Source organism: Cytobacillus sp. (assembly GCF_032154635.1).
In the GTDB taxonomy this organism is placed as follows: Bacteria; Bacillota; Bacilli; order Bacillales; family Cytobacillaceae; genus Cytobacillus.
This window is the reverse complement of the sequence record NZ_JALDXW010000021.1, coordinates 1-57,671: the sequence shown is the minus strand read 5'-3', so window position 1 is coordinate 57,671 and position 57,671 is coordinate 1. Positions and strand designations below refer to the sequence as shown.

General features: G+C 36.0%; 54 protein-coding genes, 1 tRNA gene and 2 pseudogenes (1 of these 57 running past the window's edge). 18 read left to right on the top strand and 39 right to left on the bottom strand.

The genetic code is table 11. The features are described 5' to 3' along the window. A protein-coding gene (locus RUH74_RS15245; protein WP_313801445.1) for a Cof-type HAD-IIB family hydrolase crosses the window boundary here: on the bottom strand, window positions 1-95 show its beginning. It extends 676 nt beyond the left edge of the window; 95 of the gene's 771 nt are visible here — the first part of the coding sequence; its start codon is at window positions 93-95; the stop codon falls past the left edge of the window. 602 nt (window positions 96-697) lie between these two features. On the opposite strand from RUH74_RS15245, the gene RUH74_RS15240 reads away from it, so the two are divergent. Together RUH74_RS15240 and rnjA are read left to right on the top strand one after the other, a co-directional pair. Next, a complete protein-coding gene (locus RUH74_RS15240; protein WP_313801443.1) occupies window positions 698-910 on the top strand; it encodes a DNA-dependent RNA polymerase subunit epsilon in 213 nt (70 codons plus the stop codon). Between the two features lie 3 nt (window positions 911-913). After that, complete coding sequence (gene rnjA, locus RUH74_RS15235; protein WP_313801441.1) at window positions 914-2,581, top strand: ribonuclease J1; 1,668 nt, start codon at window positions 914-916, stop codon at window positions 2,579-2,581. A 110-nt stretch (window positions 2,582-2,691) separates the two neighbouring features. Here the strand turns inward: rnjA and RUH74_RS15230 are convergent, their stop codons facing one another. From RUH74_RS15230 to RUH74_RS15195, 9 genes and pseudogenes are all read right to left on the bottom strand, one after another. Then, window positions 2,692-3,351: a potassium channel family protein gene (locus RUH74_RS15230; RefSeq protein ID WP_313801439.1), complete on the bottom strand. Its 660-nt coding sequence runs from the start codon at window positions 3,349-3,351 to the stop codon at window positions 2,692-2,694. 276 nt (window positions 3,352-3,627) lie between these two features. Beyond that, window positions 3,628-5,445 (bottom strand): ABC transporter ATP-binding protein, encoded by a 1,818-nt coding sequence (locus tag RUH74_RS15225; protein WP_313801437.1) that lies wholly within the window; start codon window positions 5,443-5,445, stop codon window positions 3,628-3,630. Window positions 5,446-5,456: 11 nt separating this feature from the next. After that, window positions 5,457-6,119, bottom strand: a pseudogene (locus tag RUH74_RS24235) (ABC transporter ATP-binding protein); the annotation flags it as partial. A 288-nt stretch (window positions 6,120-6,407) separates the two neighbouring features. Continuing rightward, window positions 6,408-7,103 (bottom strand): annotated as a pseudogene (locus RUH74_RS24230) (ABC transporter transmembrane domain-containing protein); the annotation flags it as partial. Window positions 7,104-7,508: 405 nt separating this feature from the next. Then, window positions 7,509-7,964: a TlpA family protein disulfide reductase gene (locus RUH74_RS15215; protein ID WP_313801433.1), complete on the bottom strand. Its 456-nt coding sequence runs from the start codon at window positions 7,962-7,964 to the stop codon at window positions 7,509-7,511. A gap of 96 nt (window positions 7,965-8,060) precedes the next feature. Next, on the bottom strand, window positions 8,061-8,603 hold the full coding sequence (locus RUH74_RS15210) for a peroxiredoxin (protein WP_313801431.1): 543 nt from the start codon (window positions 8,601-8,603) through the stop codon (window positions 8,061-8,063). Window positions 8,604-8,885: 282 nt separating this feature from the next. Beyond that, a complete protein-coding gene (locus RUH74_RS15205) occupies window positions 8,886-9,773 on the bottom strand; it encodes a transcriptional regulator CcpC (RefSeq protein WP_313801429.1) in 888 nt (295 codons plus the stop codon). A 56-nt stretch (window positions 9,774-9,829) separates the two neighbouring features. Further along, window positions 9,830-10,276, bottom strand: a complete 447-nt coding sequence (gene cbpB / locus RUH74_RS15200; RefSeq protein WP_313801428.1) for a cyclic-di-AMP-binding protein CbpB — start codon at window positions 10,274-10,276, stop codon at window positions 9,830-9,832. A 154-nt stretch (window positions 10,277-10,430) separates the two neighbouring features. Continuing rightward, window positions 10,431-10,667: a YkuJ family protein gene (locus tag RUH74_RS15195; protein WP_053475424.1), complete on the bottom strand. Its 237-nt coding sequence runs from the start codon at window positions 10,665-10,667 to the stop codon at window positions 10,431-10,433. Window positions 10,668-10,939: 272 nt separating this feature from the next. Between RUH74_RS15195 and RUH74_RS15190 the strand changes: the two genes are divergently transcribed. Beyond that, on the top strand, window positions 10,940-11,179 hold the full coding sequence (locus RUH74_RS15190; protein ID WP_313801424.1) for a glutaredoxin family protein: 240 nt from the start codon (window positions 10,940-10,942) through the stop codon (window positions 11,177-11,179). A gap of 131 nt (window positions 11,180-11,310) precedes the next feature. Here the strand turns inward: RUH74_RS15190 and RUH74_RS15185 are convergent, their stop codons facing one another. From RUH74_RS15185 to fadH, 4 genes are all read right to left on the bottom strand, one after another. Continuing rightward, on the bottom strand, window positions 11,311-11,952 hold the full coding sequence (locus RUH74_RS15185) for a DUF3993 domain-containing protein (protein WP_313801422.1): 642 nt from the start codon (window positions 11,950-11,952) through the stop codon (window positions 11,311-11,313). 231 nt (window positions 11,953-12,183) lie between these two features. Beyond that, a complete protein-coding gene (locus RUH74_RS15180) occupies window positions 12,184-13,407 on the bottom strand; it encodes an EAL domain-containing protein (protein ID WP_313801420.1) in 1,224 nt (407 codons plus the stop codon). 149 nt (window positions 13,408-13,556) lie between these two features. Beyond that, a complete protein-coding gene (gene aspA / locus RUH74_RS15175) occupies window positions 13,557-14,972 on the bottom strand; it encodes an aspartate ammonia-lyase (protein WP_313801418.1) in 1,416 nt (471 codons plus the stop codon). 159 nt (window positions 14,973-15,131) lie between these two features. After that, entirely contained in the window at window positions 15,132-15,854 is a 723-nt protein-coding gene (gene fadH / locus RUH74_RS15170) for a 2,4-dienoyl-CoA reductase (protein ID WP_313801496.1), read from the bottom strand. 227 nt (window positions 15,855-16,081) lie between these two features. Here fadH and RUH74_RS15165 point away from each other — a divergent pair, with 227 nt between their 5' ends. Next, window positions 16,082-16,948, top strand: coding sequence for a metallophosphoesterase (locus RUH74_RS15165; protein WP_313801416.1), 867 nt, complete (start codon window positions 16,082-16,084; stop codon window positions 16,946-16,948). 45 nt (window positions 16,949-16,993) lie between these two features. On the opposite strand, the gene RUH74_RS15160 is transcribed toward RUH74_RS15165, so the two are convergent. Continuing rightward, entirely contained in the window at window positions 16,994-19,102 is a 2,109-nt protein-coding gene (locus tag RUH74_RS15160) for a sensor domain-containing protein (RefSeq protein ID WP_313801414.1), read from the bottom strand. A gap of 304 nt (window positions 19,103-19,406) precedes the next feature. Here RUH74_RS15160 and RUH74_RS15155 point away from each other — a divergent pair, with 304 nt between their 5' ends. The 3 genes from RUH74_RS15155 to RUH74_RS15145 all read left to right on the top strand — a co-directional run bounded on the left by RUH74_RS15155 (window position 19,407) and on the right by RUH74_RS15145 (window position 21,848). Then, window positions 19,407-20,012, top strand: a complete 606-nt coding sequence (locus RUH74_RS15155) for a PadR family transcriptional regulator (protein WP_313801412.1) — start codon at window positions 19,407-19,409, stop codon at window positions 20,010-20,012. A 6-nt stretch (window positions 20,013-20,018) separates the two neighbouring features. After that, a complete protein-coding gene (locus RUH74_RS15150; RefSeq protein WP_313801410.1) occupies window positions 20,019-21,296 on the top strand; it encodes an MFS transporter in 1,278 nt (425 codons plus the stop codon). Between the two features lie 84 nt (window positions 21,297-21,380). Then, window positions 21,381-21,848, top strand: coding sequence for a YkyB family protein (locus RUH74_RS15145; RefSeq protein ID WP_313801408.1), 468 nt, complete (start codon window positions 21,381-21,383; stop codon window positions 21,846-21,848). A 69-nt stretch (window positions 21,849-21,917) separates the two neighbouring features. Here the strand turns inward: RUH74_RS15145 and RUH74_RS15140 are convergent, their stop codons facing one another. The 11 genes from RUH74_RS15140 to RUH74_RS15090 form a co-directional block, all read right to left on the bottom strand. Next, window positions 21,918-22,823: a chemotaxis protein gene (locus RUH74_RS15140; protein WP_313801406.1), complete on the bottom strand. Its 906-nt coding sequence runs from the start codon at window positions 22,821-22,823 to the stop codon at window positions 21,918-21,920. 224 nt (window positions 22,824-23,047) lie between these two features. Beyond that, window positions 23,048-23,575 (bottom strand): RDD family protein, encoded by a 528-nt coding sequence (locus tag RUH74_RS15135; protein ID WP_396230057.1) that lies wholly within the window; start codon window positions 23,573-23,575, stop codon window positions 23,048-23,050. Window positions 23,576-23,801: 226 nt separating this feature from the next. Then, window positions 23,802-23,981 carry a hypothetical protein gene (locus tag RUH74_RS15130; RefSeq protein ID WP_313801404.1) on the bottom strand — a complete coding sequence of 60 codons (180 nt, stop codon included), beginning with the start codon at window positions 23,979-23,981 and terminating at the stop codon, window positions 23,802-23,804. Between the two features lie 60 nt (window positions 23,982-24,041). Then, the gene (locus RUH74_RS15125) at window positions 24,042-24,920 is read right to left on the bottom strand and encodes an NAD(P)-dependent oxidoreductase (protein WP_313801402.1); all 879 of its coding nucleotides are present in this window, start codon (window positions 24,918-24,920) and stop codon (window positions 24,042-24,044) included. Window positions 24,921-25,229: 309 nt separating this feature from the next. Next, window positions 25,230-25,694, bottom strand: a complete 465-nt coding sequence (locus RUH74_RS15120; protein WP_313801400.1) for a hypothetical protein — start codon at window positions 25,692-25,694, stop codon at window positions 25,230-25,232. Window positions 25,695-25,876: 182 nt separating this feature from the next. Next, a complete protein-coding gene (gene ptsP, locus RUH74_RS15115) occupies window positions 25,877-27,589 on the bottom strand; it encodes a phosphoenolpyruvate--protein phosphotransferase (RefSeq protein ID WP_313801398.1) in 1,713 nt (570 codons plus the stop codon). Further along, on the bottom strand, window positions 27,589-27,855 hold the full coding sequence (locus RUH74_RS15110; protein ID WP_313801396.1) for a phosphocarrier protein HPr: 267 nt from the start codon (window positions 27,853-27,855) through the stop codon (window positions 27,589-27,591). The genes ptsP and RUH74_RS15110 overlap by 1 nt, the downstream gene beginning before the upstream one ends. 127 nt (window positions 27,856-27,982) lie before the next feature. Next, window positions 27,983-29,188, bottom strand: a complete 1,206-nt coding sequence (locus RUH74_RS15105) for a hypothetical protein (RefSeq protein WP_313801394.1) — start codon at window positions 29,186-29,188, stop codon at window positions 27,983-27,985. Window positions 29,189-29,205: 17 nt separating this feature from the next. Continuing rightward, window positions 29,206-30,402: a DUF58 domain-containing protein gene (locus RUH74_RS15100; RefSeq protein ID WP_313801392.1), complete on the bottom strand. Its 1,197-nt coding sequence runs from the start codon at window positions 30,400-30,402 to the stop codon at window positions 29,206-29,208. A gap of 2 nt (window positions 30,403-30,404) precedes the next feature. Further along, window positions 30,405-31,340 (bottom strand): AAA family ATPase, encoded by a 936-nt coding sequence (locus RUH74_RS15095; protein ID WP_313801390.1) that lies wholly within the window; start codon window positions 31,338-31,340, stop codon window positions 30,405-30,407. A 233-nt stretch (window positions 31,341-31,573) separates the two neighbouring features. Beyond that, entirely contained in the window at window positions 31,574-31,768 is a 195-nt protein-coding gene (locus tag RUH74_RS15090) for a hypothetical protein (protein ID WP_313801388.1), read from the bottom strand. Between the two features lie 221 nt (window positions 31,769-31,989). Between RUH74_RS15090 and RUH74_RS15085 the strand changes: the two genes are divergently transcribed. Continuing rightward, a complete protein-coding gene (locus RUH74_RS15085; RefSeq protein WP_313801386.1) occupies window positions 31,990-32,178 on the top strand; it encodes a YkvS family protein in 189 nt (62 codons plus the stop codon). An 81-nt stretch (window positions 32,179-32,259) separates the two neighbouring features. Here RUH74_RS15085 and RUH74_RS15080 read toward each other — a convergent pair whose 3' ends face one another. Next, window positions 32,260-32,367 (bottom strand): DUF6254 family protein, encoded by a 108-nt coding sequence (locus RUH74_RS15080; RefSeq protein WP_313801492.1) that lies wholly within the window; start codon window positions 32,365-32,367, stop codon window positions 32,260-32,262. A 174-nt stretch (window positions 32,368-32,541) separates the two neighbouring features. On the opposite strand from RUH74_RS15080, the gene RUH74_RS15075 reads away from it, so the two are divergent. Together RUH74_RS15075 and RUH74_RS15070 are read left to right on the top strand one after the other, a co-directional pair. Continuing rightward, complete coding sequence (locus RUH74_RS15075; RefSeq protein ID WP_313801384.1) at window positions 32,542-33,153, top strand: CPBP family intramembrane glutamic endopeptidase; 612 nt, start codon at window positions 32,542-32,544, stop codon at window positions 33,151-33,153. A gap of 142 nt (window positions 33,154-33,295) precedes the next feature. Further along, window positions 33,296-33,988, top strand: coding sequence for a hypothetical protein (locus RUH74_RS15070; protein WP_313801382.1), 693 nt, complete (start codon window positions 33,296-33,298; stop codon window positions 33,986-33,988). Between the two features lie 20 nt (window positions 33,989-34,008). On the opposite strand, the gene RUH74_RS15065 is transcribed toward RUH74_RS15070, so the two are convergent. Beyond that, window positions 34,009-35,058 carry a YkvI family membrane protein gene (locus tag RUH74_RS15065; RefSeq protein ID WP_313801380.1) on the bottom strand — a complete coding sequence of 350 codons (1,050 nt, stop codon included), beginning with the start codon at window positions 35,056-35,058 and terminating at the stop codon, window positions 34,009-34,011. A gap of 212 nt (window positions 35,059-35,270) precedes the next feature. Here RUH74_RS15065 and RUH74_RS15060 point away from each other — a divergent pair, with 212 nt between their 5' ends. After that, window positions 35,271-37,427 (top strand): ATP-dependent Clp protease ATP-binding subunit, encoded by a 2,157-nt coding sequence (locus tag RUH74_RS15060; RefSeq protein WP_313801378.1) that lies wholly within the window; start codon window positions 35,271-35,273, stop codon window positions 37,425-37,427. A gap of 64 nt (window positions 37,428-37,491) precedes the next feature. Here RUH74_RS15060 and RUH74_RS15055 read toward each other — a convergent pair whose 3' ends face one another. Both RUH74_RS15055 and RUH74_RS15050 read right to left on the bottom strand, forming a co-directional pair. Continuing rightward, window positions 37,492-39,186, bottom strand: a complete 1,695-nt coding sequence (locus RUH74_RS15055; RefSeq protein ID WP_313801376.1) for a M3 family oligoendopeptidase — start codon at window positions 39,184-39,186, stop codon at window positions 37,492-37,494. A 136-nt stretch (window positions 39,187-39,322) separates the two neighbouring features. Next, entirely contained in the window at window positions 39,323-39,766 is a 444-nt protein-coding gene (locus RUH74_RS15050; protein ID WP_313801374.1) for a MarR family winged helix-turn-helix transcriptional regulator, read from the bottom strand. A 178-nt stretch (window positions 39,767-39,944) separates the two neighbouring features. On the opposite strand from RUH74_RS15050, the gene RUH74_RS15045 reads away from it, so the two are divergent. The 4 genes from RUH74_RS15045 to RUH74_RS15030 all read left to right on the top strand — a co-directional run bounded on the left by RUH74_RS15045 (window position 39,945) and on the right by RUH74_RS15030 (window position 43,695). Next, complete coding sequence (locus RUH74_RS15045; RefSeq protein WP_313801372.1) at window positions 39,945-41,447, top strand: ATP-binding protein; 1,503 nt, start codon at window positions 39,945-39,947, stop codon at window positions 41,445-41,447. Window positions 41,448-41,619: 172 nt separating this feature from the next. Further along, a complete protein-coding gene (locus tag RUH74_RS15040; RefSeq protein ID WP_313801370.1) occupies window positions 41,620-42,852 on the top strand; it encodes an MFS transporter in 1,233 nt (410 codons plus the stop codon). Window positions 42,853-43,010: 158 nt separating this feature from the next. Next, window positions 43,011-43,355: a hypothetical protein gene (locus RUH74_RS15035; protein WP_313801368.1), complete on the top strand. Its 345-nt coding sequence runs from the start codon at window positions 43,011-43,013 to the stop codon at window positions 43,353-43,355. A gap of 157 nt (window positions 43,356-43,512) precedes the next feature. Continuing rightward, complete coding sequence (locus tag RUH74_RS15030) at window positions 43,513-43,695, top strand: hypothetical protein (RefSeq protein ID WP_313801366.1); 183 nt, start codon at window positions 43,513-43,515, stop codon at window positions 43,693-43,695. A gap of 26 nt (window positions 43,696-43,721) precedes the next feature. Here the strand turns inward: RUH74_RS15030 and RUH74_RS15025 are convergent, their stop codons facing one another. From RUH74_RS15025 to RUH74_RS15010, 4 genes are all read right to left on the bottom strand, one after another. Next, the gene (locus tag RUH74_RS15025; RefSeq protein ID WP_102271653.1) at window positions 43,722-44,006 is read right to left on the bottom strand and encodes a ferredoxin family protein; all 285 of its coding nucleotides are present in this window, start codon (window positions 44,004-44,006) and stop codon (window positions 43,722-43,724) included. Then, a complete protein-coding gene (locus RUH74_RS15020; protein ID WP_313801363.1) occupies window positions 44,006-45,301 on the bottom strand; it encodes an FAD-dependent oxidoreductase in 1,296 nt (431 codons plus the stop codon). The genes RUH74_RS15025 and RUH74_RS15020 overlap by 1 nt, the downstream gene beginning before the upstream one ends. After that, complete coding sequence (locus RUH74_RS15015; RefSeq protein ID WP_313801361.1) at window positions 45,294-46,322, bottom strand: electron transfer flavoprotein subunit alpha/FixB family protein; 1,029 nt, start codon at window positions 46,320-46,322, stop codon at window positions 45,294-45,296. The genes RUH74_RS15020 and RUH74_RS15015 overlap by 8 nt, the downstream gene beginning before the upstream one ends. A 168-nt stretch (window positions 46,323-46,490) precedes the next feature. Beyond that, window positions 46,491-47,312, bottom strand: coding sequence for an electron transfer flavoprotein subunit beta/FixA family protein (locus tag RUH74_RS15010; protein ID WP_313801359.1), 822 nt, complete (start codon window positions 47,310-47,312; stop codon window positions 46,491-46,493). Window positions 47,313-47,899: 587 nt separating this feature from the next. On the opposite strand from RUH74_RS15010, the gene RUH74_RS15005 reads away from it, so the two are divergent. Beyond that, window positions 47,900-48,631 carry a ZIP family metal transporter gene (locus RUH74_RS15005; RefSeq protein WP_313801357.1) on the top strand — a complete coding sequence of 244 codons (732 nt, stop codon included), beginning with the start codon at window positions 47,900-47,902 and terminating at the stop codon, window positions 48,629-48,631. A 94-nt stretch (window positions 48,632-48,725) separates the two neighbouring features. Here RUH74_RS15005 and RUH74_RS15000 read toward each other — a convergent pair whose 3' ends face one another. The 5 genes from RUH74_RS15000 to RUH74_RS14980 all read right to left on the bottom strand — a co-directional run bounded on the left by RUH74_RS15000 (window position 48,726) and on the right by RUH74_RS14980 (window position 56,085). Further along, entirely contained in the window at window positions 48,726-48,983 is a 258-nt protein-coding gene (locus RUH74_RS15000; RefSeq protein WP_313801355.1) for an aspartyl-phosphate phosphatase Spo0E family protein, read from the bottom strand. 217 nt (window positions 48,984-49,200) lie between these two features. After that, complete coding sequence (locus RUH74_RS14995; RefSeq protein WP_313801353.1) at window positions 49,201-50,658, bottom strand: PAS domain-containing sensor histidine kinase; 1,458 nt, start codon at window positions 50,656-50,658, stop codon at window positions 49,201-49,203. Window positions 50,659-50,800: 142 nt separating this feature from the next. Next, window positions 50,801-52,588 (bottom strand): methyl-accepting chemotaxis protein, encoded by a 1,788-nt coding sequence (locus RUH74_RS14990; RefSeq protein WP_313801351.1) that lies wholly within the window; start codon window positions 52,586-52,588, stop codon window positions 50,801-50,803. 189 nt (window positions 52,589-52,777) lie between these two features. After that, window positions 52,778-55,072 carry a thiamine pyrophosphate-dependent enzyme gene (locus RUH74_RS14985; RefSeq protein WP_313801349.1) on the bottom strand — a complete coding sequence of 765 codons (2,295 nt, stop codon included), beginning with the start codon at window positions 55,070-55,072 and terminating at the stop codon, window positions 52,778-52,780. Further along, window positions 55,072-56,085, bottom strand: a complete 1,014-nt coding sequence (locus RUH74_RS14980; protein ID WP_313801347.1) for a 2-oxoacid:acceptor oxidoreductase family protein — start codon at window positions 56,083-56,085, stop codon at window positions 55,072-55,074. Before RUH74_RS14980 ends, RUH74_RS14985 begins: the two co-directional genes overlap by 1 nt. Before the next feature lie 353 nt (window positions 56,086-56,438). Between RUH74_RS14980 and RUH74_RS14975 the strand changes: the two genes are divergently transcribed. Together RUH74_RS14975 and RUH74_RS14970 are read left to right on the top strand one after the other, a co-directional pair. Then, the gene (locus RUH74_RS14975; RefSeq protein WP_313801490.1) at window positions 56,439-57,479 is read left to right on the top strand and encodes an acyltransferase family protein; all 1,041 of its coding nucleotides are present in this window, start codon (window positions 56,439-56,441) and stop codon (window positions 57,477-57,479) included. A gap of 111 nt (window positions 57,480-57,590) precedes the next feature. Next, window positions 57,591-57,664 (top strand) — tRNA-Arg (locus RUH74_RS14970). Window positions 57,665-57,671: the final 7 nt, after the last annotated feature.

The window sequence follows — 57,671 nt, the reverse complement described above, 5'->3', positions numbered from 1 at the left end:
TTCAACTTCACTAAAGCTTCTTTTGTCAAACGGGGCAATTGCTTGTTCCGATCGAGCAGCGTCCCATCTATATCAAAAAATGCAATTTTTTTCATTCTCATTCATTCCTTTCTAGGCATAGCTTTTCCTTCAATTCCTTAATCCGATATTCTTTCGTTTCCCGTAATACACTAACCTCTTGAGAAAAAAATGTCAATTAACGAAAACTTCTATTATATAATTCATTTTCACTCATGAATCTTTCCCATTTGAACAAAATAGTTAATAATCTTTGTTTCACCAAAATAATCTTTTATTACCCACGAGAGATACATCCTTATCAGCATACAATAATAAAAAAAGGGATTTTTAGAGCTTTTCGCATGTAAAATCCTCGATTCACTTTACATTGGACAAGGATCGTATAAAATAGTATGTAAGGAGATGATCGACAATGTTAAAGAAGCTCAGAAAAAAGCTTTTAAAACAATGGAGAGATATGCTTCGAAAAAAAACAATTGCCTAAATCATTTTTGAGCCCTTCAAATTTGTGAAGGGCTCCTTGTTTATAGAATGAAGCTAGACAGTAACCTTTTTTTCATTCATACTTACAACGTTATTATCTTGGTTATTTTATCTTTAATAAGAAAAAACATGAAAAACATGTTAATTTTTTATATAATAGAAAAAGTTATATCGGATTAAGGAGAGATAGTTGATGATTTTCAAAGTTTATTTTCAAGAGTCCATTAAACAAGTACCCGTTCGCGAAAAAACACAGACGATTTATGTTGAAGGGGATACTGAAAGAGATGTTCGGCTAAAATTAAAAAACGAACCGTACAATATTGAGTTCATTACCGCACTTGAAGGAGCATTCTTAGAATATGAAAAACAAAACGAAGACTTTAAAGTATTGGAGATCGGATAAATTATGAAATTTGTAAAAAATGACCAAACAGCTGTTTTCGCCTTAGGAGGACTTGGTGAAATCGGCAAAAATACGTATGCTGTTCAATTTCAGGATGAAATCATCTTAATTGATGCAGGGATAAAATTCCCTGAAGATGAGCTTCTTGGAATTGACTACGTCATACCCGACTATACTTATTTAGTAAAAAATGAAGAAAAAATTAAGGGGCTTTTCATCACTCATGGACATGAGGACCATATTGGCGGAATTCCCTATTTATTAAGAGAAGTAAACATTCCTGTTTATGGGGGAAAACTTGCTCTTGGTTTGTTAAAAAACAAATTAGAAGAGCATGGATTACTTAGACAAACGAAGATGCATGAAATTAAGGAAGAGGATGTTATTAAATTCAGGAAAACGTCTGTTACCTTCTTCCGTACAACGCATAGTATCCCGGATTCTTACGGGATTGTTGTAAAGACTCCTCCAGGACAAATTGTTCATACTGGTGACTTTAAGTTTGACTTCACACCTGTTGGAGAGCCCGCAAATTTAACAAAAATGGCAGAGATAGGGAAAGAGGGAGTTCTTTGTCTATTATCTGATAGCACGAATAGCGAAATTCCTGAATTCACGATGTCAGAACGCCGCGTAGGGGAAAGTATTCACGATATATTCCGCAAGGTGGAAGGAAGAGTGATCTTCGCTACCTTTGCATCAAATATTCATAGACTTCAACAAGTAACGGAGGCAGCTGTTCTAAATGGAAGAAAGATTGCTGTTTTCGGCAGGAGCATGGAAGCTGCGATTAATATTGGTCAAGAATTAGGATATATAAATGCACCGAAGGATACCTTCATCGATGCCCAGCAAATTAATCGTTTGCCAGCTAATCGTGTAACGATTCTATGTACAGGTAGCCAAGGTGAACCAATGGCAGCCCTATCACGCATTGCAAATGGCACTCATCGCCAAATTCAAATTATTCCTGGGGATACGGTTGTATTTTCATCCTCCCCAATCCCTGGCAACACGATTAGCGTGAGTAGAACGATTGATAGTCTTGCACGTGCTGGCGCTGAAGTAATATACGGAAAATTGAGTGATATCCACACATCAGGTCATGGCGGCCAAGAAGAGCAGAAGCTAATGCTCCGTTTAATTAAACCAAAATTCTTCATGCCTATACACGGTGAATACCGTATGCAAAAAATGCATGCAAAATTAGCAGTGGATTGTGGTGTACTAGAAGAAAACTGTTTTATCATGGATAATGGTGAAGTGCTTGCGTTAAGTGAAGATACGGCTCAAATTGCAGGAAAAATCCCTTCTGGCTCTGTCTATATTGACGGAAGCGGGATTGGCGATATTGGGAATATTGTATTAAGAGACCGTCGTATTCTTTCTGAAGAAGGCTTAGTGGTAGTTGTTGTTAGTATTAATATGAAGGATTTCAAAATTGCTGCAGGGCCTGATTTAATTTCTCGGGGCTTTGTTTATATGAGAGAATCTGGAGATTTGATTAATGACGCCCAATCACTTATTAGTAAGCATTTAAACAAAGTAATGGAACGCAAGACAACACAATGGTCAGAAATTAAAAATGAAATTACTGACACACTAGCTCCATTCCTTTACGAAAAAACAAAACGCCGTCCAATGATTTTACCAATCATTATGGAAGTGTGATAAAGAAAAAAGCTGTAGTTCACAAGAGAACTACAGCTTTTTTGTCTAGCTCCATCGGAGAAATAATACGCTCGTTCACCCATCCGAAAAAAAACCTCGCATATCTTAAATTAAACCATTACTTTTTTTTCAAATCTGTTAATATCCACATCCGCACCAATAACGATAAGAATGTCATTCACCTGAATTCTTTCATGGGCCTTTGGCGAAACAATAATTTCATTTTTCCTTTTGATGGCTACGATATTAATCCCATATTTTGCACGAATATCTAAATCAATCAAAGAATAACCAGCTAACTTTTGATTTGCAACGATCTCAACAATACTATGTTCATCAGACAATTCCAGATAATCAAGAACATTATTAGAAACAATACTATGCGCAATTCTCTTTCCCATATCACGCTCAGGATGTACTACATGATCGGCTCCAATCTTTCTTAACACTTTTTCATGATAATCGTTCTGTGCTTTTACAGTAATTTTATTTACGCCTAATTCCTTTAATATTAAAGTGGTTAAGATACTTGCTTGGATATTGTCACCGATCGCTACAATCACATGATCAAAGTTCCGAATACCTAAGCTTTTAACAACTGATTCATCAGTCGTATCACCAACGACAGCGTGAGTTGCAATCATAGAGAATTCGTTGACCCTGTCTTCGTTCATATCAATTGCCATAACTTCTAATCCTTCTTCAGCTAAAGCACGACAAATACTTCCCCCAAATCGTCCAAGACCAATTACTGCAAATTCTTTTCTCACACGTATTCCTCCAACTTAGTTTCATTAATCATATTAACTTATTGTAGCACAATCATTAAAATAGAAAAGCCTATAAAAGAAATGTGAATTGGCATTGTACTTTAGAATGTAAGACAAAACTTTTTATATGTACAAAAAAGAGTATGTTTTGATATAAACTAATTCAAAACATACTCCTTTCTAAGCTGAGGTATTGGGTTAAAAAAAGCAACGTATGATTGCTAAATTATTGCTTTTAGTAGGAGAGCATACTCTTTTTTCAATCAACAAGGCAAACTAAACTGCACCCAGCATATGATATTGAGCCTTCACAAGTGAATAATACTCCCCTTCCAGCTCCATTAACTGATGATGACTTCCTTGCTCCTTGATCATACCGTGGTCAAGAACAAATATATTGTCTGCTTCGCGAATTGTTGATAAACGATGGGCAATTATGATTGCCGTCCTTCCATTTAATAATGTTTTTAATGCCTTCTGGATTTTCATTTCGGTTTCTGTATCAATACTAGCAGTTGCTTCATCAAGAATTAATATCTTTGGATCCGCAAGCAATGCTCTGGCAAAAGATAATAGCTGTCTTTCACCCACTGACAATATATTCCCCCGTTCCTCTACTTCTGTTTCGTATCCATTCGGCAAATTTGCAATAAAAGTATGAGCTCCGACTGCTTTTGCTGCCTCTATCACCTCAGCATCCGTTGCATCTGGCCGTCCAAATCGAATATTCTCTTTAATTGTACCTGAAAAGATAAAAGTGTCCTGAAGAACAATACTAATTTGCATACGCAGGCTCGATAAAGTGACATCTCTTACATCATGACCGTCTATCTTTACCATTCCCTCAGTCGGATCATAAAAGCGACTTATTAAATTAGCAATTGTTGTTTTTCCAGAACCCGTATGGCCAACTAATGCAACAGTCTGCCCTGCTTGTATTTCAAGATCAACTGCTTTTAATGCTGGGCGTCTATCATCGTATGCAAATTTTACATTTTCAAATTCAATATGACCGCGAATTCCATTTAATTGGACTGCATTCATCTTCTCCGAAACATTCGGCTTTTCATCTAGGAATTCAAAAATTCTTTCAGAGGATGCCATTCCCATTAATAATTGATTGTAAACCATTCCTAATCGGGAAATGGGTTCCCAAAACATTCCTAAGTAAAAAGCAAAAGACACAAATACGCCGATCGATATTTCATTTCCTTGGATTAAATATGCGCCAAACCATATTAGTACTGCCGAACCTAGCGCATTTGTTAATTCAACTAATGGTCTAAACATTGCATTTTTTTGTGAAGCTATTCTCCAGCTCTCAAAGTTTTCGGTATTAACACCATCAAAATAGATCATATTTTCTTTTTCTTGAGTAAATGATTGGGTAATTCGAATCCCTTGGATGCTTTCATTCAAATGTGAATTTAACTTTGACTGTTTTAAGCGAACCACTTGCCAAGACCTTCTAATTTTACGCCGAAGTGAAGTTGAGATAAAAAACATAATCGGCAAAATAACCATAATAGCTAATGTTAACTCAGGACTTAGAGTAAATAAAATGATAAAAATTCCAACCAATAGGATCATGTCCATTAATAAATTTATGACCCCATTAGTAAAAAGCTCTTGCAATGAATTAATATCATTCATGATCCGAACAAGTATTGAGCCAGCAGAACGCTGATCAAAAAAACGGTGCGACAATGTTTGCACATGTGTAAATAAATGCCTTCTCAAGTCATATATCACACTTTGTCCTAACATATTCATCCATTTTATTCGAAAATAATTCGCCCCATAGGAAAGAATATAAAGCAAAGCGATAATGGAGACTAAGATCGCAAGCAATTGCCCATCTTTATTTACTAATGCTTTATCTAGCGTGTATACACCAATTAAGATTGGAATAATTAATTTCACACCCGTATTAAGCAATACCATCAAAATCGATAATGGAAGCAAATCCTTTCGGTAGGGCTTCATATAGCTAAAAAGCCTTAGCATTTGCTTCCAGTTAAACGGCTTTTCTATTACCTCATCTGCTGAGTATTTGAACCTTACTAACACTTTCTCATTTTTATTCTTTTCCATCTTTTCACCCCCTAGCCTATATGACTTTTGCTTACCCTTTTCAGGTCTTGATATTGAATGTTATAGATTCTTTGATAAGGGCCATTTTGGTTTAATAAATGTTTATGAACGCCCCTTTCAACAATTCGGCCGTTTTCCAATACAAGAATTTCATCTGCATGCTTTAATGAAGAAATACGGTGGGCAATGATAAATGTTGTTCTTCCTTTCATAACCTCTTTTAAGGCTTTCTGTATCTGGAATTCCGTCTCCATATCAACTGCGCTTGTCGCATCATCTAATATAAGGATACTTGGATCAATACAAATAGCACGGGCAATGGCTATACGCTGTTTCTGACCGCCTGAAAGACCCATCCCTCTTTCTCCTAGCATCGTTTCATAGCCATCAGGCAATTCGATAATAAAATCATGTGCCTGTGCCCTTTTTGCAGCATCAATAATTTCCTCCATTGTCGCATCAGGCTTGCCATAGGAAATGTTTGCTTTTATAGATGAGGAGAACAAAAAGGACTCTTGTAGCACAAAACCTATATTGCTTCTTAAGGAAGAAAGGGAGTAATCCTTCGTATGAATGCCATCAATAAGAACTTCACCTGACTCTGGCTCGTAGAACCTCGTCATAAGCTGAGTTAAACTTGTTTTTCCAGAGCCAGTAGAACCTATTAAACCAATAATCTTACCTGGAAGCGCTTTAAATGAAATATTGTAAAGCGCCTCTTTGTCATCTTCTGTATACCGAAGAGTAACATTACGGAACTCGACCCCCCCATTCAAGCGTTCTTTCATGATTGCAGCAGATCCATTCTCAATCTCATTTTTGGCATCCAGGATTTCTAATAACCTTTCACCAGAAGCCTTTGCTTGGGAGAATAAATTAACTACAAAGCCAAGGTTCATAATCGGCCACATGATATACCATAGAAGACTATAAAATGCGACAAGTTCTCCAGGATTTAAATTCCCACTCATAACTAGATATCCGCCATAAGATAACAAAAAGACAACGCTTATATTCCCCAAAAACTCCATTAGAGGAAAATATTTAGCCCATATATTAGAAGTAAGCAAATATTTATCCTTGTAATCACCATTTGTAATATAAAATTTATTAATTTCAAAATCTTCTCTAGAAAGTGATTTAACTGTATTAATTCCGCTAATATTCTCCTGAACCTTCGTATTTAGGCGACCAAAGGATTTTCGAATATTTCTAAATGCAGGATGAACAGCTTTATCAAATTTAAAGGTAACAACGGCTAGGAAAGGTAATGTAATTAACGTAACAATGGTCAATGACATTGAGTAATAAAACATAACGGCAAAGCTGATACCAATTAATAGGACAAAGCGAATAAGTTCAGAGAAACCAACGGATAGAAAAAAGCGAAACCCTTCTACATCTGCTGTAAGGCGTGACATTAAATCCCCAGTCTTCGCATTATCATAATATCTAAAAGGCAAGAACTGGAGCTTCTCATATAAAGCATTGCGGAGCTTATATACAGATGTAATTCCAAATAAATCACCTGTATATTGATAAATGAACGAAGCGATACCCTTTATAACCATTATTCCAATAAACCCAAATGAAAGCAGCGGAATCCAATTATATCGACCATTTAGTACAACCTCATCAATTGTTATTTGTAGTATCATAGGATAAATAACTGTGATCGCTGTTACGACCGTAAGGAAGCCGATTGACCATAAAAAATATTTCTTATATGGCCAATAATACATTTTCAGTTTTTTAAATGTCTCCAAGAATTTTCCCCCTTCTGAAAAAATAAAAGAACGTAATATTAAATATAACGGGTTTCGAAATGTATTTCCACCCTATTTTTTATAATTTTCACTCTTTTAAGAAAATTTTTATACAAAAAACATTCATGGTATCTGCTCACAACCACGTATGTAAATGTCGGACTGCTTCATTTCGATGCGCTGTTTATTACTTCGTACATAAAAGCTTTCTTAATGAATCAGACCGACCATTTATTTTTTTACAAACAAAAAGAATCAAGCTAAGATTGCTTGATTCTTTAACAAATTGGCCAGTAATTAATCTTCTTTATTCATTTCGTCCAATACGCGATTCACACGCTTTTCAAGCATTTTCATGCCGCCTCCACCTGCTTGAAAGTGACGGAGATTTCCATCTTTATCAAAAACATAATAAGCTGGTACATATTGATTTTCAAAGGAATCTGTTAGCTTATGCTCGCTATCTACGAAAATCGGCTGGCTAATTTCATGCTCTGCCGCTACCTTTTTAATTAATTCAATGTCCAAATCATCCTCAGATCGAGGCATATGGACCGCAATTACATTTAATCTATCCTTGTAATCATCTCTAAATTGATTCACATTAGGCATAGCCTCTTTACATAAATGGCAGCTAACTGACCAAAAATGTATTAGTGTGGGTTTTTCACCGATAAGCTGTTCTTTCGTTACTTCCCCGTTTAACCATTCTGTTGCCCCTGAAAGCTCAGGCATTGGTGCACGTAATTTCATCTTATATCCTCCCTTTTTATCACTTTTTAACTGCATCTAATCACTGAAAGAAAAGACCTAACGAGGGTTAGGCCTTTAATAATTTCAAACACTTAATTATAAAGTTTTTTGACCTGGTTTCCAGTTCGCTGGGCAAAGGCCACCTGTTTGAAGCGCTTGAAGAACACGTAGTGTTTCATCTACGTCACGGCCAATGTTGTTGTGATTCACAACAGAATACATTAACTCGCCTTCCGGACTAATAATATATAGACCACGAAGTGCAATTCCCTCTTCTTCAATGAGTACGCCATAATCGCGAGCTACTACATGATTTGTATCAGCAGCGAGCGGATAGTTTAAATCGCCAAGACCATTATCTTTACGATCTGTTTTAATCCATGCTAAATGTGTATGAATCGTATCAGTTGACACACCGATTACTTCTGCATCAAGATCTTCAAACTCATCATAACGATCAGACAAAGCAGTAATTTCTGTTGGACACACAAAAGTGAAATCCATTGGATAGAAGAAAAGCACAGTCCATTTGTCATTTTTCATGTTTGCTTCAAGACTTACTTTACCAAATTCTTTATTTGGCATTACTGCATCCATTTCAAAACGTGGTGCTTGTTTACCTACCATACGTTCTGGCATATGTAATCCCTCCATTTAGCATTTTAAATGAGAAAATACATTTCTTATTCTCATTTATATTATAATCAACAAAATAAATTATAAGCTATTTAGCATTTAATGTCAATATTATTTAATAATTAATTTAATTAAATAGCATTTATAATTTAATGCAGTTACTATCCATAGTACTTGTTTTACCCCATTCACGCATAAAATAGTCAGCCCGCCAAACTACCATCAAATAAATTTCCTCTTTCTCTTAAGTATACCAAATTTCGACAAAAGTAGAAAATACTCTGATTACTGTTTGTTTTCTTCGCTTATATGTTCTTTTATCAATTCAACAAATGCTTGCACTTGTTTTAGCTTGAATGCAGATTCATAGCCAAGCAGCCATGTATCTCTTTTTAATGGCAAATTATTTTCATCTAATAATGGAATTTTAAAAATATCCTTTTCCGCCCCATTTAATGTGATTGCTGGCAAAATTGCATATCCAATCCCATTGAAAGTCATTTGCTTGCATGTTTCGATTTGATCAACAACGATCGTGCGTTTCGGTGCTGTTTTAAAATGTTTAAGCCACCAATCTTGAATTTCCTGATAATAGTTTGAATCACTCTTAAATTGGATAAAAGGACGGTCTGTTTCAAGAACCTGCTCCGGACTTGTAATCTCCGTATCAACAAGATAAAGGCTGTCCTGAAACAAATGTGTCTTTACCCCTTTCCAATCAGGAGTTCCGCGGATAATACCAATATGTACTTGATCTTCATAAAGAGACTTTAATATTTCACTGCTCCAGCCTGTTACTAGCGAAATTTTCGCTTGTGGATAGCGGGTAACGAATTTCTTCAGTACTTGTGGAAGCCAGTTTTGCCCTACAATGGATGCAACAGCAATCTTTAAGGTTCCATACACTTCAGCATTTAATGCATGAATCGATTCTCGTACCTTTTCTTCTTTTATGATTACTTCATTAATAAACTTTATGACTAATTCACCAGCAGGGGTCAGTGACAAGCCTTTTTGTGAACGGATAAAAAGTTTTTCTCCCCATTCCTTTTCAATCGTTTGTAGCCTCTGCGAAAGGGCTGGCTGTGAGACAAATAACCGTTCTGCAGCCTTTCTCATATTCATTTCCTGAGCTAATACCGCAAGAAAGTGAAATTCAGATAGTGATGACATAGATCATTACCCCTTATAACTAAAAATCAAGCCCCCATATCTGGGAGCCAATTGTATTATTTCTTATTTAACTTACGTGCAAGCTTGTGTAGCTCGTTAAGTACCGTTCTGCGTGTAAATATTCCTTCAAAGTAACCGTTCTCATTTTCAACGCATAGAAACGGATTATCAATTAATAATGCAATGGAATCCTGAACAGATGAATCAACGTTCAATCTAGGAATTTTCTTATTCATCACTTCTTCTACACGTTTTTCTTCTAATTTTTCAAACTCAATTCTTTCCAGGCCAAGAATAGAATCCATAATAATTGGGGTGCTTATTAAGCCATGCAGTCTATAATACGGATCTAGTACAGGTATGGCTGTGTAGCCGCTCTTCGTCAATACTAAAAGTGCATGTTCTAGATTGTTGCCGACTTGCACATGTGCAACGCGTTCTGAAGGTATCATAAATTGTCTAATATTACTTTCTAAATACTCCCCACTGTGAAGACTTATCATCGTCGAAAACTCCTCAGTTTAAATGTTTTCTATCTGCTAATATAGTGTAACACAATTTCCCTTTCCTTGCTCTTATTATGTTTAAAACAAAAGTCTTGTTCAATTAGACAAGTATTAAAAAAAGGAGCCAAAAAGGCTCCTATGCTTATGTTCATTATTGAATTAAATCAAATATCTCAATAGTAATCATATCGATATTGTCGAATTGGTACCTTTTTGGCTTTTCTTTATCCTGGTAAACTTCCAGCTCAAACATTTCACTTTTCGGCTGATAGGTTACTTGGCATTTCCTTTCTCCATTCACCTCAAAAAAACGCTGCATCGGTTCACCGCTGGCTGATTGTTCCTGAAGATTTTTTAATCGTGTTAATATACCTTGAAGCTGTGACATGCTCCCTCTCCTTTCAACAAAAACAAAAACATCATACGTTTATGTTTCTCTTTTGGCATGTTTCTATCCTAAAAGTTTAGATTCAGAATATTCGACATTTCTCTTGTTTCATACCAATAATAACAGCATAAATTAATGATAGTCATTTATACAAGTAAAAACTAACTAAATGATAATATTTTTTTAAATCAAAAATTAATAAATCGAAAGATAATCATTGAAATCCCTTTGCTTTTTCCCTATTATATTTATCATGAAAGGACTGACCCGCTTTGAAAAAAATTACTGTCTACACACAACCTGAATGTCCTCCTTGCGAAATAACAAAAAGATTTTTAACGGAATCTGGATTCTCTTTTGAGATAAAAAATATAAAAACAGATCGGAAAGCAAGGAAGGAATTAATCGAAACCTATCAATCCTACTCCACCCCGACAATTGTCATAGGAGATACAGTAATTACTGGCTTTGACCTAGAAAAGTTAAAAATCGAACTAAACATTCAAGATTAGAAAAGCACAAGCGCCTTAGTCATCACCGTACAAACGAAAAAAAGGAGCTTACGCTAGACAATTCTCTAGCTTAAAAGTTAGACGATGAAAAGGAGCAGACTCGATGGAAGTCTGCTCCTCTATTTTATCAGCTATTCAAAATGATCTACTACAAATGAGTTCCCATATTTATAGAATGACGTTATCGGATTTAATGCCAAACCTATTTGTAAAGTAACCTTTGCTACACTTTTATTAGCAAGATCCCTCTTAACCGGAGTGCCATCTCCCTTTGACTGATCAATGATTTCTAATAGAATCTCATTATTTAAATACTCTGCTACCTTCCAGACTGTGTCTGCTCTTTCCATCCTAACCCCTTCATAATGACTTTCGTAAGACACTGGGCCTTCATTTGTTTCCGGAAAAAACTCAAATACATATATAGAGTCCTGCGACCTTACAACCTTTGTCTCGTTTGTATAGCTGAAAAAGGGAATATAATAAATCGGAAAATCTGTACCGTACGTAATATATTTTCCAATTTCATCAACGAGATTCTCATCTAAAAACTCCCGCGTATAATCCTTTGTAAAATAGGGATAAAGCGTCTTATGTATTTCTTCCATACTTTGAAGTTTATTACCTAATGACAATTGAGCTTGATATGCTTCTTGTAAAAATTGCAGAACTGATTTGTCATCGTGCAATTGCGAATCGGCATGTGACAAAGAAGGAAAAATAAAACGTAATAAAAGTAAACATATCATAATTGTTAGGTATTTTTTTTTCATTTCACTCTTCCTTTCTTTCCGCTGCTTATTATTTCATTCTACCAATAATCATATGAAAAATAGAGTAGAATCGTTCGCTTAAATCTTGCAGATTGTGACAGATTTTCCTTCTATCTGTCCTATACCCCTTTAAAAAGACAAAAACACCCCATTTTTTATAAACAACACTCGTTGTTAACGTGTAAAAAAAATAAGGTCTCTTGAGAGAGACCTTACACAAATCGAAATTTTTTACAATAATCCTTCCCGTTCATAAAGAAACTCATAGGATAAATCAACAAATAAATAATCACTGGAATGAAGAGGATACGAAAATGTCCGAATCGTTTCTCCTGTTTCAATATCGCTGTACAGGTCAGAAAGTATCCCCTTTTTATCATTTCTCATCTTCATAATATTTTCCAAAAAGTAAGGACGCCAGCTCCAATTTTTATGTAAATATTGTTGCTGGACGAGCCAATTATTATCCTTTTTAAAAATATTTGCAGATTTTTGAAAGCCGTTTTCATCACAGATGTAAAGTCTAAAAGACACATCATTGAGGAATTGTGAAAGAACCTTGATTAACTCCTCGTACTCTAATAATTTACGATTTTTCACTTGAAGAAATTGAGTGAGTCTTTCATTAAATTTCTCTGATAATTCATGCAAAGCCTCAAGTTTTTTCTTTTCATAAGTAATATATTGTTGACATTTTCCTCTAAGCTTTTCTTTCATAATATCGCGATCAACAAAGTCCTTACCAGGATTGTGTAGGTAATAGCCTTGGTAGTACCTGCCGCCATTTCTCCATGCAAACTGCAGCTGATAATCCATTTCAATATTTTTAAAAAGCAGATTGGCACCAATTTTTCTTGCTAATAATGATAAAGTATATAATATATCATGAAGAACATGGGCGGACCCTGTTGACCTGAGCTCGTTCAAGTCAACTTTAATAATATTCGGTGCAAGCTGACCGATTCGGTCTAGATGGCTCCTTTCATTCCCCATATTATCAATAGCAATTTTAATTCCATATGTACGTAAATAGTTCATTAAATGGTCTAAATGCTCCATATTTCCTCTATAAGCCCGTTCTGTGGACTCTAAAACAATTCGATCAAGCGGTACCCCTTTTGCTTGATAATCTAAAATTAGTGATAAGAATGATTCAGCATTATCATACATAAGTAAATCTGCATCTTTGTTAACAAATAAAAGCACATCCTCTTCTGAAGAGATCGCAACAAATTTTTCCAATGCTTTTTTTAATACAACATGATCAACTTCAAGGCGATACTCTTCTGGGATGCCCTCATCTAGGAAAAATGGTCCTAAGCTGACCACTCCGTTTTCTCCTTGGTATCTCCCGAATACTTCATAGCCTATGACACGATGTTCATCCGCACTGAATATCGGCTGAAAATATGGGAAAACATTATCTAAGTCTGTAAGGATTTCCAGTGCATCCATGCTCATAAACCTCCATAAATTAAAATATATACAACAAGAATAATGTATAATTATAACATACTTTTAATGATGTAACTGCCGGCAGATACTTTCCCTTTACATAAAATAAAAATACCGATAACTGGCATCGGTATTTTTATTTTGCATTTTTATTTATCAAGTAATGACGAACCAGCAATTCCTGGCTTTGTCATTTCATAAGGATCTAATATTAAGTCCAATTCCTCTTCCGTTAGTACATCATACAACAAACATAATTCACGGATTGATTTTCCGTTAACAATTGACTCTCTTGCAATTTCAGATGCCACATTATAACCAATATGCGGGTTTACTGCCGTCAGCAAGCCAACACTCTTCTCCACGTATTCCCTTAAACGTTCTGTATTAGCAGTAATACCTGATACACAGAAATCTGAAAACACACGGAAGCCGTTGTTCATAATTGATATCGACTGTAATAAATTAAATAATAGAACTGGTTCCATGACATTTAATTCAAATTGGCCAGCTTCAGATGCTAAAGAAATCGTATGATCATTCCCAATGACTTGGAACGCAATTTGATTTATGACTTCCGGCATAACAGGATTTACTTTTCCTGGCATGATAGAAGAGCCTGGCTGGCGAGCTGGTAAATTGATTTCATACAAGCCAGCCCTTGGTCCTGAAGCCATTAAACGAAGATCATTAGCAATCTTCGACATATTTACCATACATATTTTCAAAGCGGCAGAAACTTCCACGTATGCATCTGTATTTTGGGTCGCATCTACTAAGCTGTCTGCTGGAACAACAGGAATTCCTGATATTTCTGCCAAATATTGAACCACTTTTTCAATATAATTAGGGTCGGCATTTAGACCTGTTCCTACAGCTGTAGCTCCCATATTTACTTCTAACAAATTATCTTTTGATCGCTCAATTCTTTTGATATCACGTTCAATGACGTTCGTATATGCCCTAAATTCCTGGCCTAGTCGAATAGGTACCGCATCCTGTAAATGTGTTCTGCCCATTTTAATAACAGAATCAAATTCATCTGCTTTCGCACTGAATGCTGCCTTCATTTCCTTCATTGTCGCTAGCAATGATGCGAGCGCACGATAAACAGCAATATGGATGGCTGTTGGGAAAGCATCATTTGTTGATTGAGCCATATTTACATCGATATTCGGATTAAGATGGAAATACTCGCCTTTCTCTTTGCCAAGAAGCTCTAATCCTCTATTAGCAATAACCTCATTTGTATTCATATTGATTGAAGTTCCTGCTCCACCTTGTATCGGATCAACGAGAAAATGATCATGCCATTTGCCTGTAATAATTTCATCTGCAGCTTGGCAAATCACTTCTGCTTTTCCTTTATATAATCTGCCTACATCGGCATTTGCTAGTGCAGCAGCTTTTTTCACAATTGCCATTGCAATAATTAATTCTTTGTCTAATTTATAGCCAGTAATTGGGAAGTTCTCAACCGCCCTTAATGTCTGTATTCCATAGTACGCTTCGATTGGTACATGCTTTTCACCAAGGAAGTCCTTTTCAATTCTATATGTACTCACTTCAACATCCTCCAAATAGTTAATGAAAAAGCCATGATAGAATGATTTCCATCACGGCTTAAGTATACTACTATTTTATGAATTTTTCTGTTTATTTTTCACGTTTTTATTATTTCAGAATACTGAGAAAAATAAAAAAGATCTCCTATTTCGTCTACTTTAAAATGGATATTGATTTAGCCATTGACCTCCATCCATTGTAATACATTCCCCATTTATATATGCAGCATGGTCCGAAAATAAGAAGAAAGCTAGTTCAGCAATTTCCTCTGGTTTTCCAAGTCTGCCAAGCGGAACACTTGAAAGGGTCCTTTTCGCTGCCTCTTCAGACTCCCATAATTTATCAGCTCCCCCTGTTCTTTCAATCGGACCTGGAGCGATCGCATTCACTTTTATTCCATATTTTCTTCCCCATTCAACAGCTAATGTTCTTGTCATTGAGAGAACTCCTGCTTTCGCGGCAGCAGAATGAATAACCCCTGGACCAGCGTCCCAAGCATATGTAGCTACCATATTGATAATGCTGCCTTTTATTCCATTTTCAATCCAGTATTTCCCTACCTCACTTGAACAGTAAAATGTTCCATTAAGAACAATATTGATAACCGAATTCCAGCCATTTGCACTAAGCTTTTCCGCTGGACAGATAAAATTACCGGCAGCGTTGTTAATTAAATGATCGATTCTTCCAAAGGTATGTAAAGTTTCCGTTACCATATGCTTTACATGCTCTATTTCCCTTACATCCATTTGCACAACCAAAACTTGTCCTGATTCTATTTCTATTTCCTTTTTCGTTTCTTCGAGCCGTTCAAGATTTCTTCCTGTTATCACGACAAATGCGCCCGCCTCAGCAAATCGCTTTGCCATATATTTCCCCATCCCATTTGAACCGCCAGTTACAATAACAACCTTCCCTTTCAAAATACAAACCCCCTTAAAAATGAATGATTATTCATTCTTATTTTACCATTAAATAATGAATTTTCGAACTATTATTTCTTTATTATTCTTTTATCTGCTTATGATTGTTAAATTTCTCCCTTCTTTTTAAAACCATTGTTTGATAGTATAAAAGAGATGAATTTTTTAGATAGGTTGGTAATAACATGCCGAAGAAAATCTCAAGAAGATCCTTTTTGAAAAGAACATTTGGTTCCCTTTTTTCCTTATTTGGGCTTGGAGCTGGTGGCTACTATTATTCGAGAGAAATTGAGCCTAAATTACTAGATGTCAATCATCATAAAATAATAAATCCTTCTATTCCCTCTAGTTTCAATCGTTTTAAAATTGTTCAGTTTAGTGATACCCATTTAGGCTTCCAATATAATGCAAAGCAGTTAAAAAAACTCGTAAAGAAAATAAATGCTTTGAAACCCGATATCATCTTTTTTACAGGTGATTTAATGGATACACCCAACCAGTATAACGAAGCAAATATCATTATACCGATTTTAAAGGAATTAAATGCGCCATTTGGAAAATTTGCGATCTATGGCAATCATGATCATGGCGGCTATGGGACAGATATTTATAAGTCTATTATTGAAGAATCAGGCTTTAACTTACTTCTAAATAGTCATCAACAAATTAAATTACTTGATGGAAGCAGCTTATATGTCATTGGGATTGATGATGCAATGCTAGGTAAACCTGAAATTCAATCTGCCATGGAAGGGGTACCTGAAGATTCTTATAAAATTTTATTATCGCATGCCCCAGATTTAGCTGATGAAGCGAAAAACTTTAACATACAGCTCCAACTCAGCGGACATAGTCATGGCGGTCAAGTAAAAATCCCTTTTGCTGGGGCACTTGTTATACCTCCATATGCTGAAAAATATAAAGAAGGATTTTATAAGATTGGTAGGACACCTCTGACACTCTATGTAAATAGAGGACTTGGGACAACACGCTTGCCATTTCGCTTTCTATGTAAGCCTGAATTAACTGTTTTTTCACTATTTCAGAACTAACAAAAGGAAAAGAAGCTTTCATGCTCCTTTTCCTTTTGTTCGTTCTTATTCGTTTATTTTCAGATAGTTAATTTCAATTTCTTCTGCTGGAAGTGGCTTTGAATACAAAAATCCTTGAGCTTTGTGGCAATTTGCATTCAATAGAAAATGTGCCTGTTCCTCATTCTCTACACCCTCAGCAATAACCTCCATCCCTAAGCTTCTTCCCAAATGAATAATCGTTGTTGTTATAGCTGCATCCTTTTTATTTATATGAACATCTTTAACAAAAGATTTATCAATTTTTAATACATCGATTGGAAATTGCTTCAAATAGCTTAAAGATGAATAGCCTGTTCCAAAGTCATCAACCGATATCGAAACCCCTAGATCCTTTAAACCTGATAATATCGGCGCTGTATCCTTTGTATCCTGCATAGCTCCTTCCGTGATTTCTATTTCTAAATATTTCGGATCGATACGATGTTTTTCTATTGCCTTCTGAATGATCGTTAATAAACTATGCTGCTGAAATTGTTTAGGAGAAATATTAATTGCTACTTTAAAACCTTTCTTCCCTTTATCTGACCATTCCGAAATCTGTTTACAAGCCGTCTCAATAACCCATGTTCCTATTGGAATAATTAATCCAGTATCCTCAGCTAGTGGAATGAAATCTGCCGGAGAAATAAATCCAAGTTCATAATTATTCCACCGTAAAAGAGCCTCATAGCTTGTTATACTTTTAGTCATTAAGTCAATTTGTGGCTGATAATATAATGTTAGCTCATTTTTATCAATTGCCTTACGTAAAAAGGTTTCTAGTTCAACAACATTATTAATGATTGAATTCATTTCAGAACGATAAAATTGAAAATGGGCTTTTCCTTTTTCTTTTACTCGAAATAAGGCTTCATCAGCATTTTTTATTAACGCTTCTGCATTATTTCCATCGTTAGGATACATGCTCACACCAATGCTTGGAGTAATATAATATTCCTTAGAATGTAAGTAAAAAGAGCTTGTAAATCTTGCTAAAATATTTTGTGCAAAACGTCGTGCTTTGCTTCTATCTGTACCAGGGAGCAGGATGATAAATTCATCCCCGCCTTGCCTGTAAACAAAATAATTCTTATGCCTAAACTCACATAATCTCTCTGCTACCTTTTTTAAGATTTCATCCCCAACAAGATGGCCAAGGGTATCATTTACATATTTAAAACGATCTAAATCTATGGAAAGGAGTGCAATTTCCTTTCCGCTTTTTTTTGCATCTAAGATATATTTATCTAAATCTCTAAGCAGTGCTCTTCTATTTAACAGGCCTGTTAATTGATCGTGAAATGCCATATACCTAATAGTTTCGGCATTTTCCGCTTGCTCTGAAATATCTTTGATTATTACATATATTCCTTCTATCTCAGTATTGATAACAATTGGCACTGTCTTTAAATGAATAGATAAATAATGACCTTTTCTATGAACAAAATGAATATCTAATGATTCTGAAGGATACCCATTCTTCGTTATATCAAATAAGTTTCGAAAATCAGGTATATCCTGCTCTTTTATTAAATTAAATATTGAACGTTTAGTTAACTGCTTTTCCGTATAGCCTATTAATTGATTGCCCGCGGGATTCACTTCGAGAATTGACCCTTTTAAATCAACTGAGATAATTCCATCTAAATTATGGTCAACAATGGAGCGATACCTCTGCTCGCTCTTTATTAAACGTTTCTTCTCTAATAAAGCAGTTGTTATATCTCTCGTAACAGAAACTACATAAATAACTTCTTCATTTTCATCAAGAATAGGAGTTAGGAATGACTCACCATTCATTGTACTTCCATCAGGCATTATCACTTCATCAGAAAAATTAATTGTTTCTTTTCTATCAAGTATTTTTTCATATTCTAATTGCAAAGAGGAAGCAACTTCTTTCGAAAGAACTTCATGAAGGGTCTTGCCAATAAAACCACTTGATAACTTGGCATGTCTTAGCCCCGGTTCATTTGCAAATAAATAACGAAATACAGGTCCTTTTTCAACTTTCATAATAAAAATCAAATCTTTAATATGTTTCAAAATAATATCATAAATAATTCTTTCAATTTTATTGCTAATCTTTTCATTATTTAACTCTCTTGATAATATATCGTTCATATTTTCCATCAAAATCATCCTTATTGACTTCATCCCTATTTATTGGAATGTATCTATGTATATCTTGGTTGAAAAACTTATGCGTACCATTCAGACAAACAATTCGCTATTATTACAAAATTCCAGTACATTTTCCTTATTATAATATAAAACGACAAAAAACACATCGACTGTTTCTAAAATTGCTACTATTAAAGGCCAGAAAATTAGTTTCATAACTTCAATTACGGTTGATTTTACCTTTTTCATGATATATCATTATGATATATCGAATTGTTACATCATTTTGATATATAAGAAAGGAGCGATTAGCTTGTCTGTTGAACACACACTGCTTGCAGTTTTAAGTTTTTGGCCAAGCACAGGGTATGATATTAAATCAGAATTTGAACATAAAGCTGCTAGTCTTTATTGGGGTATGAGCTATGGCAGCATTTATCCAAAATTAAAAAAGCTCGAAGAAGAAGGGTTTATCTATACACTTGAACAAGATGAGGAAGGAAGGAGAAGGAAGCTTTATGAGCTGACTCCAAAAGGCTGGGAGGAATTTGAAAATTGGCTTCGTATGTCCCCAGCATATCCTGTAGTTAAAGATGAGCTATTTATGAAGTTATCGACGTGGCATGAGGATATGGATTACTCTATCTTAATCGGACATTTACAAAAAAGAAGAGTAGAGACGAAAGATATCCTATCGTTTGTTAAGGAGTGGCCAAGTAACGGCTATTCCTTTGTTAGTAAATTCAGCGCTTTGGCCATTCGATTTGCGGAAATACGCTTAGAGGCAGAAATCAGATGGATCGATGAAGCCATTCACGCACTCCAAATGGATGATTTACCAGAGGGACAGGATCTTAATGGAAATGTTGACAAGATTTTAACAAGAAGAAGACAGGCGATTAATAGCAATAAGGAGTAGTGATGTATGAAAGCTGGGATATTTAAGCCTCTTAAAGTTCGTTCATATCGTTCCTTATTTGGAGCACAAGTATTTTCAGATTTAGGAAACTGGCTGGACTTCGTTGCCATACAGGTAATTGTTGCTTACAGCTGGGGACTAGATGCAGCTGCAATTGCATCAGTGATAATCGTTATTGGCCTTCCTTGGGTCATTGTTGGTCCCTTTGCGAGTGTATTCGTAGATCGGATGCCCAAAAAGCCAATAATGATTATTTGCTTGCTATTACGAATATTGTTTGTAGGCGGACTCTTTTTCTCACCAAATCTTTACGTCCTTTTAGTATTTGTTTTCTTAAAAGGTACGGTTGCCGCTCTTTACGATCCAGCAAGACAAAGTACGATTCGAATGACTGTGCCTGATGATGAGCTTCCTGAAGCTGTAACGCTAAGTCAGCTATCAGTAAATACAATGAAAATTATTGGTCCGGCACTTGGAGGAGGAATGATTGCATTATTCGGGGTGAAAAGCCCCTTTATATTCGAAGCAATCGGCTTTATAATCGCCATTCTCTTCTTATTAACTATGCCAAAATTAGATGAAACAGCCGATCGGTTGGCAAATGTCGAAACAAAGAAGAGGAGCTACTGGAAAGATTTATCTGATGGGATCAGACATATTGCTCGAACAAGTTTATTAAAAACATCTATAATTCTATCTGCTGTCGCCTTCTTCATTATCTTTCTTTATGATGGCCTATTTGTTTTTATCGCTCAAGACATAGGATTTTCGGAAGGAACCTTCGGGCTACTTATCAGTGGGGTTGGACTTGGCAGTGTGGTAGGGTCTGTACTGTTAGGATACTGGACGAATTGGAAGGAAAGACCTATCCATCTCATGTCAGGTACTTCTATCTTTAGTGGGACATTAATTATTGCTATTGGCTTTGGAAGTATGGGATTATTAGATTTGCCTATGTTTATGTGGGTGGCTGGGGCTTTCTTGCTAGGACTGCTTGCTTCTGGTGAAGCCGTCCCTTATGGCTATGTTCTGCAATCAGAGACACCTAAACAAATGATGGGGAGAGTTTCTGCGGCTGCCATGTCTATCCAAACCTTTTCCATGCTAATTGCTCCTGCAGCAGGAGCATTACTTGCAAAATTGACAAGTGTTGCAGTTGTAATGATTGGAGCAGGCACTGCAGCTTCTTTGTTGGGAGGTGTTGTGCTTCTATTTCTACTAAGGAGTTTAAAGAATAAATCCATTGAAAGACCTTCTGAATCTGTGAAGAAAATATCTGGCTAAACATACTTTACTATTTTCATTTATAGGTAAAAAGGGGTATAATAAGTTTATACCCCTGTAAGTTTTTGAAAGGAGCTATTCATATTGAAACCCGACAAGAATGATCATCCCCATCTGCATCCAACGGTAGAAAACCTCTCTCAAGCAATCTTCACCGTTAATCGCCATGCAAAAACGGCACCTAACCCGAAATTTTTGTACAAACTTAAGCAAGAGGCATTATTAAAACTTATAAGAGAAGGAAAAGCCAAAAAGATCGGCCTCCATTTTTCTAGTAACCCTAAATATAGCCAACAGCAATCTGATGTCCTAGTTGAATGCGGGAAATATTCATTTCATTTACCCCCTACAAAGGTGGACTTTGAACTATTGCCACATTTAGGAAAGTTAAATGAATTTGTAAGAAACCCGAGGTCCACTTTATCCTTAACCCAAGGAAAAAAACTATTAATGACCTACACCGGACTAAAGGAAAATAACGATTTCCATAATAATAATAAACGCCAATATGAAAAACCTGTCTTCAAAAAACTTGGAGAAAGCTATTTCTAAATCAATTAAATGGCAATAAAAAATGCTAGGATAAGCGATAATACTTTCCTAGCATTTTTTTTGCCATTTTTAAAGGGCCATTTGATCAATTAATAATACTAATTCTGCAATTTCTGGTTTGCTGACCTGTGCATCTGCACCAACCATTTGACCTTTATGACGAAGATCATCTGTAATTAAGGATGAGAAAATAATGACTGGGATCTTTGATAAAGAAGAATTTTCCTTTATTCTCTTTGTCAAATGGTGACCGTCCATTTGCGGCATCTCAATATCTGTAATTATTAACTGTACTTCTTCGACAATATTTTTTCCAGATTGCACGAGACTTTCTAAATAATTTAGGGCATCATGGCCATTCTCAAAAAACTCAATGTATTGAAATCCAGCTTCCATTAATGTATCGTGCAATAATTTTCGCAGCAATGGAGAATCCTCAGCGATAACTAGTCGTTTATTTGATCTATCTCGTTTTCCTAGCTTTTTTACTTGCTGAACATTAATGCCTGTTTCCGGATTTATTTCTACAACAATTTTTTCAAAATCAAGGAGAAGGATCATTTCTCCGTTTAGCTTAATGACACCGATAATTTGACTATCAGGTCCTTGATACATTTCAGACGGCTTTTCAATTTGTCCCCATGAAATACGATGAATTTGCGTTACACTATGTACATGAAAAACAATTTTCTGCTTATTGAACTCAGCAACAATAAATTTATCCTGCTCCGGGCTTTCCGATGGAGGGAAGCCTAATGCGTTGGCTACATCGACTACTGGAAGTACCTCTCCCCGCAGTTCAATAATTCCCTCAACATTTTTATGAGCATGTGGTACTTGAATAATTGAAACAGGATTTATTATTTCCTTTACCTTAATTACATTTATTCCAAACTTATTTTTCCCAATACCAAATTCTACAATCTCTAATTCATTTGTACCACTTTCTAATAATATTCCTTTTTTAGGATCCACTTCTATTTCGCCCTTCCTGTATATATATGGTTAGTTATACCTATTACTATATCACGAAAAATTATTATTGATAAAGCGAAACTTCAATCGGTTGGGGTTTTTCTTGATCCCTCACTGATTTGTTAGTTGAACAGATCAGGCAAATCTAGCGTTTTTCTAGAAAACGAAAAACTGCACTGTAATATACAGCGCAGCTTTTTCAAATGTAGGAATCTAGCAAAAAATTATCTTTTTATAACGATCGTACTTGCAATTAAATCGTGAAGAGACTGTTTCTTTTCTGTAAATGCAGCAATAATAAACCCTACACAAAATATCCCAGATAAGAAGGAAAGGGCTAAATATCGGCCAAGCGATCTCCAAAAGGATATGCGTTTTCCATGTAGATCAGTTACTTGTAAGCCAAGAAGCTTTTTCCCAATAGTCGCTTGCCATTTAGATGCTTGTAACCCAGCAAAATAAGCAATTGCTACAATCCAACAAAGAAAGATCGTAACGATAGTCGCACCTAAATAAGATCCTAAGAATAATAATGCCTGTTCATCCGATATGTCTTGGTTGATATATGCTGGATCTGCATACAAATCAAATGCACCAGTTGGAAGAATAAATAGCATATAAATAATGACCGAAATAATTCCAAGAGGAACTCCAACAATGATTGCATCAATTAAATATGCAGCAAACCGAATCCAAAATCCTCCGTACTCCTTTCTTTCCTCATATGGCTGTTTCTCTAACATTGTTTCCACTGCATAACCTCCAAAAACAAATATAAAATAAGCTGATAAAGTATGTAATAGGAATGAACCATTTTACTATCTTTATAGCTCCTTTTATTATACTCAACATTTCCAATTTATTAACACTACTATTATACCATTTTATTAGGAGTGTTAAGTTTTACCATATATACTTTTTCCTATATTCATAGTAAAAATAAGGTAATAAAAGTGGTGAGTCATTTGCTCACCACTTTTACTGTCCTTTATATTTTCCATTATTTTTTGACGCCTTTTCTTTCTTTGCTTTCTCTTTATGAATTTTATTTGCTGCAGCACTTCCAAATTCATGTGAGAATTCTGCGTCAAGTACCGCTGAATCAAAGCCTTTTTTATTTTTTTGCTTCGGATCATCTTTGTTCGATTTTTTTGCCATCCAATTACCCCCTTTTTAACAATCAATTATATTATTGTTAATAAGGGGTATGAATATTCATTACCGATCCCAATATTTATACAGTGCCTGTGTTCCGCTATTTTCCTCCCCCAATTCAGCAAGCTCTTTATACATCTTTTTTGCTAGAGCAAGTCCTGGGGTGACCATCCCCATTGCATCAGCTTCCTGTAAGGCAATATTTATATCTTTAATAAAATGTTTAATATAAAAGCCTGGAGCAAAATTCCCAGCAATCATTCTGGGGGCTAGATTTGATAAAGACCAGCTCCCTGCAGCGCCTGTTGAGATACTCTTAAGAACAGTTTCAGGGTCCAGTCCTGCTTTTTCTGCATATTTGATAGCCTCGCAAACACCGATCATGTTTGAAGCAATCGCAATTTGATTACACATTTTTGTATGTTGGCCGGAACCTGCCTTGCCCTGATATATAATATTTGTTCCTAAGTGTTTAAATAGTTGTTCCATTGCCAAAAAGGCCTCTTCATCTCCACCAACCATAATCGAGAGCCTAGCTTCTTTTGCACCAATATCCCCGCCTGAAACTGGTGCATCTAATGCGAATATCCCTTTCTTATTCGCTTCAGAATAGATTTTACTCGCTAGTGTTGGTGTAGATGTCGTCATATCAATAACATATGTATTTTCCCTTCCATTTGGGATAATTCCATTCTCCCCTAAGTACACTTCCTCCACATCAGCAGGATATCCAACAATTGTAATAATAACATTAGCTTTTTCTGCTACCTCTTTTGGAGATTTAGCCCACTTTGCCCCTTTAGCAATCAAATCGTTTGCTTTTTCTTTTGTCCGTGAATAAACGACTAATGGATAGCCCGCATCTAGCAAGTGTCCTGCCATACTCTTTCCTATTACTCCTGTGCCGATGAAACCAATGATTGTATCTTTAATTTGTAACATTAAGATCCCCCTCTTAAACGTTAAACTAATTTTTTGTCATATCTGAACTTTCTCTTCAATTCTAGCACTGTTTTACAATTTTATAAATCTAACCATATGATCGATTAAAAAAACATTCATAAGCATCTGTTCACAACTTAGCCTGTAAATGTCGGTCACCTTCATTTCCCTGATAGGTTTTAATTTGTATGTAAATGTTTGTTAACGCCTATTTATTTTTTACACAGAAAAAAAGACTAGGCAAGCTGCCTAGCCTTTCTCCATATTTCATGCGCTTTTTTAGTATTACCCTATGTATTGAATTAAACACTATAACTGTGAAGAAAAATTTGTCAAGTATGCCTTCGCAAAGACTTCTTCATCATTAAATACTTCCACTGAAACTGCATCTTTATTGATTATCATCTCTTCAATTTCATAAACATGCAAATCTTTTATTAAAGGAATAGGGTTCATAAAGATAAAATTATTTTTATTATCAACTTCGATGTATTCACCCTTTAAATTTTCACTTGCTCCATACACAATTTCATTCATACCTAATGCTGAAGCAAGTCTGTCATTATGGATAGATACCTTTACTTTGTAAACTTCTTTTCCGCTTAAAATTTTCTCATTAATCTTAAAGCGAAATTGCAGTTCATTATTTTTAGTCAAAAAAGCTTCTGCGTGACTGTTCACTATAGAATCCTGATTGCCCAGCGAACAGCCTGTAATCGTAAGCGAAAATGAGATGAAAATCATTTGAAGATAGCGAACCGCTTTTTTGCTCATGAATTCTCCTCCTTTTTCCTACCTTTTCCTTTTCAGGAGATAGATAAACCTAATAATTACAAAAAAAACTGACTATTTTGAGTCAGTTTAAAGGGGGGAAATTGTTAGAGCAGCTTACATGTTGAACATAAGTGCTTATATAAGCAATACCCGATTATTCTAATCGTTAAACTAAAATTAAATTAATTTTTCATTTCTTTCACAGCATGTAAAACCTCTTCAGCCGTTCTCATTTTTAAAGCTTCTGCTGCTAGCTCCTCCATTTCTTTTTTATTCAACGTCCGTATTTGCGACCTGGCCTTTAATATGGAAGTTGCACTCATTGAAAACTCGTCCAGTCCTAGACCCAACAATAATGGGATAGCCATTTCATCACCAGCCATCTCCCCGCACATACCAGCCCATTTTCCTTCTTGATGAGCTGCATCAATAACCATTTTAATTAAGCGCAGCAGTGACGGGTTATACGGTTGATATAAATAGGAGACTCTTTCATTCATCCGGTCAGCGGCCATTGTATATTGAATTAAATCATTCGTCCCAATACTAAAGAAGTCAACTTCTCTTGCAAATTGGTCGGCTAAAACAGCTGTTGATGGAATTTCAACCATAATGCCAACCTCAATATGCTCCCCAACTTTCTCTCCATCATGGACTAACTTTCGCTTCTCTTCTTCTAAAATAGATTTTGCTTTGCGAAATTCGTCAATAGTTGCAATCATTGGGAACATAATTTTCAACTGGCCATAAGAACTTGCTCTTAGCAATGCTCGCAATTGGGTACGAAAGATATCCTGCTGCTCCAAACATAAGCGAATTGCACGAAAACCTAAAAACGGATTCAGTTCTTCTGGAAGACTTAAATAAGGTAGTTTCTTGTCTCCGCCAATATCGAGTGTTCGCACAATGACCGGTTTTCCCGACATACCTTCTAACACCTTCTTATAAGATTCAAACTGCTCTTCTTCTGTTGGTAGCTGGCTTCTGCCCATATATAAAAATTCAGTTCGATATAGCCCGACTGCTTCCCCGCCATTATTGATTACACCATCAAGGTCATTAGGTGTTCCAATATTAGCTGCAAGCTCAACAAAGAATTGATCAGCCGTGAACGTTTTTTCATTTACAAGCTTTGCCCATTCTAATTTCTGAACCTCATGTTTTCTTGATTCTTCTTCATATTCGGCAACCGCTTCAGGTGTTGGATTAATATGAACAAGCCCTCTAGCCCCATCCACAATAATCAAGTCTCCATTTTGAATGACTTTAGTAGACTCCTTTGTACCGACTACAGCAGGAATTTCTAAAGAACGGGCCATAATAGCAGAGTGAGATGTTCTTCCGCCAATATCGGTTGCGAATCCTTTGACAAATTGTCTATTTAACTGTGCTGTATCGGAAGGGGTTAGATCTTCGGCAATGATGATAACCTCCTCTGCGATCAAACTAGGATTCGTCATTTGTACACCGAGTAGATGAGAAAGCACCCTCTTTGTTACATCCCGAATGTCTGCCGCACGTTCTTTCATGTATTCATTTTCCATTTGTTCAAACATCATTACAAACATTTTTGCTGTTTCTTTTAATGCATACTCAGCATTTACTTGTTCCTTTTTTATTTTTTCTTCAATCGGCTGGATAAGTTCTGGATCACTCAAAACAAGTAAATGTGCATCAAAAATTGCCGCTTTATCTGCACCTAGTTTTTTTCGTGCATTATCGCGAATAACTTCCAATTCACTTTTAGAAGCTGAAAGTGCTAACTGAAAGCGTGTAATTTCCTCCGAAAAATCTTTAATTGTTTTTTTCTCAAAAGACAGATCAGGTTCGACTAATCGATAGGCCTTAGCGATGGCTATCCCGCTTGAGGCTGCAATTCCATTCAAGAAGCTCATTATTCAGCCAAACCTTCTTTTTTCAATGTATCTTCTAAGCTGGCAATCGCCTCCTGCTCATCACTGCCATCAGCAGAAATTTTGATTTCTCCACCTTGACTGATACCGAGAGACATGACACCCATTATTGATTTTAAGTTTACCGTTTTCCCTTTATATTCCAATTGTATATCCGCATTAAACTTACTTGCTGTCTGAACTAATAATGTTGCTGGTCGAGCGTGAATACCAGTGTCTGCTGTTACAGTAAATTGTTTTTCAACCATTTTCGATCAAACTCCTTTTCTTCTTTATGAATACAATATTTTTCACAATTATTCCATACATCTCGCATTATTTTTTCCAATGTCTGTTATTTCATGTATAAAAAAGATCTTCGAACGTATAAACGTTTTATACATGTTTATTGATTTTTTTCATTGTTTTTAACTGTTGTTTCGTTTTGTCAATTTCCTCCTTAAAATAGGTTTCTTCAATCCTGGTAAGATGATTTTCACCATACCTGACCTTTTCATAAATTGTAATGATGTCACTAGAATGGTTAATCCCCATTCGAAGCAACCATTCAGGTAAGGATTCAAACGGCCACCTTCCTAAACCCATTTTTTTTGCAAAGCGTTCGAAAGCATAAATTTCTTTGCGAATCGGATTTTTGGGTGGTGTTGTCTTTGTTCTTCGAAAAAATGCTGTACTATCATTTAAAATGGATCTTTCAGTGCTAAAGCCAGGGACATTCATTTTCTGTTCTTCGCCAATATCTTTTCTTTTTCGTTTATAGATATAGAGGAAGAAGAATAGTAAGGTAGCAATAATAATAATCGTTGCTATAATGGTAGGATCTAGAAATACATTCTGTTCAAGCTCCATTAGCTCCTTTTGTGCCACAGAAGATTCATCTGAATCCTGACTACTAGTAAGCTTTTCAATCTGTTCGGACCAATCCTGTGACTCTGCCCAGTTAAAGAAAGGCTTTGTAATAAAAGCAATTATATTAACCCCTATGTGAAGAAATGAAAAAAACAGTCCTCTTATCGCATTCATCCCTATTGTAAGTAGGCTTCCTACAATACCTATGAATAAAAGAATGGATAAAAAGGGAAGAATAAATTGCTTTTTATTTTTTATTTCGATATCTAAGCTAAGCCAGCGTCTTATAAAACCGCCAATTATTATAAATAACACTTGAGCAATCATCAAGACACTTATTGTTGTCATATTTGCAGGGGATGAAATTCCTGAAAAGAAAATAACAAAAATACCAAGAAGGATAGTAAATAATATCCATTTCCCTTCATTTTGTTTATCTTGCTCATTTACATGAGATATTGTTCGCCAAAAAACAAAAAAGCTAACAAGCAGACTGAATAGGACAGGGAAATTCAATCCATATCCTCCAATAATGATAATCGGGAACAATAGGACAAAAAATAACATCTTTCCCTTTTCCTTAAATCTTTGCAGTAAAAATAGAAATAATAGGCAGCTAATAAGCAGGACAATAAAATAAGATAAGAGGGGCACTTTCATTCCCTGCAGCGAATAGAACGGGAAGATGACAAGAGCACCAAAAATGATTTCAATTACAAGTAAAAACATCACATTCCAAAAACTCCTTATCATGTCGCTATCACTTCTTTCATTGGGGCTTGTCTTAACTTAAGCATCGCTTCACCATCATGCAAGTAAAGCTCTAATAGCGATGCTCCTCTCTTGTGAATTAAGTTAAATAACACATCCGAACGGGGTGTACTTTTGCCACCATGAATAAAATAAGGCTGTTCAGTCAAATGACGATAATAATAGGATAGCATTTTATCATAAGGAAGAATGGAGGAATGCTGATCTACAATAGCCAAAGCTTCAAGTACTTTTTGTAGCTGTTCTTTTCCAGTGCCAGCTGGAATATAGTAAAATGGGATTGCCCCTGCAATCCGAATGTTAATACATAAGGAAAATGGGATGTTTTGCTTCGTTGAAAAATATGCCAATTCCGCAGCACTGCTTAATAGTTGCTCTAGCTTACTCGTAATAGCATGACCATCTGCAATATTAAGCGACAAATTCCAGCCAGCCTCAGCTACTGGATCATAAATTTTGGTCTGCAAGGTTTGCATTCTTGCACTAGCTTTCCAATTAATTCTGTTGAAACCATCAGTATAAACATACTCTCTTGTACCTGCAGGTGATAAGTAATCTTCATATAAAGAATGAGGGACATAGGATTCTCCCGGTCGATTTGAGAGAAATGTACTCATATTTTTAACCGTGACAGGCAATGGGTAAACTAGTGCCTCTTGCATCATTAAGCTCTTATACTCCAATACAGTTTCTCCCAAACCAAAAAAATGAGGAATATGCCATTCGAGTCGTCTAATCTTCGCGACTCCTCTTTTTTTAGTGGTAAAAGGAATCTTCAAAGTATTACTCTCATTATAATTTAGTGAAAAGGGGACATTCACCTCAAACTGACTGGGCCTCTTCTCTCCAAAGCCATCCATTGGTGTGACATTATCATCGAAATATACTCGTAAATTGCCCTTCATTATTGGGAGTCCTTTATTCACAAAGGTTAATACCCACTCTCCTTTTTCTTCCGGAAAAAATTTATTTCTTTCTATAATATTTTCGAAATGAAGATGTTTACCTATATGCCTTAAATAAAATGAATTAGCCATGATTAGAATTAATATTGTAACGGCTGTTAAAAAAACTAGCCAAGACTGAAAATAGAAGCTAGCAAAAAATAAAAATATCGCCAATATCCCTGTAAGTGATAAATAATTATCTTCTACTGAATATTTCTTCCATTCCATTCTTATGCCCCTGCTTCAACTGGAACTGGAATCGATTCAATCACATCTTGAAGAACTTTTTCAGCCGTTTTTGTTAGAGACGCTTCCGTTGTTAAAAATATTCTATGACTTAATACGTAAGGAATCATCTCTTTAATATCATTAGGAATGACATAGGTCCTCCCCTTTAAAAATGCATGTCCTTGGGATGCCTTCATTAATGCTAATGTTCCACGTGGACTGATTCCTAATTCAATGGAAGGATGTTCTCTCGTCTTTCTTACGATTTGCAGCAAATAGGTTTCAACCTCATCAGTAAATCTAATAGTATTTACTAGGCTCCTTAATTTTTCAATGTCAGCATTCGTTAATACTGAAGCAACATGCTTTTCATCTCTTTCATCTCTTGATAGTTGAATCATCTCCCTTTCTTCCTCGAAGGTTGGATATCCCATCGTCAGCTTCATAAAGAAACGATCCATTTGAGCGATTGGTAGCGGAAATGTCCCTTGCTGTGATTCAACCGGGTTTTGCGTCGCTATAACCATAAATGGATCAGAAACAGGGATTGTATGTCCATCAATCGTCACTTGCTTTTCCTCCATCACTTCAAGCAAGCTCGACTGTGTTCTTGGAGTTGCTCGGTTAATTTCATCTGCAAGTACAATATTGGCAATAATCGGACCAGGTTTAAATTCAAATTCTTGTTTCTTAGGATTGAAAAATTGAATTCCAGTTACATCACTTGGCAATACATCTGGTGTAAATTGAATCCTTGAAAATATTCCATTAATTGTGTACGCAAATGTTTTAGCAAGCATTGTTTTCCCGGTTCCTGGGACACTTTCCATTAAAATGTGACCATTAAATAATAAGGAGATAAAAAAAAGTTCAACCTCTTTTTCTTTTCCTATCATTACCTTCCTAATTTCGGTTTGAAGATTTTTTAATTCTATCATTTTGGCCTCCTAGCAGGATTATTTTTCCACTATTATTAATATATAGTATTTTAGTCTATTTTGAAAATTAAAAATACAATTAATTATATAGGAAATGCAAAAGAAGAAAACATGGATCTGATTTTGACGTTTTCTCCCTTTACCTTTTAAATTTCAACTTTTGTATAATAAAATTTTTATTACAAAAAGACACTTGGAACATCGTCCAAATGTCTTATACATTGAATATCGTATTAACTTCGCGGTGTTTCTAAATACGTATAGAGGACATCCCCTCCCCTTTTAGCAACTCCTCTAAAGTTTTTAAAATCTTCTCGTTTAACAAGTACATTACGAACAGAAAGAAAATCTTCCTTTGAAACAAAATACTCTGTTAGTTCACCATTCTTTAATTTATCCAATACTTCTTGTATGTGTTCTTCCTTCATCTCCATGCACCTTCACATTTATATTTATTCTTATTTTATCGTACTTTCATTTTACGTGTAACCCCCACATTCTTGAAAAATATTACATACTTGAAGAAAAAACCTTGTCTAGATTATGAAAAATAGTCCAAAAAAACACATTATTCTTTACGAAAGGACAAAATTAGTGCAAACTGTTAGTAATCATTTTATTGAATGAATGTAGAAAAGGAGAGAGGCATTTGAAGAAAGCTGAAGTTGGCAACATAATTGAATTTCGTGAAGGTCTACAAGGAATTGTCGAAAAGGTAAACGAAAATTCTGTTATTGTCGATTTATCCTATATGGATAATTACCGCGATCTTGAACTGGAACAAAGAACGGTCGTTAATCATAAAAACTATAAAGTTATCAAAGAAGCTCCTTTGTGATTTTTTGTAAACGCATACAAATATTAAATAAAAAGCAGCGTATGGCTGCTTTTTATTTTTAATAACATAGTTTGCATATTTTTATTTTTCTCGCGAAAGCTCTTTCAGCGATTTCACTTTCCCATGTGGGTTTTGATCCTGCTTTCTTACTGTCCAAGCACGCTCTTTTTCACGCTTATTTTTCGTCATCATCTCACCCCTTTCATTTTATAGGATGAACATTTTTCAACCATTTTAATTTTGGAAACTTCACAACTAACCTTTTTCCTTCCATTTCAACTTTTTTTTGTTAAAATAGGTATGTTATTAGAAAACAGTGTTTTTTTCTCGTATAAGAGAATGATTAGAAAGGGGTTTGTACGGTTGAAGAAACTTACAACCGATATTCGACTAGTAATCGGGGTACTATTAGCACATGTATTAATGTACTTTACTTTTCAAGACAAAGCTGTGTTTTGGTATATTTTCACAGCGTCACTATTGTTTTTAATAAGTTATTCTATATTAAATGAAGAAGTTGAGGATCAATTATCATTTTCTTCTTACATATTTTACGGTGCCTTATCTGGGTTATTTTTATTCGGTATATTTTGGGCAGGCAATAGCCTGATTGAGCTGTTTAATCTCCCTTTTTCTAAAGAAATATCCAAATTATATGGACGATACTCACCTACCATGCTTTGGCATTACATTGTTCTCATCTTAATTGCAGTTCCTGGAGAAGAAATTTTTTGGCGAGGTTTTGTACAAAAAAGAATATTAAATAACACAACGATCCCAATTGGCATTTTCTTATCCTCTATTCTTTATGCATCTGTTCATTTATACTCCACACACTGGATACTGGCATTCGCCGCTTTCATTGCCGGGATCTATTGGGGCTTTCTTTATTCATGGAAGAAGAGTATGCCACTCGTTATCGTTTCTCATTTACTATTTGATTTACTATTATTTCTCATTTTTCCGTTCTATTAGTACTTATTTAAGAAAATAGGTTGTTCAAAAAATGCAGGAATGTTAATGTATGAATCAAAGGGGACATGCCTTGTAACTTTATCGTTACATCTGAAGTCTACTCTTTTGAAAGAATGAATTGTCACAACGGGAGGTAAACAAAATGAAAATTATCGCAAAATGGTTTCTTATCACAAGTATACTCGGTGTTTTACTTACTGGATGCGGAACGAATGAGAACAATAACAATGGATCAAATGGAGATACTACCTCTGAAAAGGTTGAGCAGGTAGAGCAAAATGGAACAGATACAACAAATGAGGATGAAGCAGATAAAAATAAGGATAAGGATACTGAAATAGGTTCTGAAAATAATAAAGAGGACGAAGGTTCCAGAGATCCTGAACAAAAGCTTCAATATCAGATGAATGGCGAAACAAAAGAAGAAACTGCCTACTTAAAAGAAAGCGATAATCAGAATTATTCATTGTATGTGCTACCTCAATATGAATTAACTGCTGAGGAGCCTAATAAAGATAGCTTATATTTATCTGAAAATGGGGAAGTATTTATGCGAATTGAAATGCTGCCTACTGATATGCAATGGGAATCCATTGTTGAAAATGCTAAAGCGCAGCTAGCTGCAATCAATGAAGAAATTGAAACAATTGACGCACCAACTGAGGATTTCTTTAAAGATTCTCTTGCAATAGAAACGTCAAAGGATGCAGATATAGTAACAGCTTATGTAATTAAAAATGAGGGACAGCCAATTAAATTAACAATCTTCTCTAAAAATGATTCAGATGATAAAGATGCTTTCCTACAAATGGCCAAGACAATTGTCACTAAGTAAAAAGAAAAAGACCCGAAATATTACGGGTCTTTTTTTTCTTCAAAAGGCTTCATCCATAATAATACAATAAAAATAAGGCTTATATATCCGAAAAGAGGATACAAGTAAGAAAGCAAAGTCCCATAATTGATAAAACTAATAAAATAGCAAATCAGAAAAATAATCGTAACCGTAACAATACTCGGAACAGAAAAATACTTTCTCACCTGCCGCTCTACTCCAAACACATTTCCAATAACCGACGTAAATATTTCACCATAAATAATTAATGCATATACCCAGAAAAATGAAGAAGCAACTGTTCTCATAATGACCCCCATCGGAATATCGTAGCTTTCAAGATTCGGGAGCATTACTAATGTCAGGTGGCTTGAGATGAGGATAACCGTTAAAGCTGCACCCCCAAGGATGCCTCCCCACTTAATTGTCCGATCATCCTTTATTTCTGCTGCTACCGGAACTAAAACGGCTTGTGCCAATGTTAAATTAAGGGCTGCATAGGAAAAAGGAGCAACGACGGCTTTCCAGCCATCTTCAGCAAATGGAATAAATAATAGCCGTTCAGTAAAGTTAGGAAGCTTCATAGAAAGAATCATTAGAAAAAAACTAAAGGCAATCATCATTGGAACTACAAAAGTATTAACAGCAAATATGCCTTTAATCCCCACGACCATGACAACAATAGATAAGCCAATGGTTAAAAATATTCCCATATTCTTTGTAAATCCCAATTGCTCTTCAAATACTGCACCTGCTCCTGCCAGCATGACAGCACACACACCTAACAGCATCAAAAGCATGAGGATATTGATGATGGAACCAATTTGCCTTCCAAATAAATATTCATTCAATTCCTGATAGGATGTTGCTTGAATACGAGCTGCGATTCGCATTCCCTTCGAACCAAGAAAAACAAATATATAACCGCTCATTAATATTGAAACAAATCCAATAAATCCAAACCGAGAAAAAAACTCTACAATTTCTCGACCAGTTGCAAACCCAGCACCGACTACCGTCCCTACATAAACGGCAGCAATTTGACAGGCTGCACCCCAGTTTGTTTTCACTAATATCTCCTCCCTCCCAACCAATATATGAACATAGGGACAAACTAAGACGAGCTTTTTCTGTGTATATAAAGTAAATTATCCACCTGTGTTACTAAAATAAGCCCAATCATTTCCAATACAAAATACTTGAAAGTCAAAAAAGGTCAAAGTATAATGAATCCATAAAGTCAAATATAGTCAAAGTCAAAAAGTATAGGAGGGTTTTCAATATGCTTTGTCAAAAATGTCAGCAAAACGAAGCCAATATTAAATTTAGAGTGAATATGAACGGAAATGAAAGCAATCTAATCCTTTGCCAAAGCTGTTATCAGGAAGAAAAGAACAAGATCGGAGCCTCCTTTGGCCCTAATTTAAGTGGCTTTTCTAGCTTCAATCAAATGCCATTTGATCATTTCTTTCAACAAATGATGCCTTCTCAAGGATCTGCAGAAAATCAGCGTTCAAAGGAAAATAAAAAGAACCATTTGCGTTCTGGAGGATTTATTGATCACTTTGGACGTAACTTAACTCAGCTAGCGGGAGCAGGCTTAATTGATCCTGTCATCGGCCGTAATGAAGAAGTGGATCGTGTGATTGAAATATTAAATAGAAGAAATAAAAATAATCCAGTATTAATTGGAGAACCTGGTGTAGGTAAAACAGCAATTGCCGAAGGACTTGCGTTACTAATTTCAGAAGGAAAAGTCCCTAAAAAACTCTTGAACAAAGAAGTCTATTTGCTCGATGTGGCTTCTTTAGTTGCAAATACTGGCATTCGCGGTCAATTTGAAGAGAGAATGAAGCAATTAATTAGTGAGTTACAAGAAAGAAAGAATATCATTCTCTTTATTGATGAAATTCATTTACTAGTAGGCGCAGGCTCTGCTGAAGGATCAATGGATGCCGGAAATATTCTTAAGCCTGCTTTAGCAAGAGGAGAGCTTCAAGTTGTTGGAGCAACTACCTTAAAGGAATATCGTCAAATTGAGAAGGATGCAGCGCTTGAGCGCCGATTCCAGCCAGTTCACGTACAAGAGCCAACTGAAAATGAAGCCATAAATATTCTTAAAGGTCTCCAATCGAAATATGAAGATTATCATGAAGTATCATTTACTGATGAGGCCATCCGTGCCTGTGTCCAATTGTCAAGCCGCTATATTCAGGATCGGTTCCTTCCTGATAAAGCCATTGATCTTATGGATGAAGCAGGGTCTAAACTAAATTTAATTTCTGACACTGCATCGATCGATCAAATTGAAAAACGATTAAAAGAGATAAGTAAACAGAAAGAGATTGTCTTAAAAGAAGAAAAATATGAGGACGCAGCTAAACTTCGTGAAGAAGAAATAAAGCTCGAGAACGCCTTGAACAAAAAGGACCATTCCTCCCGTCCACTTGTTGAAGTCAAGCATATTCAAGAAATCATAGAAAAGAAAACTGGCATCCCTGTAGGCAAGTTAATGGAAGATGAGCAATTAAAAATGCAAAATCTTGGGGCAAACTTGTCACAAAAGGTAATAGGACAACAAGAAGCGGTTCAGAAAGTAACAAAAGCGATCCGCAGAAGCCGTGCCGGATTAAAAGCAAAAAATCGTCCGATTGGTTCCTTCCTGTTTGTTGGTCCAACTGGTGTCGGAAAAACTGAGCTAACAAAAACACTTGCAGAAGAGCTATTTGGATCAAAAGACGCCATGATTCGCCTCGATATGAGTGAGTATATGGAAAAGCATAGTGTTTCAAAAATTATTGGTTCGCCGCCAGGATATGTTGGACATGAAGAAGCTGGCCAATTGACAGAAAAGGTTCGCCGTAATCCTTATAGCATTATTTTGCTAGATGAAATTGAAAAGGCGCATTCAGATGTTCAGCATATGTTCCTGCAAATTCTTGAGGATGGACGATTGACCGATAGCCAAGGCAGAACAGTCAGCTTCAAAGATTCTGTCATTATTATGACAAGTAACGCAGGCGTTCAACACAAGGAAATCCATGTTGGATTTGCAATGAACAACGAAGTGATAAAAGAAGCAAGTATTCTAGACTCCTTAGGAAATTTCTTTAAACCAGAATTCTTAAACCGATTTGATAGCATTATCGAGTTTAAATCACTTGAAAAGGAACATTTACTGAAGATTGTCGAGCTGATGCTAAAAGATCTCCAAGGAACATTGAAAGAACAAAACATCCAGCTTTCGGTTACAGAAGATGTGAAGGAAAAGCTAGCCGAACTTGGTTATCACCCTGCCTTTGGAGCTCGCCCATTAAGAAGAGTGATTCAAGATCAATTAGAAGATAAATTAGCTGATTTTATTATCGATCATCATAGTGAACAACCGCTTCAAGCGGTTCTCGAGAATGATGAAATAATGATACAGATACTGCCATAAAAGGAAAAGGGGCTGACTCAAAAAGATTGCTTTTTAACAATCTTTTGAGCCAGCCTCTTCTTTTTTACAATTCTTTATCATTCACCGAGTTTAACCAGCTTTCAATAACCCCAACAACTGACTCGACACAGCCTTCTTCAAATGGAGAAATTAAGTTTGCTTCTTTTACAAGGCCAGTAAATGCCTTGCTGCCGCCTAAGCTGCATAGGTGGACATAATCTTTCCATGCCTCTTCCTGATTATCTCTTGAACGCTTCCAAAATTGGAAGGCACAAATTTGTGCAAGCGTATAATCGATATAATAGAATGGTGAATTATAAATATGTGCTTGGCGCTGCCAAAAGCCGCCATTTTCCAAATATTCATTGCCATCATAGTCTTTATGCGGCATATATTTCTTCTCAATTTCACGCCACGCAGACTTTCTTTCAGATGGTGTAGCTGTATGATTTTCATACACCCAATGCTGGAATTCATCAACTGCTACCCCATATGGTAGAAATAGCAATGCACTGCTTAAATGAGAAAACTTATACTTCTCTGTGTCTTCTTTAAAGAACCTCTCCATCCATGGCCATGTAAAAAATTCCATGCTCATTGAATGAATTTCACATGCTTCATACGTTGGCCAATTATATTCAGGGATTTCATAATGGCGGCTGGAATAGACTTGGAAAGCATGCCCCGCTTCGTGAGTTAGAACATCAATGTCTCCAGATGTCCCATTAAAGTTCGAAAAAATAAATGGCGCTTTGTAATTTTCTATATACGTACAATAGCCTCCGCCAGCTTTCCCCTTTTTCGCAACTAGATCCATTAATTGCTCTTCCCTCATATAGGAGAAAAATTCACCTGTCTCTTTGGAAAGCTCATCATACATGGTTTGCCCATTTTCAACAATCCACTCTGGACTTCCTTTTGGAACAGCATTCCCAGTCTTAAAGTTAAAGGCTTCATCATAATATTTCAGCTTGTCTACTCCGATACGCTCTCTTTGACGTTCTTTGAGCGACGTCGCCATTGGAACAATGAATTCTTTGACTTGATCACGGAATTTCGCCACCATGGCTGCATCATAATCCGTACGCATCATTCGTAAATAAGCTAGCTCAACGAAATTATCATACCCAAGTTTTTGAGCGATTTCGGTACGAACTTTTACTAGCTCATCGTAAATACGGTCAAGCTCATGCTCATTTTCTGCTAAAAAGCCGAATCTTGCCTCATTCGCTCTCTTTCTCACTTCACGGTCAGTAGATTCCGCAAATGGCTCCATTTGGGCAAGTGTACGTTCTTCCCCTTCAAAGTCGATTTTTGCTGAGGCAATTAATTTTGTATAATCAGATGAAAGTTTATTTTCCTTTTGTAGCAGCGGCACAATCTCTGGTGAGAATGCCTTCAATTGGGCTTCAGCTAAGGCAAATAATTGACTGCCCCACTTCTCCTCTAATTCTGAGCGAAATTTAGACTTAACCAGTTCTTCAGCATACCTAGTAACAAACCCTTCAATAACAGGCTGAATTTCATCCATATAATCCTGTTCTGCTTTATAAAACTCATCATTCGTATCTATTGAATGGCGAATATAACAGAGATTGGACATTGTCCCAACGTCATTTCTAATATCATTGATTTCCTTCATCGCTTGATTTTGTGCATCTGCTGAAGTCGCTTCAGAAAATTTCTTAATCGCTGTTTCAAATTGACTGCTGATCTCATCCATATTTGGACGAGTATATGTATAATTGGAAAAGCTCATTCGATTGCCCCCTTATTTACGCTAATTAAAAACCCACTTAAAGCATTTCGACAGCCGTTAATAATTTCCTGCTAACTGGCTAATAAATTAAAAAAATAAAACACGGCCATCGTTGCGCCGTGTTTCACACTGATCACTATTCAAAGCATGACTGTGATAAGCCCAGCTTTTTCAAAATCGTAATTGCCGATTCCTTCTCATCCTCTGAAAGTTTCGACATAAGCGTATCAATCTGCTTCGCATGGTCCGGAAATACATCCTCAATAAAGGACTTGCCCTTCTCTGTAATTTGGGCATAAGTAACTCGTCTATCTTTTGGGCAGGCAACTCTTTTTAATAATCCCTTTTGTTCAAGCTTATCAACTACATACGTAATACTTCCGCTTGCTAATAAAATTTTACCGCCAATTTGCTGTAGCGGCTGATCTCCCTTATGGTAAAGAAGCTCCATGACCGCAAATTCAGTGGGGTTAAGTCCATATGTTTGTATGAGCTTGTTAACATTTTCATTCACTGCACGATAGGCACGTGAAAGTACAATAAATAATTTTAATGACTGGTTCACTTGTTCTGAACTCATCTTTATCCAAATCCTTTGTATTTATAATGATGAATTAAATTATCTTGAATTCTAAATAAATTATAAAAAAATAAGAAGTATATGTCAATTTATAACCCTTTTTTTGATAAAATAAAACGAAAAATTTTTATTAATGATATACTATACTGGTATTAAACTACAAATATGGGGTCATTACATGAAAAGACATAATCATAATTTCTTTTTATACATTATTATTGTTATTGTTCCAATTCTTATTAGTCTACTATATTATTTTAACGAAGCAATTGATCAAGATAACAACGAACGAAAAAGGCAGGCTGGCTGGGTTGCATCCATTCATCAAAAAAGCTGGGATCAGTTTATTTCGGAAACCGTTACATCTTTGGATATACTCGCTTTAACTGCAGAAACTGTTGCAAAAACACCGGAAAAAATCGAGCCGCTTCTACTTAAGACACATTGGAAGGACCCACGATATGGAGGGATCTATTTACTTGATCCAAAGGGAACTGTTATTACCGGCTCTAACCCCTTTCTACAAAACGCAAATTTATCCGAAAATGAATACATCAAAGAAATTAACCGCACAAAGGACCTCATTATCTCTGATCATCAGGAAACACTAATAAACGGTCAAAAGGTTATCGGCATTGGAAAACCTGTTTTAGACAGAAGAGGCGATTTAGTGTACATTTTGATCGCACACTTGAGAATAGATTACGTTCAAAATATAATGAGAGTCTTGACTCCTGACACAAAGCTTTCTGTGACCAATCCAAATGGGGCCGTAATCATGGATATTAATATGAATGGGCCTGGTGATCTACCTAACAATCGTTCAATTTCAAAGTCAATAGATAGAGTCCCTTGGAATATTAAAGTTGAAATTCCGCCACGAAACATAAATGAATTAATGAAAAATGCCATTTTGGTTATTATTCAAATTATTTTTGGATTCCATATCCTATTTCTTTTCATCAAATATTTAATGCTTAAAAGGCAGACAGCAAAAGAGAAAAAGGAAAATGAACTTCAAAAGCTTGAACTTGTTGGAACATTAGCAGCAAGTACAGCACATGAAATTCGAAATCCGCTTACAGGAATTAAAGGCCTTGTTCAGCTTTTAAGTGAAAAATATACCAATGACCAAGACCAATACTACTTCTCTGTTATTAATGATGAAATTAACCGAATTAATGAAATTGTAAGCGAGTTCCTTATTTTAGGAAAACCTACTGCTCAAAAAACGGAAATTTTGGATCTGCGAAAAATCATTGTTGATATCGAACCATTAATCATTTCTGAAGCAAATTTAAATAATATTAAATATCATTCAATTATTCCAGATACACCGCTTTTGATTGACTGCACAAAAGATCAATTGAAGCAAGTTTTGCTTAACATAACTAAAAATGCTTTTGAATCGATGGAAGCTGGCGGATTGTTAACGATCAAGCTTATTGAGCTTCCGAACAAATGTCATATTAAAATAACCGACACTGGAATGGGGATTCCTGATGAAGCACTGGAGAAAATCTTTCAGCCATTCTACACGTCTAAGGAGTTTGGAACAGGGCTTGGCCTAGTCGTTTGCAAAAGGATTATCCAGTCATTTTGCGGAGAAATTCACCTGACAAGTAAAGAGAATAAGGGAACTCAGGTTGATATCTTTTTACCACTTAAAAAACAGGAATAAATATAGAAGAAGAGCCAATCCTTTTGGCTCTTCTCCTTATTTAATGGTCAGTAATCCCTTTTTCGATTACTTAATATTCAAAATAATATTGAAAAAAATTGAAATCTTGTATTATATATATTTAGAGACCCAAAATTTTATTTAAAACTTATTTAAGAAGGAGTCCTGAATAATGAGCAACACAGCAGCCATTGCCCGAACAATGATACAAAATCGTGAAACATCCTACAAAATACTATTTATCATCGGAGTTTGTCATCTTTTAAATGATTCCATTCAAGCAATTATTCCTGCAATGTTTCCCATATTGGAAAAGTCTATGGGACTTTCATTTACACAGCTGGGATTGATTGCATTTGCGCTAAATATGGTTTCTTCGATTCTACAGCCAGTTATTGGTATGATGACAGATAAGAAACCAATGCCATTTGCATTGCCAATTGGCTTAACTTTCACAATGTGTGGTGTACTTGGCCTTGCACTTGCACCAGGATTTGAATGGATTGTCATTTCTGTTCTTTTTATTGGTCTCGGCTCTGCTATTTTCCATCCTGAGGGTTCTAGAGTTGCCTATTTAGCAGCTGGTTCACGCCGCGGCCTGGCCCAATCCATATATCAAGTAGGCGGGAATAGCGGGCAAGCAATGGCACCACTTATTACTGCATTAATTCTCGTCCCTCTAGGACAAATTGGGGCAGCCTGGTTTACTGCTGTTGCTGCTGTCGCGGTTTGTCTGCTTCTATATATTGCTTTTTGGTACACGAAAACATTAGAAACACAAAATGTTTCACAAAAAAAGGAAAATAAAAATGGGAATTCAAACCAAAAAGGGCTCTCAAATGCAGTATGGTTTTCATTAATTTTAATCCTTTTTTTAATCTTTGCACGGTCTTGGTATATTTCTGGAATGACAAACTACTATGCATTTTACACAATTGAAACGTATTCATTCTCAATCAAGCAATCCCAGATCTTTCTCTTTACATTTTTAGTTGCAGGTGCACTTGGTACTTTTTTTGGTGGTCCATTGGCAGATCGCTTTGGAAAGAAACTAATCATATTCTTGTCAATGATTATCTCAGCACCTCTAACCATTCTTATCCCATTTGTTCCACCAATTGCTGCCTTTTGTCTACTTTTACTGACAGGCTTTATTTTAATGTCGAGCTTCTCTGTAACGGTTGTATATGCTCAAGAGCTTGTTCCAGGAAAAATCGGTACAATGGCTGGGTTAACCGTTGGACTTGCGTTTGGGATGGGTGCCGTTGGGTCAATAGTCATTGGTTATTTAGCTGATATCATTGGTATTACAAACACAATGATTATGATGGGATTTCTGCCATTATTAGGATTGCTTACCCTACTTCTGCCGTCTGATCAAAAAGTAAATGAGTGGAATTCTTAAAAATAAGGAGGGGCTCCGAATAGGTCTCCTCCTTTTACAATCCTAAAACAATTTTCGAAAAATTTTAACATTTCATTCGAAATATTGGCGAGAATTAACATATAATAATGTAAGTGACAGCAATTTTTCAGAAAAAAGAAAGGAGGGGGAAAAAGAAGTTGGAAAACTATAGAGATTTTTATCAAAAAGCATTAATTCCAATTGGATTAAACGACCTTTATCATTTTAAAGAAAGCACAAGACAACATACGATACCAACTCATTGGCTTATTGCTCTTGAAGGACAACTAAGAGAAAGGGAAAATGAATTCTATACATGGATTGTTTCAATCTATCCATCTGATTCCAATGGAAGTTTTTCATGGAATACCTCTTACTATACATCCTCCATTTTTAATTGCATTCACCAAGCCTATGAACACGCAAATGTACTGGAACGCTCGGGTAAGAACGGCCAGTTATTCGCCTCAAATAATAAAAAAGATGTTAGCCCTTCTATTTAAGATTTTCCTTTTTTAGCTATTTTTGTGAAAAAATATACATATAGTATTTACTTTCCGTATTTTATTTCTCCCTTAAAATTTAACAATAATAAAAGAATATCATGAAACCTATGCCATCTTTTTTTCGTACAAGTAGAGCAGGAGGGCTAAGTATACTATGAAATGTAGAATACGAAATAAGTCAGCTAAAAAGAAGAGGAAAATGTTTGATGTCATTGATAACGGTATAGATTTAGTGGAGCCTCTTTATTTTTTTGACCAGATTTATCGTAAAGTCCGTATTAAAGTTTATCAATTAAAAGAAGCATTCACACACGCATGTGAATGCTCTTTTCATTAGCTCCTCACTACAAGCTTCTCCTGGTTTTAGGCTAACCGGAAAACAATTCCGTGACCGCCTTTTGGATATTCCCATTTTATATTTTGATATGGGCATCCAATGCGACAGCTGCCACATTCATGACAGCCTTCATATCCAACCTGCATTCTTAATCCTTCCCACTTGTACACCTCAGCTGGACAGAAAATCGTGCATAGCTTATCAGGACACTGTGTCATGCACACATCATGATCTAGTACAGTTAAATGCGATTTCTTATCTGCCTTAAAACGAATTAAATATTGCTTTTCTTCAATCGTTTTTGTGGACATTATTTCACCGCCTTCCAAGCACGATACATATCTTGAAGAACTTTAAGAGTACCTCTTTCACCTGTTATGCTGCGCATGATTTGTTTTTGCTTCTCTCTCTTAGGCGTTCCATCTACAGTGAAGAATTTACTTGCCGCACGATTCATCATCGGTACGTATTCCTTAAAGTATTGTGGATGAGTTTCAAATGTATGGGCAGCATCTTTGTATTTTTCAAGATCTTTAATAATAAAGCTATCATACAATTTTTCCCTATATAAATTTAAACTGGATTCACCAAAATCATTTCGGCTTTTCGCTTCAACAATCGTTTCAGCGGCCATTTTTCCAGATGCCATAGCCATATTGGAACCTTCTCTATGGATGGCATTAACTAGCTGTGCTGCATCCCCAACTAATAACACACCATTCCCTGCAACCTTAGGTACAGAGTGATACCCTCCTTCAGGAATAAGATGAGCTAAATATTCAGCTGATTCTCCACCTTCAAGAAATGGTTTAATCATCGAGTGCGTCTTTAAATAATCTAATAAATCATAGGGCTTTAATTTTGCTTTTATCATGCTAGATAGTGTTGTTCCAACACCGATATTAATACTCTCCTTATTCGTATAAATAAAGGCTGTTCCAAGATTTCCTTTCGTTGAATCCCCGAAGAGCTCAATCGTACAGCCTTGGTTATCCTCTAAATTAAAACGGTCATTTATTTTTTCTTTTGGGAGGTTTATCACTTCCATTACAGTTAAGGCTACTTCATCCGGTCGGAACTCGTTATGGTAGCCAAGCTGCTTTCCTAAAAGGGAATTGACCCCATCAGCGAGGACGACAACATCTGCAAATACTTCTCCATCTGGACGATCCGTTCTTACACCTATCACTTTTCCATTTTCCACTATACATTCAAGGACAACCGTTTCCGTAATTAATAATACTCCTTGCTCGATTCCTTTCTTTGCAAACCATTGATCAAAAGGTGCTCGAAGTACTGTGAAGTTATTATAGGGCTCAACTCCCCATTCCAGACCTTTATACCCAAAGGTAACCACCGATTCTTTATCCATCATCCAAAATCTTTGCTCAACAACTGGTCTTTCAAGGGGAGCTTCTTTCCAAAACTCGGGAATAATCTCTTCCATCTGCTGCCTATATAATACTCCGCCCATTACATTCTTACTGCCAGGATACTCTCCTCTTTCTATCTGCAGCACTTTCAATCCATTATTGGCACATGTATAAGCACAGGAGGTTCCAGCCGGGCCAGCACCTACAACGATGACATCGAATTTCTCAGACATAGCTAACTTCACCGCCCTTTTCTTTACGCAACTCCTTAAATTGTTCAATCAACTTAGGCACTATTTCCAATGCATCGCCAACGATCCCATAAGTTGCGACATCAAATATCGGGGCATTTGGATCTTTGTTAATCGCGATGATAAATTCTGAGTTTTTCATTCCAACAATATGCTGAATTGCTCCAGAAATGCCAATGGCAAAATAGACTTTAGGAGTAATCGTTTCCCCAGTTTGCCCAATCTGAAGCTCATGAGGGAGCCATCCTGCCTCCACTACGTCTCTTGTTCCCCCTACACTTGCTCCAATTGCATCTGCTAGTTCATGAATAAGCTGAAACCCCTGAAAATCCCCCATTCCCTTCCCACCTGCAACGACTACATGTGCATCTGCTAAGCTCGCCTTTTTTGTGATATCCTTCACATTTTTTAGCACTTTTGTACGCATATCTTCTTCTTTTAAATCTATTTCTTCTTCAATTATGTTCCCTGTTCTATTTACATCACGCTCTAGTGCCTTCATTACCTTTGGTCTTACTGTTGCCATTTGCGGCCGGTGCTTCTTACATAAAATCGTTGCCATGATATTTCCACCAAATGCAGGGCGGCTCGCCTCTAGCAATCTCTTTTCTAAATCGACATCGAGCATAGTTGTATCCGCAGTTAATCCTGTATTTAAATCAGTCGCAACTGCACTGGCAAGGTCTTTCCCATTCGGTGTAGCACCATAAAGAAAAATCTCTGGCTTATACTTTTCGGCTAGTAGCATAATTCCTTTCATATAGGATTCTGTGCGGTAATCCTTCAAAACAGGATGATCCACCACATATACCTCATCTGCTCCATGTGCAATAATTTCAGGGCAAAGCGCCTTCACATTCTCGCCTAATAATACCCCAGTCAAAGCAACTTCCAGTTTATCAGCAAGCTTTCTGCCTGCTCCTAATAGTTCCAAGGAGACTCCTTCAATTTCTCCCTCATTTTGCTCTATGAATACCCAAACTCCTCGGTATTCCTCTATCATGCTGACCCCTCCTAATTTAAAAGCATAAGCGCCTTCGGAATAATCTCAACCCCGACAAGCATAAGACAAGCCTCACGAAAAAAGGTACTCCTTACCGTTTCGGAAGGATTGGCTGTAGACTATCGAGGAGCTAGGCAGCTTGCGCTAGATATTTATATAAATGGTTTATTATCGAGCAGCAAAAAATAATTCTTTTTTATCCTTTAATAATTCCATTAACTGGCTAACTTGTTCATCGGAATTTCCTTCTAGCCGCTTCCCGCCTTCTGGTTTAGGCGGAGTAAACATTTTTCCGACTATTGTTGGTGAGCCTTTCAGTCCTAATTGCGGGCGATTAACATTTTCAAGATCATTAACTGACCATATAATCGGCTCATATCTTGCTGCTTTAATCATATTTGGCATAGGCGAATATTCAATCTCATTAATTTCTTTTCCAACCGTCATTAGGCATGGATAATCCGCTTGTATTAATTGGTAACCATTTGCTAATTTCCTCTTTAATAGAATTGTATTTTCTTTTTCATTCAATTCTATGACCTCAATAACATTTGTAACAGGTGGGATATCCATTCTCCTTGCAATCCCTGGACCAACCTGCCCTGTATCCCCATCAATCGCGTGAAGACCGCAAATAACGAGATCAACAGGTTCTTCTTTTGCTATTCTTTCTAGTGCTTTAGATAATGCATAACTTGTTGCTAAAGTATCTGCTCCCGCAAATGCTCGATCGGAAATTAGATACCCTTCATCTGCACCAATTTCAATGCTTTTTTTGATGACAGCCGTAGCTTGAGGCGGCCCCATTGATAAAACGGAAATAGTGCCTTTGCCAAGCATTTTTTTTATTTTTACTGCCTCTTGGACGGCATGTGCATCATACGGATTCAATATTGCTGGCGCACTTCTTCGATCAAGTGTGTTTGTCTTTGGATTAATTTTTATAATCTTTGTATCCGGTACTTGCTTTACACAGACGACGATATGCATTCATTTATTCCCTCCTGATATGCAGTATTAAGAAAGTCCTTCACATGTGGGCGATTGATTAAGTTTCACCTTTAATGAATAGTAAATATGTCCAAGCAAACACCGCCTTCTTGAAAACGCTTACTTCTATGTAAAATTGCTATGTATTACGATATATGTTTCGCAACACACGCATAGTACTAACAATTAATAAAAAGACTGATTCCTTATTTTCAAACGAAAAAATGAACTATTTTCAAGTTTTTTATCTGTAAACATAAATATAGATAGACTATCAGAAATGATTTTTTTCTTGGTGTTTGTGAATACTAAAAGGAGTTGTGAAGATTTTATATGAACCAATTATTAGATTCTGTATAAAATAAATAATATTTGTGGAAAAAATAATGTATTTTTGGAGTAAAACAAAGATGGTTTCCCTTCTGGGAAAGATTGCATTTATTGTTATATTCTATTAGGAAAACAGAGAAGTCACTATGACAAAAATCACATAATGCCATTCTTTTTGTTCCAAAAATGAAATTATTAATTGTCTCTCAAGGATTTCACTCTTATAATTATCTTACAAATAGAAATGAGGGAGAAAAATGAGTGATGTGATCATCGGTAGTGTTCTCTCAGCCCTTTCAACTGGTCTTGGCGCTTTAATTATTCTCTTTATGTCTGATTCTGTTACCCACCGCTGGCGGGATATATTATTAGCCTTTACTGCTGGGATCATGATGGCTGCATCAACAATGGGACTCATACCAGAAGCCTTGAATAATGGGGGATTCCTTCAGCTTTCAATGGGCGTATTTCTTGGTGTGCTTACTTTAACTCTGCTAGAAAAGAATATTCCTCATATTGATCTGCAGCATTCGAAAAAAGGAATTGAATTTGACGAAAAAGCGATGCTTATCATTTCAGCGATTACTCTTCACAATATTCCCGAAGGTCTTTCTGTAGGGGTCAGCTATGCTTCAAGTGTGGAGGATACAGGTAATTTAATTGCATTTGCTATCGGGCTTCAGAATGCTCCAGAAGGATTTCTTGTTGCTTTGTTTTTAGTTAACCAAAAGATTAATAAATTTAAAGCATTTATTATAGCAACCTTAACAGGCGCTATTGAAATTGTGACTGGATTGTTGGGTTTTTATTTAACAGCTTATGTAGACTTTTTAGTTCCATACGGACTATCATTTGCTGCGGGTGCAATGCTCTTTATTGTTTATAAAGAATTGATTCCAGAAAGTCATGGGGATGGGAATGAAAGAACCTCTACCTATTCTTTTATCATTGGACTGTTATTTATGATCTTGCTAATCGATATCTTCTAAGTAATACAAGATTATAAGACAAAAAAATCCCTAAGCCGTACGTCTTACGGCTTAGGGATTTTTTTGGGAAAGCAGACGGAGTTCACATTTCAATTTATGAATGAGCTTGATACTTCGCTTCTAAAAGTTTTTCTCGCCAAGTTGTTATCATTAGCTTTAATGAAAATTTAATCTTTTTCTTTTGTTTCTTCTCATTTTGTTTTTGCTGTTGATATTCAAAAATTAATTGATCAAGTTCTTCACTGCAACGAATCGTGTATTCGTTTGTATAGCCATACTTTTTTGCTGAATCTATCATTCTTTCTCTCTTTTCCTGAATTTGTGTTAATATTCTTTGCCCTTTCTCCCCCATCGTTTTCCCCCATCCAATCCTGTTCTCTATTTCTACAAAATTATTCTACTTGAAGCATTATTACAAGAATTTGAATAAATGTAAATAGATTCGCAAAATTAGACAATCTTCTTCTCAAAATAATTTTTTCGACATTTTCATATGAAGAAATGACAGGTTATTCGACAAACAACAACAACAATTTTCTTGCTGTTTCTTTCTCTAATACGTACCCAATCTAAACTGGTAAATAGATATGGAATATACTTCCAACCCCCAATTCGCTTTCTACCCTAATTGACCCCTTATGTTCTTCGATTATTTTGTATGTAACCATTAATCCTAGACCAGTGCCTTTTTCCTTAGTTGTAAAGAAAGGTTGACCAAGCTTTTTAATTTTTTCCTTAGAAATTCCAACACCTTCATCCCGAATCGAGATATGAATGCGTCGATCTGTTGTCAGCTCCACTAATACAGTTATCATTCCTCCTTCTGGCATCATCTCTATCGCATTTTTTATAATATTGATAAATACTTTTTTCATTTGGTTCGGCTCACAAAAAATATCTGGTAATCCCTTTTCAAAAAAAGTCTGGATCTGTACATTATGTAACACTGCTTGAGCATTTAAAAATTCAACTGTCTCTTTCATTATTTCAGTTATATCTTTTCTGATAAATTTCACTGTTTGAGGTTTTGAAAGGATCAAAAATTCGTTAATGATTGAATCGATTCTTTCTAGTTCAGTAGAAATAATATTAAAATACATCGAATGATCCTCTCGAATACTATCCTCTAACAATTGGATAAACCCTTTTAGAGCAGTCATCGGATTACGAATTTCATGCGCAATTCCTGCAGCAAGTTCCCCAACTACACTTAATGTATCTGACTTTTTAAGCTGTTCTTCTATTTCAAGCTTTTCGGTAATATCCTTAAAAGAGATTAGACTTAATTTCGAAAATACATTATGTTTGGCTGAGAATTCTATGTAAATCTTCCTATCAGTACTTACATTTATTTTAAGAACTCCATTTGCAAAGCCGCTATCCCTTAATTCTTCGAAATAACGATATAATTCTTCTTTATTTACATTATAATCTTCAATCATTTGAATGATTGATTGGCCAATAAATGACTTCCCTGTAAGATGAAGCATCCTCATACCAACTTGATTAATATCGACCACTTCATATTTTTTGTTCCAGAGTATCATTCCCTCTAGGGCTTCCTCAAATACTTTACGAAATTTCATTTCACTTTCGCGTAGTTCTCTTTCCATCTGATGTCGATCAGTAACATTGCGGAAAATAGTCATGTGAAATCCATCTACCGAATTTAATTTAGCTGTAAACTCTAGTGACTTGATTTGCCCATTTGGCATTAAAAAATCAAGCTCATCCCGTATCGATCCCCGTTCAAAAAGCTGATCCACTACCTTTATAAACTTATAATTTTTCAAATAAACAAAGTCCTTAAGATTTTTTGTCACTAGCTCATCCTTACTACTTTCAAATATCCGGCATGCTGCTTCGTTCACTTTAACAATTTTTCCATTTCCAGACCAAAATACAATCCCTTCTAGCGCCTCAATAAATAAGTCCTTATATAAATCCTTGCTTAATTTCTCATTTAAACTACTTTTTTTTAACGTTTGCTCAACGTCTTTTAATCTTTTTTCTTTATTCAAAGTCATGATTTTTCCCTCCTATTGGGATCTATATCATTGACTACTTCTACAAATTCAAGTAAAACCCTTCCAATAAAAAACAATTATATATGAAAATTACAGTCAAAAAGAGGGATACCCGTCATAATATAGCGGGCATCCCTGTCGATTATAATTTAAATTTAGAAATCATTGAATTCAATTGGTCTGCAAGCTCTGATAAGGAATTTGCATTATCAGATATCTCTTCCATTGCATGATTGGTTTGCGTGATTGCAGCACTTGTTTGTTCAATTCCCGCTGCAGATTCCTCTGATACAGCAGCGATATTTTCTATGGACTGATTCATTAATGATGAGCTTTTAGATACTTGATCAAGACTTTCAGAAATATCATTGATATTTGCAGACATCATATTAACAGCTTGATATATTTTTTGGAATGTTTCACCAGTTAATTGAATCTTTTCGGTTCCTTTTTCAACTTGTGTATATCCCGTCTGCAACGAAGTAACAACATTATTGGATTCCGTTTGTATTCCTTTCACGATAGTTGTAATATCTGCAACAGACAATGAAACTTGCTCTGCTAACTTACGAACCTCATCAGCTACTACTGCAAAACCCTTTCCATGCTCCCCTGCTCTTGCAGCTTCAATCGCAGCATTTAAAGCAAGTAAATTTGTCTGATTAGCAATATCATGAATAACCTGAACAAGCTTAGAAATTTTTTGTGTTTGCTCATCTAGACCATTTACCCGATTAACAGAGGTTTTCATAATTTCATTAATAACAGTCATCTGCTCTTGAGATTCTCTCATGAGCGTATCTCCTGATTTCGTCATTGTAAGAACCTCAGATGAAGCAGATTTAATCTTATAGCCGCTTTTTGTTGCTTCCTCTACCTTCAATAAATAGTCATCCATCATTTTTGCCAACTCTGTAGCTGCACTCGCTTGATCATCGGCTCCGCTTGAGAGTTCCTGCATGGTAGATGCTCCTTGCTGACTAGCAGCCCCAACCTCGTTCGCAGCAATATTTAATTCACTGCTCTTTTCAGTAACATAATTTGAAACAGCCGAGATTTCTTGTATCATCGATTGAAGCCTTTCCTTCATAGAGTTCGTAGCTTTGCTCAATTCAGCAATCTCATCATTTCCATCATACTCAATAGCATCTACATTTAAATTGCCTGCTGCAATTTCATTAGAAAGATGTACAATACGGCCAAGCATATTTGAGATAATTCTCCCAATAAACAGGATACTAGCAATCCCTAGTCCTGCAGAAATTAATATTGAAATTCCTAATACAATTAAGGTTAGAATGAGTCCTGCCTTTGCAGAACTAATTGCATCTTCCTGATCAGACTTTAACGTTTCACTTAAAGTGTCCAGCTTAACTACTGTTTCAGTTATTTTATCATCTGCTTGAAGCTTACCAAGTCGATATTCCCTCACATGATGAAGCTTTACTTGCGGTTCTATAACCTCATAGAATACTCGGTTAATTTCATCGTCATTTTCACTTATTTCATTTAACAATTGTTTTGTTTCGTTAGATGTCAATGCTGGTGATATTTCTTTTTTTAGTTCATTAAATTTTTTCGTAAGTTCATCAAAACTCTTTAGGTGCTTTGGATTAGAATCAATAATATAATTACCTATCGTACTCCCTTTAAAATGGAAAATTGCTGTTGCTTCGGTAATTTTAATCGCCTTCTCACCTGTTTCTTCTACAGAATCCATTTGTGAATTAGCGATACTTAAAAGCCCGAAAGTAATAATGGTAGAAATAGAAAAAAGTCCAATGGTAATAAATAAAGCCACACCATATTTTTGTCCAAGTTTCAGTTTTTTCCAAATATTCAACTTAGTAATAGCTAGAATTGGATTTTTCACCTTTCTACCTTTCTTCATTTTCGCCCTTTTTATATCCTTCTTTTTTACCCCTTTCACCCGTTTGCCTCCTTAATCACTTGATGAAATAGTAGTTCGATAGAGCTAAAATATGTAAAAACATGAAACATTTATACTATTTTATTATCTTATTATAATTCAAACAATTGTACTTTTGAAGGGCAATGTTGTTTTTATTTACCATATAGAAAAAAAGCAAAGTACTGGACTTTGCTTTTTTTCTATAAATTATAAAAATGGATGATTATTTTTTGCTAGAAGACGCTGCCATCTATTTTCTATTTCTTTTTCTAATTCAGTTAATAATTCGCTATTTTCCTCTTTTAATAAATGCTTAGTTTTCCCCATGTATTTCAGCCATTCAGTTAGTGGAGCTCGTTTCTTCTTATCATCAGGGTTATACGTAATCGTTGTGATTCCTTCCTCCACCTCATACAGCGGGAAGAAGCAAGTATTCACAGCTGCTTCAAGGATCTTTTCCCCATATCGATCTTCTGATTTCCAGTTCAACGGACAGGTGATAAGGATTTTCCCGTAAACAGTACCGACATTTTGCGCATACCATTGTGCTTTTGCTGCCTTTTTAATTAAATCTTGAGGAAATGCTTCTGCCCCTGTAAAAACATAAGGTATATTCGTTGCAGCCATAATTTGTGCAGTGTCTTTATGATGAAAGGTTTTCCCCTTCTGAGCCTTTCCAACATTGCTTGTGCTAGTCATATGTCCTTTTGGTGTAGAGTAAGACAATTGCGAGCCTGTATTCATATAGCCTTCATTATCGTATTCCAGCATGATTAAATTATGGTTTCTTAGTGCCGTACCAATCGCAGAGCCCATGCCGATATCCATCCCGCCATCTCCTGTCACCATGACAAAAGTAGCGTCATCTGATACTTCGATCTCCCCACGCTCTTTTAATTCTAAGAATGCTTCAACCGTTCCAGATAATGTCGCTGCCCCATTTTGGAAAAGGTTGTGGATCATCGTTTGTTTGTGGGACGTATATGGATATGCAGTCGTTGTCACATAGGCACAGCCTGTTTGGTACAAAACAACCACATCTCCTTCGATCCCCTTAAAGAATAGCTCTAATCCAGTAAAAATTCCGCAGCCTGGACATGCACCGTGCCCTGAGGCAATTCTCTTCGGTTTTGAAGTAAGTGATCTCAATGGTGGTATTTTTACCTTGAGTTTATTCGTTTCAGGGTCTTTATCAACATGAATCAAACTTGAACGATACACATCCCCATGTTGAGGAGTGATAACAGGCTTTAAAATCTTCTCCTGATCACCAGGTATATGACCGAAATAATCAAAGGGCTTTATCGCATAGCCTATTTCCATTGACTCAATGGCATCTTTAAAGAAAAGCTCTGCATCATCTGCATAAAAATCTTTTCCTCCTAGTCCAAAAACTCGGCTTAATACAATTGTCTTATTATTTTTATCATCTTGTAATGCCGATTTTACTTCATGTGTTAAATTCGGGCCGTTTCCACCATAGGAATCTGCTCTTTCCCCAATCAGCAAGGCTTTCACATTCTTTAATGCTTCTCGAATTTCCATTGCAGGAAATGGACGAATAATGTTCGGACTGATCACTCCTGCTTTGATGCCCTGTTTTCTTAGCTTATCAACTACATCCTTCGCTGTTTCTGCAGCAGAATTTAATAAAAATAGGGCAACTTCCGCATCCTCCATCCCATATAAATCTAAAACAGGATATTCGCGTCCAGATATTTTCGCGTATTCTGCAGCCACTTCTTTAAAAATGTCACCTGAAGCATACATGGCTTCAGACTGTTGGAAATGGTTATTCATTAAGTCTTCCCCGTTCATATGAGCACCAATTGTTACTGGTGTCTTTGGATACCGAGCAAAATGATAATCAATTGGACATTCCCCGACGAATTGTTGAACAACCGCCCGATCTTTGAAATAGTGCACTTTCCTTTTTTGGTGAGAAGTAAAGAAACCATCATATGCAACCAGAACAGGCAGGCGAACTTTTGCATGCTCGGCTATTTTCAATGCCATAATATTCATATCATAGACAGCCTGAGGTGTTCTTGCTGTTAGAATAACCCAGCCCGTATTTAAAGCATAATACAAATCAGAATGGTCGCCGCGAATATCTAGAGGACCGCTGACCGCACGGGTGACTAAATTCATTACCATCGGGAAGCGTGTTCCTGCCTGAACAGGAAGCTGTTCAAGCATATACATAAACCCATTCGCACTCGTTGCATTAAAAACCCTTGCCCCTGTTGCTGCTGCTCCGTAGCAAATTCCTGCTGATCCATGTTCTCCATCTGCAGGTATTAATTTAATATTATGCTCACCGCGAGCCTTCATTTGGTCCAAATATTGTGCGACCTCTGTAGAAGGAGTAATCGGAAAATAACCCATGATGTGATAATTAATTTGCGCAGCAGCCATTGCAGCCATTTCATTTCCGCTTTCAAAGGTCGTCAACTGTTCTGCCTGATTGATTGCTTTCAATTCTTTTTCTGTCATTGCCATTACAATCCCCCTCCTGCAACGTAAGGGAAGTTATGTTTTACACGATGCGATTCTGCATAGCCAATCGTTTCCCTTACATCACTTAATGCAGTCGTTGGACATGCCTCTACACACTTTAAACAACCCTTACAATATTGATAGTCAATTCCTCTTAAGAACATCTGCTTTCTGCCTCTTTTGTCCTCCCCCTCTTCCCAGACAAAGCATAGGTCCGGACAAACAGTATCACACGCTGCACAGTTAATACATTGCTCGATTTCAAACTTTGGCAGGAAACCCTGTCTAGAACCGCTTAGATCCTTTAATATGCTATTTGCCTGTGCTGAAATGACTCCTCCAATTTCCTGTGTTTCATATCCAAGCATTGGCATAAGACGTGAAAAAGATTTCCCTTCTGCATTCTCCGGCGTTTCATATATTTTAAATTGAACTTCATTATATCCGCGTTCAAAGGTCCGGATATTCGGTTCTACTAAATGAGGATATTTTTTTTCAAATGTCTTGCGTATTACATTTTTCATTGATTCCGGATCAAGAAAATCACAAATACGGAATAAAGCACCAAGCATCGCAGTATTCACTTTTGTTTTCTCTTCAACCGCAATTTGCAAGGCATCAATGATTGCTAATGTGCCGTATTCTAATTTTAGATCTTTCTTAATCTCATCAAAATCACGCGTTGAATTCACTAATAATATTCCATCTGGTGCTAAACCGCTCACAACATCAATCGTTTTATATAATGCTTCATGAAATACACCAACAACATGCGGCTGCTCAATTGGACTATGTGCACGAATCTCTACAGCTGGATCACAAAAACGGATAAAGCTTTTAACTGGAGATCCTTTCTTTTCAGAACCATATGAAGAAAAGTTTGAACCATTTAGTCCAAGCCCGAGCACGCCTGCTTCTGCAAGCATCTTACCAGCTAAATTTGCTCCAAGCCCGCCAATTGACTCCAATCTAATTTCAAAAAAGCCAAGTTCGTTTTTCTTAGGTAAAATTGACATATTCTCCCTCCCCTTATTCTCTTTCGTATTTTTACGCTGGTTGACAAATAATCCCCAATTATCATTTTAGGAGAAGGGTTCATAATAGGCTGTGACAAATGTCAACAATTTCACAGAAAATTTGAAACAGATTTAATTTATTATTAAAAATCACAGTATTCACAAACTTTAAAGCGCATTCTTAATTATATAACAGTCAAAAATATGTACTATAACAGAAATTGAATACGTAACTGGAATGTTATGGGTTAACTTCCACAAATTAAATGGCCAAATATTGTTTAATACATGTTAATGTGGGTAAGTAACATTGAAGGGTATCTTTTATAGGGGGCTATAAAAGAGGTGGAATGATGAAGAAACGTGATTATTACTTTGACAATGCTAAATTCATTTTGATTTTCTTTGTGGTTTTTGGTCATTTTTTGCGTTCCTATATAGGCGAAAACGAATCAATTTATACTTTATATAAAGTGATTTATACCTTTCATATGCCGGCTTTTATTCTTGTTTCGGGGTATTTTGCAAAAAGCTTTCGCCAAAAAGGCTATCTGCCAAAAATTGCAAAAAAGCTTGTTTTGCCATATATGATCTTTCAATTAATCTATTCAATATTTTATTATTTTTTATATGACAAATCAGATTTTCAAGTTGACCCACTTACACCACATTGGTCTTTATGGTTTTTAATCAGCTTGTTTTTCTGGAACATGCTGCTTCCCCTTTTTGCAAAATATAAAGCATCCTATGCTTTATCAGTTGCCTTAATCCTGGGACTAGCGGTTGGGTATTTTGATTTCATTGCAAATTACTTAAGCCTATCAAGAACTTTTGTGTTCTTTCCATTATTTTTACTAGGCTATTATATGAAAAAAGAGCATTTCTACACATTATTACAACCCAAAATTAAATTCGCTGCTATGGGTATATTAGCCATTGTTTTTGCTGGCTTTTATCTACTTCCAGAAATTAATTATGAATGGCTGCTTGGCTCAAAGCCTTATTCTGAATTAGATGTTTCATCCATAAATGCTGTATTTACTAGATTCGGTTTTTATTTATTAAGCTTGATCATGGTGTTTACCTTCTTCACACTCGTTCCAAGAAAACAATATTTTTTTACGAATCTAGGAAAAAACACTCTATATGTTTATTTATTGCATGGATTTTTCATACGGATCTTCAGAGAAAGCGAAGTTCAAGATTACTTTACAAAACCTGAAAATTTCCTATTGCTGGCCTGTGCATCGCTATTACTTTCTTTGCTATTGTCTAGCAAATATATTACATCATTCGCTCAGCCAATTATTGAATTAAAAATATCGAAATTAAAAAACCTAAAGATTAAAGGACAATCACTTTTACGATTTTATCGAAAGAAACTATTGAATTAGCAAAGAAGGGGCGCGTCACTCGCGCCCCTTTTTCATTTAAGCGAAATAATTGACTATATTGGAACAGTGTGTTTATAATATATTCTGTTCTTATTTAAATCGTTCATACATGTCCCAGTAGCTCAGCAGGATAGAGCGACAGCCTCCTAAGCTGTAGGTCGTAGGTTCGATTCCTATCTGGGACGCTATAGG

Excerpts from the sequence above, each read along its gene's own strand:
- RUH74_RS15240 (WP_313801443.1), top strand. The coding sequence starts at position 698 with ATGATTTTCAAAGTTTATTTTCAAGAGTCCATTAAACAAGTACCCGTT.
- rnjA (WP_313801441.1), top strand. The coding sequence starts at position 914 with ATGAAATTTGTAAAAAATGACCAAACAGCTGTTTTCGCCTTAGGAGGA.
- RUH74_RS15225 (WP_313801437.1), bottom strand. The coding sequence starts at position 5,445 with ATGGAAAAGAATAAAAATGAGAAAGTGTTAGTAAGGTTCAAATACTCA.
- RUH74_RS15215 (WP_313801433.1), bottom strand. The coding sequence starts at position 7,964 with ATGAAATTACGTGCACCAATGCCTGAGCTTTCAGGGGCAACAGAATGG.
- RUH74_RS15210 (WP_313801431.1), bottom strand. The coding sequence starts at position 8,603 with ATGCCAGAACGTATGGTAGGTAAACAAGCACCACGTTTTGAAATGGAT.
- RUH74_RS15205 (WP_313801429.1), bottom strand. The coding sequence starts at position 9,773 with ATGTCATCACTATCTGAATTTCACTTTCTTGCGGTATTAGCTCAGGAA.
- cbpB (WP_313801428.1), bottom strand. The coding sequence starts at position 10,276 with ATGATAAGTCTTCACAGTGGGGAGTATTTAGAAAGTAATATTAGACAA.
- RUH74_RS15195 (WP_053475424.1), bottom strand. The coding sequence starts at position 10,667 with ATGTCACAGCTTCAAGGTATATTAACACGATTAAAAAATCTTCAGGAA.
- RUH74_RS15185 (WP_313801422.1), bottom strand. The coding sequence starts at position 11,952 with ATGAAAAAAAAATACCTAACAATTATGATATGTTTACTTTTATTACGT.
- RUH74_RS15180 (WP_313801420.1), bottom strand. The coding sequence starts at position 13,407 with ATGGATGCACTGGAAATCCTTACAGACTTAGATAATGTTTTCCCATAT.
- fadH (WP_313801496.1), bottom strand. The coding sequence starts at position 15,854 with ATGGGGAAATATATGGCAAAGCGATTTGCTGAGGCGGGCGCATTTGTC.
- RUH74_RS15165 (WP_313801416.1), top strand. The coding sequence starts at position 16,082 with ATGCCGAAGAAAATCTCAAGAAGATCCTTTTTGAAAAGAACATTTGGT.
- RUH74_RS15160 (WP_313801414.1), bottom strand. The coding sequence starts at position 19,102 with ATGGAAAATATGAACGATATATTATCAAGAGAGTTAAATAATGAAAAG.
- RUH74_RS15150 (WP_313801410.1), top strand. The coding sequence starts at position 20,019 with ATGAAAGCTGGGATATTTAAGCCTCTTAAAGTTCGTTCATATCGTTCC.
- RUH74_RS15130 (WP_313801404.1), bottom strand. The coding sequence starts at position 23,981 with ATGGCAAAAAAATCGAACAAAGATGATCCGAAGCAAAAAAATAAAAAA.
- RUH74_RS15125 (WP_313801402.1), bottom strand. The coding sequence starts at position 24,920 with ATGTTACAAATTAAAGATACAATCATTGGTTTCATCGGCACAGGAGTA.
- RUH74_RS15120 (WP_313801400.1), bottom strand. The coding sequence starts at position 25,694 with ATGAGCAAAAAAGCGGTTCGCTATCTTCAAATGATTTTCATCTCATTT.
- ptsP (WP_313801398.1), bottom strand. The coding sequence starts at position 27,589 with ATGAGCTTCTTGAATGGAATTGCAGCCTCAAGCGGGATAGCCATCGCT.
- RUH74_RS15110 (WP_313801396.1), bottom strand. The coding sequence starts at position 27,855 with ATGGTTGAAAAACAATTTACTGTAACAGCAGACACTGGTATTCACGCT.
- RUH74_RS15100 (WP_313801392.1), bottom strand. The coding sequence starts at position 30,402 with ATGGAATGGAAGAAATATTCAGTAGAAGATAATTATTTATCACTTACA.
- RUH74_RS15095 (WP_313801390.1), bottom strand. The coding sequence starts at position 31,340 with ATGATAGAATTAAAAAATCTTCAAACCGAAATTAGGAAGGTAATGATA.
- RUH74_RS15090 (WP_313801388.1), bottom strand. The coding sequence starts at position 31,768 with ATGAAGGAAGAACACATACAAGAAGTATTGGATAAATTAAAGAATGGT.
- RUH74_RS15080 (WP_313801492.1), bottom strand. The coding sequence starts at position 32,367 with ATGACGAAAAATAAGCGTGAAAAAGAGCGTGCTTGGACAGTAAGAAAG.
- RUH74_RS15070 (WP_313801382.1), top strand. The coding sequence starts at position 33,296 with ATGAAAATTATCGCAAAATGGTTTCTTATCACAAGTATACTCGGTGTT.
- RUH74_RS15060 (WP_313801378.1), top strand. The coding sequence starts at position 35,271 with ATGCTTTGTCAAAAATGTCAGCAAAACGAAGCCAATATTAAATTTAGA.
- RUH74_RS15055 (WP_313801376.1), bottom strand. The coding sequence starts at position 39,186 with ATGAGCTTTTCCAATTATACATATACTCGTCCAAATATGGATGAGATC.
- RUH74_RS15050 (WP_313801374.1), bottom strand. The coding sequence starts at position 39,766 with ATGAGTTCAGAACAAGTGAACCAGTCATTAAAATTATTTATTGTACTT.
- RUH74_RS15045 (WP_313801372.1), top strand. The coding sequence starts at position 39,945 with ATGAAAAGACATAATCATAATTTCTTTTTATACATTATTATTGTTATT.
- RUH74_RS15040 (WP_313801370.1), top strand. The coding sequence starts at position 41,620 with ATGAGCAACACAGCAGCCATTGCCCGAACAATGATACAAAATCGTGAA.
- RUH74_RS15030 (WP_313801366.1), top strand. The coding sequence starts at position 43,513 with ATGAAATGTAGAATACGAAATAAGTCAGCTAAAAAGAAGAGGAAAATG.
- RUH74_RS15025 (WP_102271653.1), bottom strand. The coding sequence starts at position 44,006 with ATGTCCACAAAAACGATTGAAGAAAAGCAATATTTAATTCGTTTTAAG.
- RUH74_RS15020 (WP_313801363.1), bottom strand. The coding sequence starts at position 45,301 with ATGTCTGAGAAATTCGATGTCATCGTTGTAGGTGCTGGCCCGGCTGGA.
- RUH74_RS15015 (WP_313801361.1), bottom strand. The coding sequence starts at position 46,322 with ATGATAGAGGAATACCGAGGAGTTTGGGTATTCATAGAGCAAAATGAG.
- RUH74_RS15010 (WP_313801359.1), bottom strand. The coding sequence starts at position 47,312 with ATGCATATCGTCGTCTGTGTAAAGCAAGTACCGGATACAAAGATTATA.
- RUH74_RS15005 (WP_313801357.1), top strand. The coding sequence starts at position 47,900 with ATGAGTGATGTGATCATCGGTAGTGTTCTCTCAGCCCTTTCAACTGGT.
- RUH74_RS15000 (WP_313801355.1), bottom strand. The coding sequence starts at position 48,983 with ATGGGGGAGAAAGGGCAAAGAATATTAACACAAATTCAGGAAAAGAGA.
- RUH74_RS14995 (WP_313801353.1), bottom strand. The coding sequence starts at position 50,658 with ATGACTTTGAATAAAGAAAAAAGATTAAAAGACGTTGAGCAAACGTTA.
- RUH74_RS14985 (WP_313801349.1), bottom strand. The coding sequence starts at position 55,072 with ATGGCAATGACAGAAAAAGAATTGAAAGCAATCAATCAGGCAGAACAG.
- RUH74_RS14980 (WP_313801347.1), bottom strand. The coding sequence starts at position 56,085 with ATGTCAATTTTACCTAAGAAAAACGAACTTGGCTTTTTTGAAATTAGA.
- RUH74_RS14975 (WP_313801490.1), top strand. The coding sequence starts at position 56,439 with ATGAAGAAACGTGATTATTACTTTGACAATGCTAAATTCATTTTGATT.